The organism is Methylobacterium sp. EM32 (genome assembly GCF_040593685.1).
In the GTDB taxonomy this organism is placed as follows: Bacteria; Pseudomonadota; Alphaproteobacteria; order Rhizobiales; family Beijerinckiaceae; genus Methylobacterium.
Window position 1 is genome coordinate 56,294 of sequence record NZ_JBEXZS010000234.1, and the last position, 57,069, is coordinate 113,362.

48 protein-coding genes (1 of these 48 running past the window's edge) are annotated in these 57,069 nt (G+C 70.2%); 27 read left to right on the forward strand and 21 right to left on the reverse strand.

Annotated elements, in window-relative coordinates:
• Positions 1-350 precede the first annotated feature (350 nt).
• The 5 genes from ABZT49_RS29385 (at position 351) to ABZT49_RS29405 (ending at position 4,850) form a co-directional block, all read left to right on the forward strand.
• On the forward strand, positions 351-959 hold the full coding sequence (locus tag ABZT49_RS29385; protein WP_355291443.1) for a response regulator: 609 nt from the start codon (positions 351-353) through the stop codon (positions 957-959).
• A 172-nt stretch (positions 960-1,131) separates the two neighbouring features.
• Entirely contained in the window at positions 1,132-2,565 is a 1,434-nt protein-coding gene (locus ABZT49_RS29390; protein WP_244539552.1) for an efflux RND transporter periplasmic adaptor subunit, read from the forward strand.
• Positions 2,562-3,278: an ABC transporter ATP-binding protein gene (locus ABZT49_RS29395; protein ID WP_355291445.1), complete on the forward strand. Its 717-nt coding sequence runs from the start codon at positions 2,562-2,564 to the stop codon at positions 3,276-3,278. The genes ABZT49_RS29390 and ABZT49_RS29395 overlap by 4 nt, the downstream gene beginning before the upstream one ends.
• Entirely contained in the window at positions 3,278-4,495 is a 1,218-nt protein-coding gene (locus ABZT49_RS29400; RefSeq protein WP_093568797.1) for an ABC transporter permease, read from the forward strand. Before ABZT49_RS29395 ends, ABZT49_RS29400 begins: the two co-directional genes overlap by 1 nt.
• Positions 4,496-4,538: 43 nt before the next feature.
• Positions 4,539-4,850: a LuxR C-terminal-related transcriptional regulator gene (locus tag ABZT49_RS29405; protein ID WP_355291448.1), complete on the forward strand. Its 312-nt coding sequence runs from the start codon at positions 4,539-4,541 to the stop codon at positions 4,848-4,850.
• Between the two features lie 48 nt (positions 4,851-4,898).
• On the opposite strand, the gene ABZT49_RS29410 is transcribed toward ABZT49_RS29405, so the two are convergent.
• The 5 genes from ABZT49_RS29410 to ABZT49_RS29430 all read right to left on the reverse strand — a co-directional run bounded on the left by ABZT49_RS29410 (position 4,899) and on the right by ABZT49_RS29430 (position 12,644).
• Complete coding sequence (locus tag ABZT49_RS29410; protein ID WP_355291450.1) at positions 4,899-6,281, reverse strand: aminotransferase class III-fold pyridoxal phosphate-dependent enzyme; 1,383 nt, start codon at positions 6,279-6,281, stop codon at positions 4,899-4,901.
• A gap of 37 nt (positions 6,282-6,318) precedes the next feature.
• On the reverse strand, positions 6,319-7,167 hold the full coding sequence (locus tag ABZT49_RS29415) for an ABC transporter permease subunit (protein ID WP_355291452.1): 849 nt from the start codon (positions 7,165-7,167) through the stop codon (positions 6,319-6,321).
• Positions 7,164-7,967, reverse strand: coding sequence for an ATP-binding cassette domain-containing protein (locus ABZT49_RS29420; protein ID WP_355291454.1), 804 nt, complete (start codon positions 7,965-7,967; stop codon positions 7,164-7,166). The genes ABZT49_RS29415 and ABZT49_RS29420 overlap by 4 nt, the downstream gene beginning before the upstream one ends.
• Before the next feature lie 73 nt (positions 7,968-8,040).
• Complete coding sequence (gene tauA / locus ABZT49_RS29425; protein WP_355291455.1) at positions 8,041-9,051, reverse strand: taurine ABC transporter substrate-binding protein; 1,011 nt, start codon at positions 9,049-9,051, stop codon at positions 8,041-8,043.
• Positions 9,052-9,416: 365 nt separating this feature from the next.
• Complete coding sequence (locus tag ABZT49_RS29430; RefSeq protein WP_355291457.1) at positions 9,417-12,644, reverse strand: PAS domain-containing protein; 3,228 nt, start codon at positions 12,642-12,644, stop codon at positions 9,417-9,419.
• Positions 12,645-12,916: 272 nt separating this feature from the next.
• Here ABZT49_RS29430 and msrB point away from each other — a divergent pair, with 272 nt between their 5' ends.
• Positions 12,917-13,360, forward strand: coding sequence for a peptide-methionine (R)-S-oxide reductase MsrB (gene msrB / locus ABZT49_RS29435; protein WP_355291459.1), 444 nt, complete (start codon positions 12,917-12,919; stop codon positions 13,358-13,360).
• A 263-nt stretch (positions 13,361-13,623) separates the two neighbouring features.
• On the opposite strand, the gene ABZT49_RS29440 is transcribed toward msrB, so the two are convergent.
• From ABZT49_RS29440 to ABZT49_RS29460, 5 genes are all read right to left on the reverse strand, one after another.
• Positions 13,624-15,600 carry a transketolase gene (locus ABZT49_RS29440; RefSeq protein WP_355291461.1) on the reverse strand — a complete coding sequence of 659 codons (1,977 nt, stop codon included), beginning with the start codon at positions 15,598-15,600 and terminating at the stop codon, positions 13,624-13,626.
• Between the two features lie 118 nt (positions 15,601-15,718).
• The gene (locus ABZT49_RS29445) at positions 15,719-16,867 is read right to left on the reverse strand and encodes an acyl-CoA dehydrogenase family protein (RefSeq protein ID WP_355291463.1); all 1,149 of its coding nucleotides are present in this window, start codon (positions 16,865-16,867) and stop codon (positions 15,719-15,721) included.
• Between the two features lie 250 nt (positions 16,868-17,117).
• Positions 17,118-18,326, reverse strand: a complete 1,209-nt coding sequence (gene pimC / locus ABZT49_RS29450; protein WP_355291465.1) for a pimeloyl-CoA dehydrogenase large subunit — start codon at positions 18,324-18,326, stop codon at positions 17,118-17,120.
• A gap of 246 nt (positions 18,327-18,572) precedes the next feature.
• On the reverse strand, positions 18,573-20,693 hold the full coding sequence (locus tag ABZT49_RS29455) for a 3-hydroxyacyl-CoA dehydrogenase NAD-binding domain-containing protein (protein WP_355291467.1): 2,121 nt from the start codon (positions 20,691-20,693) through the stop codon (positions 18,573-18,575).
• A gap of 80 nt (positions 20,694-20,773) precedes the next feature.
• On the reverse strand, positions 20,774-21,976 hold the full coding sequence (locus tag ABZT49_RS29460; protein ID WP_355291469.1) for an acetyl-CoA C-acyltransferase: 1,203 nt from the start codon (positions 21,974-21,976) through the stop codon (positions 20,774-20,776).
• Positions 21,977-22,222: 246 nt separating this feature from the next.
• On the opposite strand from ABZT49_RS29460, the gene ABZT49_RS29465 reads away from it, so the two are divergent.
• Entirely contained in the window at positions 22,223-22,996 is a 774-nt protein-coding gene (locus ABZT49_RS29465) for an SDR family oxidoreductase (RefSeq protein ID WP_355291471.1), read from the forward strand.
• Positions 22,997-23,243: 247 nt separating this feature from the next.
• Complete coding sequence (locus ABZT49_RS29470) at positions 23,244-24,959, forward strand: class I adenylate-forming enzyme family protein (protein WP_355291473.1); 1,716 nt, start codon at positions 23,244-23,246, stop codon at positions 24,957-24,959.
• 428 nt (positions 24,960-25,387) lie between these two features.
• Here ABZT49_RS29470 and ABZT49_RS29475 read toward each other — a convergent pair whose 3' ends face one another.
• Positions 25,388-25,708: a PilZ domain-containing protein gene (locus ABZT49_RS29475; protein WP_355291475.1), complete on the reverse strand. Its 321-nt coding sequence runs from the start codon at positions 25,706-25,708 to the stop codon at positions 25,388-25,390.
• 175 nt (positions 25,709-25,883) lie between these two features.
• On the opposite strand from ABZT49_RS29475, the gene ABZT49_RS29480 reads away from it, so the two are divergent.
• From ABZT49_RS29480 to ABZT49_RS29560, 17 genes are all read left to right on the forward strand, one after another.
• A complete protein-coding gene (locus ABZT49_RS29480) occupies positions 25,884-26,438 on the forward strand; it encodes a hypothetical protein (protein ID WP_355291477.1) in 555 nt (184 codons plus the stop codon).
• Between the two features lie 150 nt (positions 26,439-26,588).
• On the forward strand, positions 26,589-27,818 hold the full coding sequence (locus ABZT49_RS29485) for a DUF1217 domain-containing protein (protein WP_355291479.1): 1,230 nt from the start codon (positions 26,589-26,591) through the stop codon (positions 27,816-27,818).
• 7 nt (positions 27,819-27,825) lie between these two features.
• The gene (gene flgF / locus ABZT49_RS29490) at positions 27,826-28,554 is read left to right on the forward strand and encodes a flagellar basal-body rod protein FlgF (RefSeq protein ID WP_355291481.1); all 729 of its coding nucleotides are present in this window, start codon (positions 27,826-27,828) and stop codon (positions 28,552-28,554) included.
• Positions 28,555-28,558: 4 nt separating this feature from the next.
• Positions 28,559-29,902 (forward strand): flagellar protein export ATPase FliI, encoded by a 1,344-nt coding sequence (fliI, locus tag ABZT49_RS29495; RefSeq protein WP_407943596.1) that lies wholly within the window; start codon positions 28,559-28,561, stop codon positions 29,900-29,902.
• A 162-nt stretch (positions 29,903-30,064) separates the two neighbouring features.
• Positions 30,065-31,327: a flagellar hook protein FlgE gene (locus ABZT49_RS29500; RefSeq protein WP_355291483.1), complete on the forward strand. Its 1,263-nt coding sequence runs from the start codon at positions 30,065-30,067 to the stop codon at positions 31,325-31,327.
• A gap of 31 nt (positions 31,328-31,358) precedes the next feature.
• A complete protein-coding gene (gene flgK, locus ABZT49_RS29505) occupies positions 31,359-32,816 on the forward strand; it encodes a flagellar hook-associated protein FlgK (protein ID WP_355291485.1) in 1,458 nt (485 codons plus the stop codon).
• A 37-nt stretch (positions 32,817-32,853) separates the two neighbouring features.
• A complete protein-coding gene (locus ABZT49_RS29510) occupies positions 32,854-33,894 on the forward strand; it encodes a flagellar hook-associated family protein (RefSeq protein WP_355291487.1) in 1,041 nt (346 codons plus the stop codon).
• A gap of 76 nt (positions 33,895-33,970) precedes the next feature.
• A complete protein-coding gene (flaF, locus tag ABZT49_RS29515; protein WP_355291489.1) occupies positions 33,971-34,318 on the forward strand; it encodes a flagellar biosynthesis regulator FlaF in 348 nt (115 codons plus the stop codon).
• An 8-nt stretch (positions 34,319-34,326) separates the two neighbouring features.
• Complete coding sequence (flbT, locus tag ABZT49_RS29520; RefSeq protein ID WP_355291630.1) at positions 34,327-34,866, forward strand: flagellar biosynthesis repressor FlbT; 540 nt, start codon at positions 34,327-34,329, stop codon at positions 34,864-34,866.
• Positions 34,867-35,286, forward strand: coding sequence for a flagellar hook assembly protein FlgD (gene flgD, locus ABZT49_RS29525; protein ID WP_355291491.1), 420 nt, complete (start codon positions 34,867-34,869; stop codon positions 35,284-35,286). It abuts the gene before it with no gap.
• Positions 35,287-35,333: 47 nt separating this feature from the next.
• Positions 35,334-35,600: a flagellar biosynthetic protein FliQ gene (locus ABZT49_RS29530; protein WP_355291493.1), complete on the forward strand. Its 267-nt coding sequence runs from the start codon at positions 35,334-35,336 to the stop codon at positions 35,598-35,600.
• A gap of 151 nt (positions 35,601-35,751) precedes the next feature.
• Complete coding sequence (gene flhA / locus ABZT49_RS29535; RefSeq protein ID WP_355291495.1) at positions 35,752-37,839, forward strand: flagellar biosynthesis protein FlhA; 2,088 nt, start codon at positions 35,752-35,754, stop codon at positions 37,837-37,839.
• On the forward strand, positions 37,836-38,591 hold the full coding sequence (fliR, locus tag ABZT49_RS29540) for a flagellar biosynthesis protein FliR (RefSeq protein ID WP_355291497.1): 756 nt from the start codon (positions 37,836-37,838) through the stop codon (positions 38,589-38,591). Before flhA ends, fliR begins: the two co-directional genes overlap by 4 nt.
• Entirely contained in the window at positions 38,588-39,013 is a 426-nt protein-coding gene (locus ABZT49_RS29545) for a hypothetical protein (protein ID WP_355291499.1), read from the forward strand. The genes fliR and ABZT49_RS29545 overlap by 4 nt, the downstream gene beginning before the upstream one ends.
• A gap of 50 nt (positions 39,014-39,063) precedes the next feature.
• Entirely contained in the window at positions 39,064-39,537 is a 474-nt protein-coding gene (locus ABZT49_RS29550; protein ID WP_355291501.1) for a rod-binding protein, read from the forward strand.
• A 5-nt stretch (positions 39,538-39,542) separates the two neighbouring features.
• Positions 39,543-39,878, forward strand: coding sequence for a flagellar protein FlgN (locus ABZT49_RS29555; RefSeq protein WP_355291503.1), 336 nt, complete (start codon positions 39,543-39,545; stop codon positions 39,876-39,878).
• Complete coding sequence (locus tag ABZT49_RS29560; RefSeq protein ID WP_355291505.1) at positions 39,875-40,321, forward strand: hypothetical protein; 447 nt, start codon at positions 39,875-39,877, stop codon at positions 40,319-40,321. Before ABZT49_RS29555 ends, ABZT49_RS29560 begins: the two co-directional genes overlap by 4 nt.
• A 259-nt stretch (positions 40,322-40,580) precedes the next feature.
• On the opposite strand, the gene ABZT49_RS29565 is transcribed toward ABZT49_RS29560, so the two are convergent.
• Complete coding sequence (locus ABZT49_RS29565; protein WP_355291507.1) at positions 40,581-42,038, reverse strand: DegQ family serine endoprotease; 1,458 nt, start codon at positions 42,036-42,038, stop codon at positions 40,581-40,583.
• 34 nt (positions 42,039-42,072) lie between these two features.
• On the reverse strand, positions 42,073-43,323 hold the full coding sequence (locus ABZT49_RS29570; protein WP_355291509.1) for a glycosyltransferase family 4 protein: 1,251 nt from the start codon (positions 43,321-43,323) through the stop codon (positions 42,073-42,075).
• A 145-nt stretch (positions 43,324-43,468) separates the two neighbouring features.
• On the opposite strand from ABZT49_RS29570, the gene ABZT49_RS29575 reads away from it, so the two are divergent.
• Positions 43,469-43,648, forward strand: coding sequence for a hypothetical protein (locus tag ABZT49_RS29575; protein ID WP_355291511.1), 180 nt, complete (start codon positions 43,469-43,471; stop codon positions 43,646-43,648).
• Positions 43,649-43,892: 244 nt separating this feature from the next.
• Here ABZT49_RS29575 and ABZT49_RS29580 read toward each other — a convergent pair whose 3' ends face one another.
• Positions 43,893-45,569, reverse strand: a complete 1,677-nt coding sequence (locus ABZT49_RS29580; protein WP_355291513.1) for an acyl-CoA dehydrogenase family protein — start codon at positions 45,567-45,569, stop codon at positions 43,893-43,895.
• A 109-nt stretch (positions 45,570-45,678) separates the two neighbouring features.
• Positions 45,679-46,449, reverse strand: coding sequence for a glucose 1-dehydrogenase (locus ABZT49_RS29585; protein WP_355291515.1), 771 nt, complete (start codon positions 46,447-46,449; stop codon positions 45,679-45,681).
• A gap of 330 nt (positions 46,450-46,779) precedes the next feature.
• On the opposite strand from ABZT49_RS29585, the gene ABZT49_RS29590 reads away from it, so the two are divergent.
• A complete protein-coding gene (locus tag ABZT49_RS29590) occupies positions 46,780-47,769 on the forward strand; it encodes an ABC transporter substrate-binding protein (RefSeq protein ID WP_355291517.1) in 990 nt (329 codons plus the stop codon).
• A 363-nt stretch (positions 47,770-48,132) separates the two neighbouring features.
• On the opposite strand, the gene ABZT49_RS29595 is transcribed toward ABZT49_RS29590, so the two are convergent.
• The 6 genes from ABZT49_RS29595 to ABZT49_RS29620 form a co-directional block, all read right to left on the reverse strand.
• Positions 48,133-49,065, reverse strand: coding sequence for an outer membrane beta-barrel protein (locus ABZT49_RS29595; protein WP_355291519.1), 933 nt, complete (start codon positions 49,063-49,065; stop codon positions 48,133-48,135).
• Between the two features lie 174 nt (positions 49,066-49,239).
• The gene (gene addB / locus ABZT49_RS29600) at positions 49,240-52,374 is read right to left on the reverse strand and encodes a double-strand break repair protein AddB (RefSeq protein WP_355291521.1); all 3,135 of its coding nucleotides are present in this window, start codon (positions 52,372-52,374) and stop codon (positions 49,240-49,242) included.
• The gene (locus tag ABZT49_RS29605) at positions 52,371-52,868 is read right to left on the reverse strand and encodes a GNAT family N-acetyltransferase (protein WP_355291522.1); all 498 of its coding nucleotides are present in this window, start codon (positions 52,866-52,868) and stop codon (positions 52,371-52,373) included. Before ABZT49_RS29605 ends, addB begins: the two co-directional genes overlap by 4 nt.
• A 413-nt stretch (positions 52,869-53,281) precedes the next feature.
• On the reverse strand, positions 53,282-54,025 hold the full coding sequence (locus ABZT49_RS29610) for a nucleotidyltransferase family protein (RefSeq protein ID WP_355291524.1): 744 nt from the start codon (positions 54,023-54,025) through the stop codon (positions 53,282-53,284).
• Between the two features lie 16 nt (positions 54,026-54,041).
• Positions 54,042-55,571: a tRNA (adenosine(37)-N6)-threonylcarbamoyltransferase complex ATPase subunit type 1 TsaE gene (tsaE, locus tag ABZT49_RS29615; protein ID WP_355291526.1), complete on the reverse strand. Its 1,530-nt coding sequence runs from the start codon at positions 55,569-55,571 to the stop codon at positions 54,042-54,044.
• A gap of 251 nt (positions 55,572-55,822) precedes the next feature.
• On the reverse strand, positions 55,823-57,069 hold the 3' portion of the coding sequence (locus ABZT49_RS29620) for an ATP-binding protein (protein ID WP_355291528.1). The gene runs 1,225 nt beyond the window's last position; the window shows 1,247 of its 2,472 coding nt (coding positions 1,226-2,472); the start codon falls outside the window, past its right edge; the stop codon is at positions 55,823-55,825.

The following is a 57,069-nucleotide window of genomic DNA, read 5'->3' on the forward strand; positions in this document are numbered from 1 at the left end:
GTTAGAGCATCGCTCATTCCCCAGCGCCGTCGCAATCGTTCCCGAAAAACGGCATCAGAATAAGCCTGATATATGTTTTAATCTGTTGGGACTATTGACATTGCGTCAATCAAGTAGCGCCTACGCTGTCGTAAAAGACAGGCATAGCATGTTAAGTGTCAAATCAGATCCTACCCCCAAAGGCGTACGCATCTTCAAGCCTACGGGTGATAACATACAGCTTTCCGGATCTCAAAATGCCGCTACCTTCGCGACCAAGAAACGGATGCTGCCGACAACAGTTCACGGAGGAGAGCGCCCGGACGGTAGACGGCCGTCCCGACGCAGGCGTGCTTTCGGAGGGTGACCTCATGGAAACGGGACAGCTCGTGCATCTCGTCGACGACAGCGCCGCGATGCGCTCGCTCGCGGCGGATATTCTCAGTAGCGCCGGCTTCACAATCCGAGAGCATCCCGCGGCCGACAGCCTGCTCGGCGACCCCGCGCTGGCGGAGGCGAGCTGCGTCGTCACCGATTTCCGCATGCCGCGGATCGACGGGCTGGATCTCCTGTCGCGGCTGCGCGCGGGCGGGTCCCTGGTGCCGGTGATCCTCCTCACGGCGCACGCCGACGTCTCGACCGCGGTCCGGGCGATGAAGCTCGGGGCGTTCGACTTCATCGAGAAGCCGTTCGCCCCCAGGGACCTGGTCCAGGCGGTGCGCTCGGCCGTGCGCGGATCCCGCTCCGCCTCGCCCGACGTCCGGCACGCGCTCGCGAGCGAGCGCCTCTCCCGGCTCACCGAGCGCGAGCGGCAGGTCCTCGCCCGCATCCTGCTCGGGCTGACCCATCGGGAGATCGGCGACGACCTCTCGATCAGCCACCGGACGGTCGAGGTGTTCCGGGCGCGGATCATGGCGAAGACGGAATGCGCCAGCGTGCAGGACCTCGTCCGCATCGCCCTGGAGGCCGGATTCGACTGACGGGGACGGTCGCACGGGTCGGCCCGTACGGGCTCGACCGTAAGGAGTCGCGCGGATTTCGGTCAGGGTTGCGATCTGTCAGAACATTACTGCGCTGGACGATGAACTAACAAATACATCGACAGTTCGCGCCTTGTCGGGCTCTGTCGACCGCAGGTGAGGGAGGGTGGTGGTGGGACGCTGGATTGTCAGCACCCTGTGCGCATCCGTGGCCGCGGGCGGCTTCGCCGCCGCGGCGGTGGTGCAGGCTCATCCCCTGGCGCTGCGCCCGATCCTGGACGACCTGGCCGCCCGGCAGGAGCGGGCCTATGCGCGGATCACCCGCCTCGTCTCGGCGCCCGCGCCGGAGCCGGCCCCGTTCATCACGACGGCGATCCAGCGCGGGCCGCTGGAGCAGATCGTCACCGCCACCGGCGCGCTGCAGCCGGTCGACACGGTGGAGGTCGGCTCGCAGCTGGCGGGCCAGATCGCCGACCTCTTCGTCGACTTCAACGACCGCGTCCACAAGGGCGATCCCCTGGCGCGGATCGACCAGCGCAGCTTCATCTCCCGCGTCGAGCAGGCCCGCGCCTCGCTCGAAATGGCCGCTGCCAGCGTCCGGGTCCAGCAAGCGCGGCTCGAGCGCGCCCGCATCGACCTCGACAACGCCAAGGGCAACCGTGCAGTGCTGGCCGCGCGGCTGGAGAACGCGCAGGTCATGCTGGAGGCGGCCAAGCGCAACGTCGACCGCAAGACCATGCTGCGCTCGCGCGAGGCCACCTCGGTCGCGACGCTGGAGGAGGCGCAGACCGACCTCGCCTCGCGCAAGGCGCAGCTGCGCGAGACCGTCTCGCTCCTCGAGCTCAACGCCTTCGCGGTCGATGCCGCGGCGGCCGACCTGCGCCGGCTCGAGGCCGAGCTGATCCAGGCCAAGGCCGCCGTGCCGCTGCAGGAGGCGAGCCTCAGGGCGGCGCAGATCGAGCTCGACCGCACCACCATCCGCTCGCCCATCGACGGCGTGATCGTCGGCCGCTTCGTCAGCGCCGGCCAGACCCTCGCTGCCGGGCTCGAGGCGCGCACCGCCTTCAACGTCGCCCGCAACCTCGGCGAGATGGAGATCCACGCCCGGGTCGACGAGACCGATATCGGCCGGGTCGCCCCGGGGCAGCGCGCCAGCTTCACGGTCGACGCCTATCCGGGGCGGCGCTTCGAGGCCGCGGTGCGCCAGGTGCGCAAGGCGCCCCAGAGCAACCAGGGCGTGGTGACCTACACGGTGGTGCTGACGACCGACAACCGCGAGGGCCTGCTCCTGCCCGGCATGACCGCGCTCGCGCGCCTGACGGTGCACCGGGAGGACGACGTGCTGAAGCTGCCGCTGGCCGCCCTGCGCTTCCGGCCGGCCCGGGCGGTGCCCGAGGGACGAACCGAACCGGGCACGCGCGAGCAGGCGGTCTGGGTGCAGGATGAAGCCGGCGCGCTCCGGCCGGTGGCGGTGACGACGGGCGCATCGAGCGCCGACCAAGTCGTGCTGCGCGGCGGCGCGCTCCAGGAGGGCGACCGGGTCGTCGTCGGGCAGGCCGATGCGAGCGAACCGTCGCGCTTCCTCGGGATCAGGCTCGGCCTATGAGCGACGGCATCGTCAGGCTGGCGGCGGTCAGCCGCACCTTCCGGATGGGCGACGTCAATGTCCCTGTCCTGCACGACATCACCTTCGCGGTCGGCGAGGGCGAGTCGGTCGCGGTCGTCGGTCCGTCGGGATCCGGTAAGAGCAGCCTGATGAACCTCATCGGCCTGCTCGACCGGCCGAGCTCCGGGCGGATCTTCCTCGAGGGCGTCGAAACCGGGCGGCTCTCGGCCGATCGCTGCGCGCGCTTGCGCAACCACCGCATCGGCTTCGTCTTCCAGGCCTACAACCTGCTTCCCCGCCACTCCGCCCTCGACAACGTGCAATTGCCGCTGATCTATGCCGGGGTGGGCCGGGCGGAGCGGCGGCGGCGGGCCGAGCGCGCCCTCGACTCCGTCGGCCTCGCCCACCGGGCCGAGCACCTGCCGACCCGCCTCTCGGGCGGCGAGCAGCAGCGCGTCGCCATCGCCCGCGCCCTCGTCACCGATCCGGGCATCCTGCTCGCCGACGAGCCCACCGGCGCCCTCGACAGCCGCACCGGAAGCGACATCCTGGGGCTGTTCCAGACCCTGAACGCCGCCGGGCGGACGATCCTGATCATCACCCACGACATGAGCGTCGCGGCGGGCTGCGGCCGGATCGTGCGCCTGCAGGACGGGCGTGTCGTGTCCGAGGACGGACCCGCCCCGAGGGCGATGGCGGAGGCCTCCGCGTGATGATCGGGCAAGCCCTCCTGATGGCGCTGCGGGCGCTTCGCCTCAACCTGCTGCGCAGCCTCCTCACCATGCTCGGCATCGTGATCGGCGTCGCCTCGGTGGTCACGGTGCTGGCGATCGGCAGCGGGGCGCAGAGCCAGGTCACCCGGCAGATCCGGGCGATCGGCGCCAACGTCCTGATGATCAATCCCGGCGCTGCCCGCCAGGGGGGCCTACGCCTCAAGGCCGGGACGCGGGCGACCCTGACGGAAGGCGACGTCGACGCGATCCTGGAGCAGGTGCCGCAGGTGCGCGCGGCCGCGGGCTCGATCGCCGGCAGCGCGCAAGCCGTTCGCGAGAACCGCAACTGGAACACCACCGTCAACGGTACCACCACGAACCACTTCGTGGTCCGTGACTGGACGCTGGCCTCCGGCCGCACCTTCAACGCTACCGAGGAGGCGACCGCCGGCAAGGTCGCAGTGCTCGGCAGCGTCGTCGCCCGCGAGCTGTTCGGCACGGACGATCCGGTCGGCGCCGAGATCCGCATCATGAACGTGCCGTTCGAGGTCGTCGGCGTGCTGAGCCCGAAGGGGCCCGACCAGGACGACGTCGCCTTCGTGCCGCTCTCGACCGCCAAGCTCCGCTTCCTGGGGAGCGCCGGCGGCACCGCCCGGGACGCCGTCGCCTACATCCTCGCCAAGGCTGTCTCCGACGAGGCGATGGCGCGGGCCAAGGCCAGCATCGAAGACCTGCTGCGCCAGCGCCACCGGATCCAGGACGACCAGGAGGACGACTTCAAGGTGCAGGACCCCTCGGCCGCCGCCGAGGCGCAGCGCGGCGCCACCCGCACGGTCGCGATCCTGCTCACCTCGATCGCCGGCGTCTCGCTGCTCGTCGGCGGCATCAGCATCATGAACATCATGATCGTCTCGGTGACGGAGCGGACCCGGGAGATCGGCATCCGTCGGGCGCTCGGGGCCCGCGGCCGCGACATCCGCCTGCAATTCCTGTGCGAATCGCTCGTCCTGTGCCTCGCCGGCGGCCTCGTCGGGGTCGTCCTCGGGGCGACGATCTCGCTGACGGTCGCCCGCTCGGCCGGCTGGACGACCGTCATCGACCCGAGCGCCGTCGCGGTCGCGGTCGGCTTCTCGGCGATCACGGGACTCTTTTTCGGGCTCTACCCGGCCCACCGCGCGGCCCGGCTCGATCCAGTGGAGGCGCTGAAGGCCGAGTGATCATCGAAAGGCGGCCCGCCCGGGCCGATGGGGGGAGGCACACATGGTCGTACTGAAAGGGTCCCATCCGCTGTCGCGGCCTAAGGCTCCGATCCGGTTCCGGCCGGCGAAGCCGGCGGCGCCGGAGGACGAGACCGCGGCGCCGACCGCGCGGGAATGCGAGCTGATCGCGCTCATCGCCCGGGGCCTGCCGAACAAGCTGATCGCCCACGAGATGGGAATCTCGCCCAACACCGTCCGGGCGCATATCGGCAACATCATGCGCAAGTACCAGCTCAGCAACCGGACGCAGATCGCCATGCTGCTGACGCCGCTGCTGCCCGAGGCGGTCGCGGAGCCGGTGCGGCGGCGGTAGCAGCACCCCAGCAGGCGCGGAGATCCGCGCCTGCGAGGCCGGCCCCGCTCAGCCGAACACCTGGCCCAGGGCCCCGTCGATCGCCTCGACGATCCGGTCGATGTCGGCCGGGGTCGCGATGAGCGCGGGGCTGAGGCAGAGCGTGTTGTTGAGCCCGGCGAGCGAGCGGTTGGTGGCGCCGATGATGACGCCGTTCGCCATGCAATCGGCCACCACGGCCTGGACGCGCTTCTCCTCCGCCGGCTCCCGCGTGGCGCGGTCGGCGACCAGTTCGGCGCCGCAGAACAGGCCCTTGCCGCGCACCTCGCCGATGACTGCGTGGCGCTCGGAGAGAGCGTGGAGGCCCGCCATCAGCCGCTCGCCCATGGCGATCGTGTTGTCGATCAGGCCCTCGTCCTCGATGATCCGCATGTTCTCGAGGGCGGCCGCCGGGCCGGCGGTGCAGCCGCCGAAGGTCGAGATATCGCGAAAATACGACATCGGGTCGGAGGCGTCGTCCTTGAACAGCGAGAACACCGCCTCGGTCGTCGTGGTGCAGGCGATCGCCGCGTAGCCCGAGGCGACGCCCTTCGCCATGGTGACGAAATCCGGCTGCACGCCGTAATGCTGGTAGCCGAACCACGTGCCGGTGCGGCCCATGCCGCAGACCACCTCGTCGATGTGGATCAGGATGTCGTGGCGGCGGCAGATGTCCTGTACCTTCTCCCAGTAGCCCTTCGGGGGCGTGATCACGCCGCCGCCCGCCGTGACCGGCTCGAGGCAGATCGCCCCGATCGTGTCGGGCCCCTCGCGCAGGATCACCGCCTCGATCGCGTCGGCGGCCATCTCGCCGTAATTCTCCACCTCGCCCCACTGGCTGCGGTATTCGAGGCAGTGCGGCACCATCACGAAGCCGTCCGGGAACGGCCCGTACTGGTCGCGGCGCTGGTGCTGGCCGCCGGCGGCCAGCGCGCCGATCGTGGTGCCGTGATAGTCGCGCTCGCGGTAGAGGATCTTGGACTTGCGCCCGCCATGGTGCCGGTGCGCGATCTGGCGCACCATCTTGAACACCTTCTCGTTCGCCTCCGACCCGGAGTTCGAATAGTACACCCGGGTCATGCCGGGCATCTTGGCGATCAGCCGCTCGGAGAACAGGGCCGCCGGCACCGAGCCGGCCGCGCCGGCGAAGTAGTTGAGCTTGACGAGCTGGTCGCGCACCGCGTCGGCGATGCTGGTGCGCCCGTAGCCGACATTGACCGTCCAGACGCCGCCGGAGACCGCGTCGAGGTATTCGCGGCCGGTCGCGTCCCAGATCCGCATGCCCTTGCCCTCGACCATCACCCGCGGATCAGTGGTCTCGTAGGCCTTGTGCTGCGACAGGTGGTGCCAGACATGGGCCCGGTCGGCCTCGATGACGTGGCGCAGGTCGTTGGTGCGGAGCATGTCGTTCATCGGGCGTCTCGCGAATCGGAGTGGGTCCGGCGGGCGGTCACGCCCTACCCTTCCACGGAGTGAGGCGCCGTTCCAGCCGGCGCATGCCGAACTCGAACAGCGCCGCCAGGGCGCCGATCACCAGGATGCCCATCACCACGATGTCGGTGCGCAGGAAGTTCGAGGCGTTGAGCACCATCTGGCCGATTCCGGTGGAGGCCGCCACCATCTCGGCGGCGACGAGGGTGGTCCAGCCGACGCCCATGCCGATGCGCAACCCTACCAGGATGTCGGGCAGGGCCGCCGGAAGGACGACGTGGCGCACCACCTGGGCGCGGCTGGCGCCGAGCGCCCGGGCGGCGTTGACCTGGTCGACGCTCGCCGCCGAGACGCCGGCGCGGGCGGCGAGCGCGACGGGTGCGAAGCAGGCAAGGAAGATCAGCAGGATCTTCGAGGTCTCGCCGATGCCGAACCAGATGATCACGAGCGGCAGGTAGGCGAGCGGCGGCAGCGGCCGGTAGAACTCGATGAACGGGTCGAAAGCCGCCCGCAAGGTGGGGTTGAGGCCGGTGGCGAGGCCGACCGGGATCCCGATGAGCGCCGCCAGCACGAAGGCGCTCGCCACCCGCATCAGGCTCGCGGCGACGTGCTCGAGGAGCGGCGCGCCGTCGATGCGCCCGTCGAGCGCGTCGGAGAAGGCTCCGAGCACGCTGCCCGGCCGGGGCAGGAACAGCGGCTTGACGAGGCCGGCTTGCGTCGCCGCAAACCAGGCGAGGAGGGCGAGCGCGATGGTCGCGAGGCTGATCAGCCAGGCGGGCGGAACGCGCTTGCGCGTCGCTGCGCGGTGGGGAAGCGGCGGCGGGACGGACATCGCCGCGTCGGGCATGTCGGTGTCGGCCTCGCTCATGCGGCGGCTCCTCGCTCGGGATCGATGATTGCCCCGCCATGGTCGTGGACCACGCGCAGAACCCGCTCGCGCATCGCGATGAAGTCGGGGCTGGACTTCACCGCCCGTGAGGTCTCGCCGGCAATGAGGCGCCGAGAGAAATCGAGCGGGATGATCTCGGCGATGCGGCCCGGCCGGGGCGTCATGATGACGAGCTTGGTCGCCAGGAAGATCGCCTCCTCGACCTCGTGGGTGATGAAGAACGCCATCTTCCGCGTCCGTGCCCAGAGGGTCAGGATCAACTCCTGGATCTGCTCGCGGGTGAAGGCATCGAGCGCCCCCAGGGGCTCGTCCATCAGCAGCATGCGTGGATCGGCGGTGAGTGCCCGGGCGATACCGACGCGCTGCTGCATGCCCCCGGAGAGCTCGTAGATCTTCCTGTCCGCGGCGTCGCCGAGGCCCACGAGGTCGAGCATGGCGCTGGCCCGCGCGTCGCGCTCACGGCGCGGCACACCCTGCATCTTCAGGCCGAAGGCGACGTTGTCGCGCACGTCGAGCCAGGGCATCAGGGCGTGGCGCTGGAACACCACGCCGCGATCGGCCCCCGGCCGGGTGACCGGGCGGCCGTCGAGGAGGATCTGCCCCTCGCTCGCCGGCTGGAAGCCGGCGATGCAGTTGAGGAGCGTCGTCTTCCCGCAGCCCGAGGCGCCGAGGGCGACCACGAACTCCCCCGGCTCGATCGTCAGGTCGACCCGGGACAGGGCGAGGGTCGCGCTCGCGCCCTCGCCGTAGTGGACGCTGAGCTTGCGGATCTCCAGCATCGCAGGATTCCCCAGAGCATTTTCCGACGAAGCGGATACCGGTTCGTCGGAGGTATGCGGCCAAACCAAGGATTCAGGGCTTGAGGGCGGCGTCGACGAGGTCGGTGGTGACGAAGGCGCCGTAATCCGATGCGAGATCGGGCACGCGGCCCTGAGCCTTCAGGAACTCCGCCGTCGATTTGAGCGCGCCCGCCGCACCGCCGCCGAGCCAGCGGGGCGAGGCCTGCTCGGCCAGCGTCGGGAAGCGGTAGGCGCCGAGCGCCGCCGGCACCTCGGCGGGAGCCGCACCGGTCCATTTGGCGATCGCCGCCACCTGCGGCGACGACGCGGTCCAGGCGGCGCCGGCCTTGGCGTAGTCGGCATCGGCGGCGGCGAGCAGCCGCACGAAGGTCGTCAGGAACGCGCGATGGGCCGAGAGTGCCGCGTTCGTCGCCACGATGCCGTCGAACGTCGCTTTGCCCTTGCGGGCGAAGTCGCCGGCCGAGGCGATGACCGTGCCGCTCTTCTTTGCCACATTCAGCACCGGCGCCCAGATGAAGGCGGCGTCGATGTCGCCCCGCTCCCAGGCCGCCGCGATCTCCGGCGGGCGCATGTTGAGGACCTTCACGTCCTTCGGTCCGAGGCCCGCCTCCTGGAGGGCGAACATCAGCTGGTAATGGGCGGTGGAGACGAACGGCACGCCGACCGTCTTCCCCTTCAGGTCCTTGACCGCCGTGATCCCGGTGCCGGTGCGGGCGACGAGCTGCTCGGCGTCGCCGATATCGTCGAGGATCCAGAACAGCTTGAGCGGCAGCCCCTGCGATGCGGCCGCGGCGATCGGCGAGGAGCCGGCCTCGCCGATATCGACGTTGCCCGACGCCATGGCGCGGATCACGTCGCCGCCGCCGCCGAACTTCACCCACTTCACCGTGTAGCCGGTCCGCTTCTCCAGCTCGCCGCTCTCCATCAGCACGCGGATCGGCGTCGTCATGTCCTGGTAGGCGAAGGTGACGCTCTTCCCGGCCGCCTGCGCGGGGACGGGGCCGGTCCCCGCCGCGAGCGCCGCGGCGACGAGCGCGGAGAGGAAGGTCTTCCTGGTGATCATGCGCGGTCCTCGTGCGAGCCCGGCTTCGCGAGCGCCTGCCGTCCGGCGAATCGAGAAGCAGATCTCGGGCCGGATTGCGTGAGGGCGGGGCGATCCGGCCGGACTTCGGGACGATCGGCGCGGCGGCAGCCACTTGCTGCGGGTCTCGGGTGCCGGTTTCCGGCTCGGGCGCTGCATGGTCAAGGCTTGGGACAGGCCGACCATGATCGCGTCAGGAATGCATTTCCTCGATCTCTGATGAGAAAAGCGGAAGCCTTCTACCCTTCACCGGAACTCTATCTTGAACGATCTCCGCAAAGCCTAGGCGCGAGAGAAAAATTTTTACTGCCGCTGGAACTCTGAACTGAGCAGGACGCCCCACACGATCAACCCGCCACCTCCCGCCGCCGCGCCCCGCGCCGCGTGACCTTGCGCAGGATGCGCGAGACCTGCTCGGCCGAGTAGGGCTTGTGCAGCAGCTCGAAGCCGTGGGCGCCCTCCTGCGCCAGGACGTGGCTGTAGCCGGAGGCGAGCACGACCGGCAGGCGCGGCAGGCGCCGGGCGAGGAGGCGGGCGAGCTCGATGCCGCCCATGCCCGGCATGACCACGTCGGAGAACACCACATCGAAGCCGGCGCCGTCGGGCCCGAGCTTCTCCAGGGCGTCCTCGGCATTCACCGCCCAGGTCGTGGCGTAGCCGAGATCCTCCAGGATCTGGGTCGCGAAGCGCCCCACGTCGAGGTTGTCCTCGACCACCAGCACCCGCTGGCCGATGCCGCCGGGATCGACCGCAGCCGTCTCGCCCGCCTCCTCCCCCGCTGCGAACTCGGCCTCGACCTCGGGCAGGTAGAGCGTGAAGACGGTGCCCCGTCCCGGCTCGCTCTCGACCGAGACGTCGCCGCCGGACTGCTTGGCGAAGCCGAAGACCTGGCTGAGGCCTAGGCCCGTGCCCCGCCCGACCTCCTTGGTGGTGAAGAACGGCTCGAACACCCGCGGCAGCAGCTCGGGCGCGATGCCGGAGCCGGTATCGCGCAGCGAGACCGCGGCGAAGGGCCCCTGCGCCCCGGCATGGCCCCGGATCGGCGGCAGGTCGACGCCGCAGGCGAGCGTCAGGGTCAGGGTGCCGGCGCCCTCCATCGCGTCGCGGGCGTTGACCGCCATGTTGACGAGCGCCGTCTCGAACTGGCTCGCATCCACCCGCACGAAACAGGGATGGTCCGGCACCTGCGTGACCACCGCGATCCGGGCACCCGTCACGGTGTCGACGAGATCCGCCACGAGGCGCAGGCGGGCGCCGACATCGAGGGTCTCGGGCTTCAGGGCCTGGCGCCGGGCGAAGGCGAGGAGCTGCGAGGTCAGCTTGGCGGCCCGGTCCACCGTCTCCGAGACCGCCGTGAGATAGCGGCTGCGCCGCGCCTCGGGCAGGTCCGGCCGGCGCAGGAAATCGACCGACGAGCGGATGATGGTGAGCAGGTTGTTGAAGTCGTGGGCGACGCCGCCGGTCAGCTGACCCACCGCCTCCAGCTTCTGCGACTGGCGCAGGGCCTCCTCGGCCTGGGCGAGGGCGGCGGCCTGGGCCTTCTCGGCGGTGACGTCGCGGCCGCTGGCGAAGACGAGGCCGCCCTCGACCGAGGTGTGCCAGGACAGCCAGCGTGGGGTGCCATCCCGGTGGATATAGCGGTTCTCGAAATTGGTGAGGTGGCGGGCGGCGACCGCCGATTCGAGGGCGGCGCTCGTCGCCGCGATATCCTCGGGATCGAGGAAGTCGAGGAAGCTGCGGCCGACCACCTCGGCGGGCTGGTGGCCGAGGATCGCGGCCCAGGCCGGGTTGACGGAGCGGAAGATGCCGTCGGCCCCGATCACCACCAGGAGATCGCGAGAATTGCGCCAGACCCGGTCGTGCTCGGCGGTGCGCTCCGCGACCCGCTGTTCCAGGGTCTCGTTGAACCGCACCAGCTCGGCCATCAACCGCTTCTGGTCGTCGATGTCGGTGCTGGTGCCGACCCAGCGGGCGACCGCGCCCTCGCCCGACAGGAGCGGCTGGGCCCGGGCGAGGAACCAGCGGTAGGTCCCGTCGGCGCGGCGCAGGCGGTACTCGCACTGATAGTCGCCGCCTCCCTCGACCGCTGCCCGCCAGTCCGCCGTGACGCGGGCCACGTCGTCGGGGTGGATGATCGCCTGCCAGCCCGCGCTGTCGAGGCCCCCAGGCGGGACGCCCGCATAGGCGTAGACCCGCTCGTTGAACCAGGTGGCGCGGCCTTGCGCGTCGGTGGCCCAGACGAAGTTCGGCAGCACCTGCGAGAGAACGCGGAACTGCTCCTCGCTGTCGCGAAGCGCCGCCTCGGCCTGCTTGCGGGCGGTGATGTCCATGGCCGTTCCGACCACGCGGATACACGTCCCGTCGGCGAACAGGCCGCGGCCCTTGGCGGCGACCCAGCGGACGAGCCCGTCCTCCTTGCCGACCGTGCGGTATTCCACGTCGTAGAGGCTACGCCGGGCGGGATCCGCCGCGGCGGCATAGGCCGCGAGGGTGGCCTCGCGGTCGTCCGGGTGGAGGCCGGCGGCGTAGTCGGCCATCGTAACCGACACGTCGGGCGAGATGCCGAACATCGCCTTCACCCGGGCCGGCCAGTACAGGGTGTCGGCGACGACGTCGACGTCCCACAGCCCGATCTCGGCGGCCTCGGTCGCCAGTCGCAGCCGGGCCTCGCTCTCGCGCAAGCGATCCTCGGCCCGCCGGCGCGCGGTGTCGTCGAGGTGGAGCCCGTCCCAGATCACATGGTCGTCGACGAGGCGCGGCGCCGCGATGATGCGGGTATGGACGAGGCGGCCGTCGGGACGGCGCATCGGCGCCTCGACGTCGAAATGGGTCAGGTCGCGGATCGCCTCGGCCTCGGCCTCGGCGATCCGCGCGCGGTGCTCGGGCAGGATCAGGTCGTAGGCCGCCGCGGGATCGGCCAGCACGGCGTCGGCCGGCACGCCAGTCATGCGCTCGAAGCCCTGCGAGACCGTGACGAAGCGCCGGCCGGTCCCGTCGCGGGGCGTGGCCATCTGGTAGACGTAGCCGCCGGGCAGGTGGTCGGTCAGCGCGCGCAGGCGCGCCTCGGCCTCGCGCAGGTCCGTCTCGGCGGCGACGCGCCCGGTCGTCTCGGTGCAGGCGCAGAACATGCCGATGACCCGGGCCGTCTCGTCCCGCAGCGGGGAGTAGGAGAAGGTGAACCAGGTCCGCTCGTCGTAGCCGTGCCGGTTCATCACCAGCGGCAGGTCTTCCGAGAAGGTCGGCTCCCCGGACAGGGCCCGGTCGATCAGCGGGGCGATGTCGGGCCAGATCTCCGACCAGATGTCGTGGAAGCGCCGGCCGAGCGCCGCCGGATGCTTATCGCCGAGGATCTCCGCATAGGCGTCGTTGTAGAGGAAGCCGAGCGCGGGCCCGAACGCCACGAACATCGGGAAGCGCGAGCCGAGCATCAGGCTCAAGGTCGCGCCGAGGCAAGGCGGCCAGCTCTCCGGCGGTCCCAGCGGCGAATCCGACCAGTCGTGGGCGCGCATCATCGCGCCCATCCGGCCGCCGCCGGCGAGGAAGGGCGGATGCCCGGGGGCGGGGCGCTCAGGCATGCCGTCGAGACAGGTTCGGTCGCAGGGTCATCGGGCCGGCCAGGATGAGGTTCGTCCGGGTGAGGCCCGTGCAGGTAAGGCTCGCGCGACCACCGTCGAGACCCTATCGCCGATGGCGGAGCGGGCGGAAGGGCGATTGGTCCGGAGCACACAGGTCACAGGTGAACTCCGTGCACCCTCGCTGGTCGACGACCGCAGGCCCCCCTTCGCCCGCGCCCCCGGCGGGCCCATATGGGGCTCTCCGCGACCAAGGACGATCGGAGACCGCCCGCATGCCGACCTACCAGAAGGACGAAGCCGCCATCGCCCGGCTCACCCCCGAGCAGTACCGCGTCACGCAGCAGAGCGGCACCGAGCGGCCCGGCACCGGCGAGTACCTCGACAACAAGGCCCCGGGGATCTACGTCGACATCGTGTCCGGCGAGCCGCTCTTCGCCTCCTCCGACAAGTACGAGTCGGGCTGCGGCTGGCCGAGCTTCACCAAGCCGATCGAGCCGGCCCACGTCGCGGAGCTGCGCGACACCTCGCACGGCATGGTCCGCACCGAGGTCCGCTCCAAGCACGGCGATAGCCATCTCGGCCACGTCTTCCCGGACGGTCCGCGGGACCGGGGCGGCCTGCGCTACTGCATCAACTCCGCCTCGCTGCGCTTCGTCCCCCGCGACCGGATGGCGGCCGAGGGGTATGGCGAGTATCTTGATCAGGTCGAGGGGTGAGGTAGGAACAGTCTGAGATTCGCCGCGAGGACGCCGCCGCGAGAAATTCTCATCTCCCCCCATCCACGACCTCATCCTGAGGTGCCGCGTAGCGGCCTCGAAGGAGGCCTCCAGATACCGCTGCGATCCCTGGAGGCCTCCTTCGAGGTCAGTCGATCGTCGATCGACTGACGCCTCAGGATGAGGTCGTGGGTTGGGATAAATGATGTCGATGAGTCGAACAGGCTCTGGCGCGCATAGTCTCGCACGGAGGGCGCCCGCCCCTACAACCGCGCCCTCACCTCCTCCACCACCCGCTCCGGCGTGAAGCCGAAATGCCGGGCGAGGTCGGCCTCCGCCCCCGAAGCCCCGTAGCCGGTCATGCCGACGAAGCCGCCCTCCTCGCCGAGATAGCGGTCCCAGCCGAGACGCACCGCCGCCTCGATCCCGACCCGGACCGTACCGGGCCCCAGCGTCTCGCGGCGATAGGCGGCGTCCTGGCGCTCGAACAGCTCCCAGGACGGCATCGAGATGACCGCCGTCGGGACGCCTTCCGCCTCCAGGCGGCGGCGGGCCTCGACGGCGAGGGCGACCTCGGAGCCGGTGGCGAGCAGCGTGGCGCGGCGGGGGCCCGAGGCCTCTTCCAGCACGTAGGCGCCGCGGGCGGACAGATTCTCGGTCCCTCCCTCGCGGCGCAGGGCCGGCAGGGCCTGGCGGGCGAAGATCAGCGAGGACGGGCCGGTGCGGGTCTGGAGCGCGATCTCCCAGCATTCCGCCGCCTCGACGGCGTCGGCCGGGCGCAGGACCAGCATGTTGGGGATGGCCCTCAGGGACGCCAGGTACTCGACCGGCTGGTGGGTCGGCCCGTTGCGGCCGATGCCGACGGAATCGTGGCTGAACACGAAGGGCACCGGCAGACCCATCATGGCGGCGAGCCGCAGGACCGGGCGCAGATAATCCGAGAAGACCAAGTAGGTGACGCCGACCGGCACGACGCCGCCATGGGCGGCCATGCCGTTCATCATCGCCCCCATGGCGTGCTCGCGGATGCCGTAATGGACGTAGCGCCCGCCCTGATCCTCGGCGGTGAAGGATTTGAGGCGGCGCTTGTGCTGGGTCGCGCCCTCGAGGTCCGGCGCGCCGGAGAGGAGTTCGGGGATCGCCTCCGCCAGCCGGTCGACCAGTTCGCCCGAGAGCGCGATGCCGGATTGCGCCTGCCCCGAGCGTGCGGCCTCGTCGCGGAACGCGCGCAAGGGGGCGTCCCAGCCCTCCGGCAACGTGCCGTCGCGCAGGCGGTCGAGGAGGCGGCGGCGTTCCGATGGCAGAGCGGCGACGCGGCGCGTCCAGGAGTCGAAGTCCGGCGCGCTGCGCTCGCCGGCCGCGCGCCAGGCCGCGCGGATTTCCTCCGGGATCTCGAAGGCGGGGTGGGGCCAGTTCAGGGCCTTGCGGGCGGCGGCGCTGAGGGAGGACGGGATCCGGGCGGAGTGGGCCGCCCGCGTGCCCTCGACGCCGGGCAGGCCGCGGCCGATCACGGTGGTGCAGCGGATCATCGAGGGGCGTGGATCGGCCTTGGCGAGCAGCAGGGCCGCAGAGACCGCCTCGATGTCGTGCCCGTCGACCTCCTGCACGTGCCAGTGGCTGAGGCGGAACCGCGCCGCCATGTCGTCGCTCAGCGCGAGGTCGATCGCGCCGTCGTCGGTCATCCGGTTGTCATCCCAGAGGAAGGTGAGCTTGCTTAAGGCCAGGTGGCCGGCGAGCGAGATCACCTCCTGGCCGACGCCCTCCTGCAGGCAGCCGTCGCCGACGAGAGCATAGGTGCGGTGGTCGACGAGGTCGGGCCCGAGCCAGCGGTTGAGATAGGCCTCGGCCAGCGCCATGCCGGCGGCGTTGGCGATGCCCTGGCCGAGGGGACCGGTGGTGGTCTCGATGCCGTGGGCGGGAGCGTATTCCGGGTGGCCCTCGCAGGGCGAGCCGAGCTCGCGGAAGCGCTTGACGTCGTCGAGCCCGATCCCCTCGTAGCCCGAGAGATGCAGCAAAGAATACAGCAGCATCGAGCCGTGGCCGTTCGACAGGACGAAGCGGTCGCGGTCGAACCAGAGCGGCTCGCGGGCCAGGAACTTGAGATGGCGGGTGAAGAGCGCCGTCACCGTGTCGGCGGCGCCGAGCGGCGTGCCCGGATGCCCCTCGCCCACCCGCTCGATCGCGTCGATGGACAGGAAGCGGATCGCGTCCGCGAGCGCGCGCGGCTCGGTGCCGGTCATCGGGGGTCCCTCCCGGGGGATGTTGGGTGCTCTTGAGGCAAGATCACCCAACCGCCCCCGGGAACGGAACTCAAACGAGGTTTTCTCGCGCGTAGATGAACGCGATTCACCTCACGCCTCAGGCGGCGATCAGCCCGCCCATCCGGGCGACCCGGCCGAGATGGTGGTCGGCGTCGCCGAAGAGCTGGTCGATCATCGTCACTCGCTTGAAGTAGTGGCCGACGCTGTACTCCATCGTCACGCCGACGCCGCCATGGAGCTGCACTGCGCCCTGGCCGACGATGCGGCCGGAGCGGCCGATCTGCACCTTGGCGCCGGCGATCGCCCGGGCGCGCTCGTCGGCGTCGTCCTCGCCGGCCATCATGGTGGCGAGGAAGGCCATCGAGCGGGCCTGCTCCAGCGCGATGAACATCTCGGCAGCCCGGTGCTGGAGCACCTGGAACGAGCCGATCGTCACCCCGAACTGCTTGCGGGTCTTCAGGTACTCGACCGTCAGCCGGTGCATCCGGTCCATGGCGCCGACCGCCTCGGCGCAGAGCGCCGCGATGGCCTCGTCGGTGACCCGCTCGATCACCGGAAGGGCGCCGGCGGGATCGCCGATCACCGCGTCGGCCCCGACGCGGACCGAGGACAGCGAGATCTCCGCCGCCCGCATCCCATCCTGGGTCGGGTAGCCGCGGCGCGACACGCCCTCGGCGTTGGCCTCGACCAGGAACAGGCCGATCCCGTCGCGATCGCGCCGCGAACCACTGGTCCGGGCCGAGACGATCAGCCGGTCGGCGCTGTCGCCGTGCAGGACGAGCGACTTCTCGCCTTCCAGCACCCAAGCATCGCCGTCGCGACGCGCGGTGACGCCGACGTCGTGGAGGTCGTAGCGGGCCTGGCGCTCGGTATGGGCCAGCGCGTAGCGGGTCTCGCCGGCGATGAGGCCGGGCAGCCACTCGGCGCGCTGTTCAGGGGTGGCGGCGTGGCGCAGCACGCCGCCGGCGAGCACGACGGTCGCGAGGTAGGGTTCCAGCGCCAGCGCGCCGCCGAACGCCTCCATGACGATCATCGTCTCGACCGGCCCACCGCCGATGCCGCCATCCTCCTCCGAGAACGGCACCGCGAGCAGGCCCTGCTCGGCGTAAGCCGCCCACATCACCTTCGCGAAGGCCTCGGGCTCCTTCCCGTAGCGCTTGCGGGATTCGAAATCGTAGCGGTCGGCGAGGAGCCGCTCGACGCTGTCCTTGAGGAGGCGCTGCTCCTCGCTCAGATCGAAATCCATCGGGTCTTTTCCGTTCTCGCCGGTCTCTGGAATACAGCTAGCTCAGTGAATCCCGCCCAATGACCTCATCCTGAGGTGCTGTTGCTTGCAGCAGCCTCGAAGGAGGGCTCCAGAAGTCACCGCGATTTCTGGAACCCTCCTTCGAGGTCAGTCGATCGTCGATCGACTGACACCTCAGGATGAGGTCGCGGGGTGGAGATGCCGAACGATCCGATCCGGTCTCCGGCAGTCCCCATCCCACAGCCGAGGCTCAGAGCCCCAGGATCGCCTTCGCGATGATGTTCTTCTGGATCTCGTTCGAGCCGCCGTAGATCGAGATCTTGCGCCAGTTGAAGTAGGTCGGCGCGGCCGGGCCCGCCCAATCGGGACCGACCGGCGGCTCGTTGCTCAGATGCTCGTCGCCCTCCTCCTCCGGTACGAAGGGCAGTGCGTAGGGGCCGACGACCTCGAGCAGCAGCTCCGTCGTCGCCTGCTGGATCTCCGAGCCCTTGATCTTGAGGATCGAGGAGGCTGGGTCCGGCTTGCCCTTCTCGCGGGTGCGCTCGGCGGCGACGACGCGCAACTGCGTCATCTCCAGCGCCTTCAGCTCGATCTCGAGCGCCGCCAGCTTCTCGCGGAAGCGCGGATTCTCTAGGATCGGCGTGTCGCCGACCCGCTCCAGCGCCGCCAGCTCCTTCAGGCGCCGGATGCGCTGCTTGGAGACGCCGACGCGGGCTATGTTGGTGCGCTCGTTGCCGAGCAGGAACTTGGCGTAGTCCCAGCCCTTGTTCTCCTGGCCGACCAGGTTCTCGACCGGCACCTTGACGTCGTCGAAGAAGACCTCGTTGACCTCGTGCCCGCCGTCGATGGTCTGGATCGGCCGCACGGTGATGCCCGGCGTCTTCATGTCGATGAGGAGGAAGCTGATGCCCTCCTGCTTCTTCACGGTCGCATCGGTGCGCACGAGGCAGAAGATCCAGTCGGCATGCTGGCCGAGCGTGGTCCAGGTCTTCTGGCCGTTGACGATGTAGTGGTCGCCCTCGCGCACCGCCTTGGTCTTGAGCGAGGCGAGGTCGGAGCCGGAGCCCGGCTCGGAGAAGCCCTGGCACCACCAATCGTCGATGTTGGCGATGCGGGGCAGGAAGTGCTTCTTCTGCGCCTCGTTGCCGAACTGGGCGATCACCGGCCCGACCATGTAGACGCCGAATTGCAGCGGCGACGGGGCCGGGAAGCTCTGGAGCTCGTCGAGGAAGATGTACTGGCGCACCGGATCCCAGCCGGTGCCGCCCCACTCGACGGGCCAGTTCGGCACCGCCCAGCCCTTCTTGTTGAGGATCTTCTGCCAGGTGACGATGTCATCCTTCGACGGGTGACGCCCGTCGATCAGCTTCTGGCGGATCTCCTGCGGCAGGTTCTCCTGGAAGAAGGTGCGGACTTCCTGGCGGAAGGCGCGCTCCTCGGGGGTGAAGCGAAGGTCCATGGGGTGCCTCCAGACGAGGTTGTTTGTTCTAATACTGCTGAACGCTATCCCCTCCCCCCTCTGCGGGGGAGGGTGGCCCCCGCGTTAGCGGGGGTCGGGAGAGGGGACGCCGTTTCCGGAGAGGGCGCGACCGTCATGACAGGCTCCACACCCTGCACCGTCGCGGTCCCCTCTCCCGGCCCCTCCGGGGGCCACCCTCCCCCGCGGAGGGGGGAGGGTTCATGCACACTCACGTCGCGTCCAGACTTACAGGTCCTTGAAGCCCTTGTCCTCGGCCGCCAGCCGCTCCAGCAACGCCGACGGCTTGAACGCCTCGCCGTACTCGGCTTCGTAGACCCGCAGGCGCTCCAGCACCTTCGGCAGCCCGATCGTGTCGGCCCAGAACATCGGCCCGCCGCGATAGACCGGCCAGCCGTAGCCGTTGATCCACACGATATCGATGTCGGAAGCCCGGATCGCCTTGCCCTCTTCGAGGATCTTCGCGCCCTCGTTGACCATCGGGTAGAGGGTGCGCTCCAGGATCTCCTGGTCGGTCGCATCCCGCCTCTTTACGCCCTGGCGCTCGGCGACACGCGCGATGATCTCCTCGGTCACCTTGGAGGGCGTCGCCTTGCGCTTGGCGTCGTAATCGTAGAAGCCGGCGCCGGTCTTCTGGCCGCGGCGGTCCTGCTCGCAGAGCAGGTCGCGCACGGTCTCGGACTTGTTGGTCTCCCGGCTCCAGCCGATGTCGAGGCCGGCGAGGTCGCTCATCGTGAACGGGCCCATCGGCAGGCCGAACTCGTAGATCACCCGGTCGACGTCCCAGGGGGTGACGCCCTCCAGGATCAGACGGTTGGCCTCGCGCTGGCGCTGGGCCAGCATCCGGTTGCCGACGAAGCCGTGGCAGACGCCGACCAGGACCGGGATCTTGCCGATCTTGCGGCCGATCTGCATCGCGGTGGCGATGACGTCCTTCGCGGTCTTCTCGCCGCGCACAACCTCCAGCAGCCGCATGACGTTGGCCGGCGAGAAGAAGTGCATGCCGATCACGTCGGCCGGCCGGCTCGTCATCGCCGCGATGGCGTCGACGTCGAGGTACGAGGTGTTCGAGGCCAGGATCGCACCGGGCTTGGCGATCTTGTCGAGCTTGGAGAAAATCTCCTTCTTGATGCCCATATCCTCGAACACGGCCTCGATGATGAGGTCGCACTCGGCAAGTTTTTCGAGTTCCAGCGTATCGGAGAGGAGGCCCATCCGGGTCTCGACGTCCTCAGGCTTCAGCCGGCCCTTCTTGGCGGTGTTCTCGTAGTTGGTGCGGATGGTCTTGAGGCCGCGGTCCAACGCCTCGCGCTTCGTCTCGACGATCGTCACCGGGATGCCGGCGTTCAAGAAATTCATCGAGATGCCGCCGCCCATCGTGCCGGCGCCGATGACGCCGACGCGGGCGATGGGGCGGGCGGGCATGTCGTCCGGCACGTCCGGGATCTTGGCCGCCTGGCGCTCGGCGAAGAACACGTAGCGCTGCGCCGCCGACTGATTCCCGGAGACGAGCTTCTGGAACTCGGCCCGCTCGAAGGCCAGCCCCTCGTCGAAGGGCAGCCGGCAGGCGGCCTCGATGCAGGCGATGCAGGCCTCGGGCGCCTCGAAGCCGCGGGTCTTGCGGGCATTCTCATCGCGAAAAGCCGAGAACAGGCCTGGGTTCTCGCGGCCTTCCGCGATCTTGTCGTCACGGTCGCGGATCTTGGTGAGGGGACGGCCTTCCGCCACCACCCGCTCCGCAAAGGCGACCGCGTGGGCGCGAAGCCCGTCCTCCGGTGCCAGCTCGTCGACCAGACCCATCCCGGCCGCCGCCTTGGCGCCGATCGGCGAGCCGCCGACGATCACCTCCAGCGCCTTGCGGGGTCCCACCACCCGCGGCAGCCGCTGGGTGCCGCCCGCACCCGGCAGGATGCCGAGCTTGACCTCCGGCAACCCGACCTTGGCGGACGGCACCGCCACCCGGTAGTGGCAGGCGAGCGCGGTCTCGAGCCCGCCGCCCAGCGCGTTGCCGTGGATCGCCGCGACGACGGGTTTCGAGGCGGCCTCGATCCGGTTGAGGAGGTCGGGCAGGCTGATGCCGCTCTGCGGCTTGCCGAACTCGGTGATGTCGGCCCCGGCCGAAAACATCCGGCCGCCGCCGATCAGCACGATCGCCTTGACGGCGGGATCGGCCTCCGCGGCCTCGACACCCGCCAGGATTCCCTGGCGCAGGGCGGTGCCGAGCGCGTTCACCGGGCCCGATTGCAGCGTCAGCACCGCGACCGCGCCCTCGCGGGCGGTCGCGACGACGTTGTCGTTGGTCGGGGTACCTTGGGTGGGCGTACCTTGGGCGTTGGAATCGTGCGCCATATCCTGAAAAATCCCTCTGCCGGCGTCCTCCGGGCGCCTCTTGCCGGGCGCCGTCGCGTGAGCCGGATGATGTGGCAGGTTCAGTAGATCTCGAACAGGCCCGCGGCGCCCATGCCGCCGCCGACGCACATCGTCACGACGCCGTACCTGGCGCCGCGGCGGCGGCCTTCCAGCAGGATGTGCCCGGTCATCCGCGCGCCCGACATGCCGTAGGGGTGGCCGATCGAGATCGCGCCGCCATTGACGTTCAGGCGCTCGTCCGGGATGCCGAGTTTGTCGCGGCAGTAGAGCACTTGGCTGGCGAAGGCCTCGTTCAGCTCCCACAGGTCGATGTCCTGGACCGTGAGCCCGTGCTGCTTCAGGAGCTTCGGAACCGCGAAGACCGGGCCGATGCCCATCTCGTCCGGGTTGCAGCCGGCGACTGCCATGCCGCGATAGGCGCCGAGCGGCTTGAGGCCCCGGCGCTCGGCCTCGCGCGCTTCCATCAGCACGACCGCTGCCGCCCCGTCCGAGAGCTGGCTGGCGTTGCCGGCGGTGATGAACTGCCCTTCCTTGATGCGCTGGCCGTCCTTGAACACGGGCTTCAGGCCCTGGAGATCATCCAGCTTGGTCTGGGGCCGGTTGCCTTCGTCCTGCGCGAGTGTGATCTCCTTGTGCGAGACCGCGCCGGTCGCCTTGTCGACGACGCTCATGCGGGCGGTCATCGGCACGATCTCGTCGGCGAAGCGGTTCTCGGCTTGCGCCTGCGCGGTCTTCTGCTGCGAGCGCAGGGCATAAGAATCCTGCGCCTCGCGGCTGATCCCGTAGCGCGCGGCGACGTTCTCGGCGGTCTCGATCATCGTCATGTAGATCGCCGGCACGTGCTCGACGAGCCACGGATCCTGGCCGCGGTAGCGGTTGGCCTTGTCGTTCTGGACGAGCGAGATCGACTCGAGCCCGCCGCCGACCGCGACGTCGAGCCCGTCGGTGATGATCTCCTTCGCGGCGGTCGCGATCGCCATCAGGCCCGAGGCGCATTGCCGGTCGAGGCTCATGCCCGCCACCGTCTCGGGCAGCCCGGCGCGGAGCGCCGCCTGGCGCGCGACGTTGCCGCCGGTCGAGCCCTGCTGCAGCGCCGCGCCCATCACCACGTCGCCGATCTCGGCCGGGTCGATGCCGGCGCGCTGGACGGCGTGCGCGATGGCGTGGGCGCCGAGCGCCTGTCCTTGCGTATCGTTGAACGCGCCCCGGTAGGCCTTGCCGATGGGGGTGCGCGCGGTGGCGACGATGACGGCTTCGCGCATCTCAGGAATCCTCCCACGATCCCGGCCGCCGCTCTTGCCGGCGGGGCGGGCTTTCGACCTATTATCGGGGATTGGGTATGGAGCCGCAAGGGCTCCGGAAACCGCGGTTCGAACAGGGGGTATCCCCTCGTTCCACCCTCCCCACGGCCGCGTTTTCGAAAACACGGCTTGCTTAATCGCCATACGGGGCTAAGGTCGCCCCAAAAGCAAGGCCTGTTTTGCCAAAGGCCCCGCGGGAGGACGCCCATGCAGACGCCGCTCTTCGACCTCGCCGGCCGCGTCGCCATCGTCACCGGCTCGTCCCGCGGCATCGGGCGGGCCATCGCCGAGCGCCTGGCCGAGCACGGGGCGAAGGTCGTCATCTCCTCGCGCAAGGCGGAGGCCTGCGCCCCCGTCGCCGAGGCGATCAACGCCCGCCACGGCGAGGAGCGGGCGGTCGTGATCCCGGCCAGCATCTCGTCGAAGCCCGACCTGGAGCGGCTGGCGAACGGCACGCTGGACCGGTTCGGCCGCATCGACACAGTCGTCTGCAACGCCGCCTCGAACCCGTATTACGGGCCGATGAGCGGCATCTCGGACGACCAGTTCCGCAAGATCCTCGACAACAACGTGATCGCCAGCCACTGGCTGATCGGCTTCTGTGCACCGGGCATGATCGAGCGCCGGGACGGGTCGATCATCCTGGTCTCGTCGGTCGGCGGCCTGAAGGGGTCGGGGGTGATCGGCGCCTACAACGTCTCAAAGGCGGCCGATTTCCAGCTCGCCCGCAACCTCGCGGTTGAGCTCGGGCCGCACAACGTGCGGGTCAATTGCATCGCGCCCGGTCTGATCCAAACCGACTTCGCCCGCGCCCTCTGGGAAGACCCGAAATCCCGCGCCGCCTACACGGCGCGCACGCCGCTCGCCCGCATCGGCCAGCCCGACGAGATCGCCGGCGCCGCGGTGTTCCTGGCGAGCCCCGCCGGCGCCTTCATGACCGGCCAGAGCATCGTGATCGACGGCGGGCAGACCATCACCTGACCCTCGCACCTGATCCTCGAAATTATGCCACGAGCGTCGCACGTGTTTCTTCCATCCCATCCGCGACCTCATCCTGAGGTGCGAACGGAGTGAGCCTCGAAGGAGGCTTCCAGAAGTCGCAGCGGCATCTGGAGGCCTCCTTCGAGGCTCCTTTCAGTCGCACCTCAGGATGAGGTCGCGGGTGGGATAGACTATCCTCCATCGAGAGAACTAGGCTCGCCGCGAGCCGCCAGTCACGAGTTTGCCGATGACCGAGCCGTCCTGGCCTGCCCTCTCCCTCGCCGAGGCGACCGCGCGGCTGACCGCGCCCGGCTCCCCCTTCGCGGTCGGCGAGGTCGCGATCCGCGGCGTGCCGACCCGGATCTGGGCCAACGCCCCGCTCACCCTGCGCGACATCTTCGTCGCCGGACGGGCGCACGGGGACAAAGCTTTCCTGGTCTACGAGGACGAGCGGGCGAGCTTCGAGGCGTTCGGCCGCGCCACCCTGGCGCTCGCCGCGGACCTGATCCGCGGCGGCGTGAAGCCCGGGGACCGGGTGGCGATCGCGATGCGCAACCTGCCGGAATGGCCGGTGGCGTTCTTCGCCGCGATCCTGGCCGGCGCGATCGCCACGCCCCTCAACGCCTGGTGGACCGGCCCGGAGCTCGATCACGGCTTCAGCGATTCCGGCGCCTCTGTCGCCATCGTCGACGAGGAGCGCTGGGCGCGCATCAGCGAGCGGCGTGCCGGCTATCCGGCGCTGACGCGCGTGCTGATCGCTCGTGCCCCGGCCGCCCCCGGCACCGAGAGCCTGACCGATATCATCGGCGCGGTACCGGACTGGGCCGGCCTGCCGGAGGGGGCGCTGCCGGACGTCTCGATCGGTCCGGAGGACATCGCCACCCTGTTCTACACCTCCGGCACCACCGGCCGCTCGAAGGGAGCGATCGGCACCCAGCGCGCCGGCGCCAGCGGGGTGATGGCCCACCCGTTCTCCGCCGCCCGCGCCTTCCTGCGCCGGGGCGAGCCGGTGCCGGTGCCGGACCCGAACGCCCCCCAGAAGTCGGCCCTGCTGTCGATCCCGCTGTTCCACGTCACCGGCTGCTTCGCCACGCTGGTGCCCAACCTCTACCGCGGCGGGCGGCTGGTGATGATGCGGCGCTGGGACCTCGCCCGCGCGATGGTGCTGATCGAGCGCGAGCGCTGCACCAGCGCCGGCGGTGTGCCGACGATCGCGTTCCAGCTCCTCGACGGGATGGCGGCCGGCACGCACGACCTCTCCTCGCTCGAAACCATCAGCTACGGCGGTGCCCCCGCCCCCGCCGACCTGGTGCGCCGCCTGCGTGCCGCCTTCCCGAAGGCGCAGCCGGCCACCGGCTGGGGCATGACCGAGACCACCGCCACCTTCACCCACCACCAGGGCGAGGATTACGTCCACCGCCCCGACAGCTGCGGCCCGGCGCTGCCGGTCTGCGAGGCGAAGGTGATGGACCCGGAGGAGCACCCCCTCCCCCCCGGCGCGGTCGGCGAGCTGTGGGTCAAGGGCCCGATCGTGGTCGCCGGCTACTGGAACCGGCCCGACGCCGATGCCGAGGTGCTTCGCGAGGGCTGGTTGCGCACCGGCGACCTCGCGCGAATCGACGAGGAGGGCTTCATCACCATCGTCGACCGGGCCAAGGACATGCTGATCCGCGGCGGCGAGAACATCTATTGCGGCGAGGTCGAGAGCGTCCTCTACGAGCACCCGGCGGTGGTCGACGCCGCTGTCGTCGGCATCCCGCATCCGACGCTCGGCGAGGAGCCCGGTGCCGTGGTGGCGATCGCCCGCGGCGCGGACGCCGACGAGGAGAGCCTGCGCGCCTTCGTGGCCGCGCGGCTCGCCGCGTTCAAGGTCCCGGTGCGCATCCTGCTCCACGACGAGATCCTGCCGCGCAACCCGAACGGCAAGATCCTGAAGGGCGAGCTGAAGAAGCTGTTCGAGTGATTTTTTGATCTCACTGACGGAGTTGAAACCCTCCGCGTCATCCCGGGGTCGCGCAGCGGAGACCGGAATCCAGATCCGCGAAAGGTCCAGAACAGGGCGGATCGCGTTCCGCCTTATCTTGTAAAAACTGCATCTCTGGATTCCGGGCTCTTGCCTTCGGCAAGCCCCGGAATGACACGGAGGGTGCGTTTAATTTCGAGCCCTGTCTGGAACGACGCGCGTCAAAAACCGGGAAGGTCGGATAGAGATCATCCCAAAGTGGATCGAATTCTTCGATCATTCGGATCTTCCGATCGTGCCACCTCTTCTTCAGCGTTTTTTCGATCGCAATCGCTTCCTGTGCTCGCTACTACTTTTCGTACTAGACGAAGCGTTCGGGAATAAGCTGACCGAATTCGGCTTCATGGAGGGGGCCGCACGCTCCGCCCTCACTCGACGTAGAACCCCCCACCCTCGAAGGTCACCCCGGCATAATCCCCCCGGCGCCAGCGCAGGCGCACCGTGAGGTTGCGCAGGTCGTGGGCAGCGATGACGAGGGGGAAGGTGTCGGGCAGGGCGATGCGGGCGGGGACGCGCAGGCGCGCGCCCTCGTTCGAGATGTCGGCGATCGCGCAGGCGACGGAGTGATCGGGGCCGAGCACGATCCGCCCCTGCTGGACCAGGCGGCGCCGCCGGCTCGCCCGGGGAATCGGTGCGGAATCCCGGCCGCCATCGTCCGCGACGCCGTCGGTCTCCCGCAGATCGGTCATGGATTCCCCTTGAACCGGGCCCCGGCGCCCGCGTGGGAACGCTTACGGCTTTCTCGACGCCGCGAAAACCCGGCGCGCCGTGTGTCAGCTCGTGGACATTGGCGATCGCGTTAACCAAGCGTCAAGCCTGTTCCTTCATCTCTCGTTAGCCATCAACCGTCGAACAGTCCCGGCCATGCCCGCAGCTCCGCCCACAGTGAAGCACCGCTCCCCTCCGCCCGAGAGCCCGGTCGCCGGCCTGATCGCCCGCCGCCGGGCCCGAGAGGCGGCGGCGGAGCGGGGCGTGTTCGGCGCCGCGATCCTGCTCGCGCTCACCGCCACGGGATTCGCCGGCTACACCCTGTCCCAGCCGGCCCGGCCCTACGACGTGCGGGAGGTGCTGCCGGCGCTGGCCGGGCCGTTCTCCTGGAAGCGCAATGTCGCGGAGGCCCGCGCGCCCGAGCCCGACCTCGATCCCCTGGTCACCGGCTCGCTGGCGGAGGCGCCGGCGGCGCCCGCTCCAGGGCCGGTCGCGGCCCTGCCGGAGCGGACGGGGCCGCCGCCCTCCTCGGGCTTCGCCCTGCGCCGCGCCGCCGCGGGCCAGGCCGTGGTGGAGGGGCGCGACGGCCTGCACGAGATCGCCGTCGGCTCCACCCTGCCCGGGGCCGGGCGGGTCCTGTCGATCCGCAGCACCAGCGCCGGCTGGATCATCATCACCACCGAGACGATCATCGGGCCGACCCCGCTGTGAGCGCGCAGCGGCAAGCCCCGAGCAAGCCACGAGCAAGCCGCTGCAAGCCCCGAGCAAGCGTGGCCTCCTAGAGCGGAGGCTCCTGCCCGGTGCCGTGCCGCTGCGGCAGGCAGCCCCTTCCCACCGTGCCGATGGGCCGGAGACGAATCCGTGACCAGCACCCTGACGAGCTACATGCTCCTGTCGCGGAACCTCGCGACCTCGCTGCAGCGCAAGGGCAACGAGCCGATCGTCGCCCGCGAGACCGCCTACTACCAGGCCAATATCGGCAAGGTGCAGTCGATCGACGACTTCATGGCCGACAAGCGGCTCTACAACTACGCAATGAAAGCCTTCGGCCTCGAGGACATGACCTATGCCAAGGCGTTCATGCGCAAGGTCCTGACCGAGGGCGCGAGCGACCCGACGGCCTTCGCCAATCGCTTGGCCGACGACCGCTACGTCGCCTTCGCGAAGGCCTTCGACTTCGCGGCCGGCGCCACCGCGCAGGGCACCGATCCGACGATGGTCACGGAGGATTACGTGCTCCCGGGGGCCAGCGCGAAGCTCACCCTCCCGGGCGCGCTCGCCGCGTCCTACAACTTCTCCGGCACCAACGAGGCGAGCTTCACCCTCTCCTCGCAGCTCGACGCGACCACGACGAAGAGCACCGCCATCGTCCTCAACAAGGCGACCTTCGCCGGCAAGGTCGCGGATCTCGCCAAGGTCACCCCGGCCGAGATCGCCGACGCGATCAACGCCCAGATCGCCGCCTCCGGCGCTGGCGGGCTGGCGGGCAAGGTGCAGGTCGGCCTCACGGCGAATGGCAGCCTGGGCTTCGAGACCACCGACTACGCCGATCTCGGCTACGACGGCGAGCAAGGCGGCACCGGCGGGAACGCCGACACGATCTACTTCGCCGGCGGCACGAACCGCACCGTCACGGTGAGCAACGCCGCCTTGTCGGCTCCCGGCCAGACCGCGGTCGACATCGGCAACGGCACGGATCCCTCGCCCAGCGCCAACGTCAAGGGCGTGGTCGACGCCTATCTGCAGCAGAGCCTCGAGGGCGATGCCGGTGCCGAGGATACCGGGGTGCGCCTTGCCCTCTACTTCGCCCGCAAGGCGCCTTCGCTGAAGAGCGGCTACGACATCCTGGGCGACCCCGCCCTGACCCAGGTCATCAACACGGTGATCGGCCTGCCGGCGACGAGCAGCGCCACCACCAGCGAGGCCCTGGCGGTGCGCGCCAGCCTCATCGCCTCCAAGGTCGACTTCGCAAGCTTCAACGACCCGGCCAAGGTCGAGGCCTTCGCCCGGCGCTTCGCGGCGATCTGGGACGCGCAGAACAACACCGCCACGGATCCGATCCTGGCCCTGTTCAGCAACGGCCAGGCGTGAGGCGGCGATGCAGAACAGCCTCTACGTCAACCTCTCGGCCCAGGTCGCCCTCGACAAGCGCCTGACCACCATCGCCAACAACGTCGCCAACATGGCGACGGCGGGCTTCCGCGCCGAGGAGACGAAGTTCTCCGCCCTGCTCGCCCAGGCGACCAAGGGCGCGGTGGCCTTCGTGGGCTCGGGCGACACCTACCTGTCGCGGGCCTCCGGGCCGATCACCAAGACCGATTCCCCCCTCGATGTCGCGATCCAGGGCGATGCCTGGCTCGGCATCGGCGGAGCGTCCGGTCCGGTCTATACCCGCGACGGGCGCCTCACGATGGACGCCACCGGGCAGCTGCGCACCCTCACCGGGCAGCCGGTGCTCGATCCCGGCGGTTCGCCCCTCCTCCTCGACCCGCAACAGGGTCCGCCGACCATCGGGCGCGACGGCAGCATCTACCAGGGCACCAACCAGGTCGGGTCGCTCGGCGTCTTCATCCTCGACAAGAAGGGCACGCTCACTCGCGCGCCTGGCAACGCCGTGACCTCCAGCCTGCCGGTGCGGCCGGTGCAGGACTTCACCGGCATCGGGGTCGTCCAGGGCTACGTCGAGGGCTCGAACGTCAACCCGATCATGGAGATGACGAAGCTCATCACCATCCAGCGCGCCTTCGAGAGCGCCGCCACCGCGACCGCGGAGGCCGAGTCCTCGCTCCAGAGCGCCGTGAAGTCGCTCTCGCCGCAGGGGAGCTGAGATCATGGTCGCGCATCCCGTGGCGCCGGACCCGATCGCGCGCCTCGCCGAGGCGATGGCGGCGGCCCGGCAGGACGGAGCCCTGGTGCGGATCGGCGGACCGATCCGCGAGGTGACGGCGAGCGCCTGCCGCATCGGCGGCGTCGCCCCCTTCGTGCGCCTCGGCGACCGGATGAGCTTCTCCGCCAACGGGCGCGCGCAGGTCGGCGAGATCGTCCGGGTCGATGCCGAGGGCGCGACGCTCAAGGGCTACGAGAGCCGGATCGAGGCCGGGATCGGCACGATCGCCCATCGTCTCGGGCCGGCGGAGCTGCGGCCCGATCCGAGCTGGAAGGGCCGGGTCATCGACGCCCTCGGGCGCCCGGTGGACGGCGCGGGACCGCTCAGCGCCGGCGCGCTCGCCGTCCCCCTCGACGCCGACCCGCCGGCGGCGCTCGGCCGGGCCCGGGTGCGGGCCCCCCTGCGCACCGGGGTCCGGGCGCTCGACCTGTTCACCCCGCTCTGCGCCGGCCAGCGCATCGGCATTTTCGCGGGCTCCGGCGTCGGCAAGTCGACCCTGCTCGCCATGCTGGCGGGGGCCGACGGCTTCGACAGCGTCGTGGTCGCCCTGGTCGGCGAGCGCGGGCGCGAGGTGCGCGAGTTCCTCGAAGGCGCCCTGGCGCCGAGCCGCGACCGCGCCGTGGTGGTGGTCTCGACCGGCGACGAGAGCCCGATGATGCGCCGCCAGGCGCCGAAGGTGGCGCTGGCCGTCGCCGAGGCATTTCGCGATCGCGGCGAATCGGTGCTCCTGATCGTCGATTCGGTGACCCGCTACGCCCATGCCGCCCGCGACGTGGCGCTGGCGGCCGGCGAGCCGGCGGTAGCCCGCGGCTACCCGCCGAGCGTCTTCTCCGACTTGCCGCGCCTGCTGGAGCGGGCCGGCCCGGGCCTGGAAGGCCGCGGCACCATCACGGGCGTGTTCTCGGTGCTGGTCGACGGCGACGACCACAACGATCCCGTCGCCGACAGCATCCGGGGCACGCTGGACGGCCACGTCGTCCTCGACCGGGCCATCGCTGAGCAGGGGCGCTATCCCGCGGTCGATCTCCTCGGCTCGATCTCGCGCCTCGCCACCGAGGTCTGGACGCCCGAGCAGCGCGACCTGATCCGCAAGCTCAGGGCGATGATGGCGCGCTTCGAGGAAACCCGGGACCTGCGCCTGATGGGCGGCTACCGGGCCGGGACCGATGCCGAGCTCGACCAGGCCATCGGCCTGGTGCCGCGGATCTACGAGGCGCTCCGCCAGGATCCGGGCCAGCCGCCGAGCCGCGACGCGTTCCTGGAACTCGCCCAGAGCCTGCGGGGCTAGACGCGCGATGCCCTCGAGCCTGCCCCCGCCCGTGCCGTTCAAGCCCCGCGCAAGCCTGTGCGGGTCTATTCCGCTCCACGTTCCGGCTTCGCGAATCGCATCCTCGCGAGCCCCGTCCTGCCTGCGTCCCATTCGAAGCATTTTGACGAACGAGGTCCCGCAATGAGTCTCATCGGCGTGCTCCGCTCCGGTGTCTCGGGCATGAATGCCCAGTCCAACCGCATCTCGACGGTGGCGGAGAACATCCAGAATTCCGGCACGACGGGCTACAAGCGCAGCTCGACGGAGTTCTCCTCGCTGCTGATCGCCGATACCGGGACCGGCAACTACAATTCCGGCTCGGTCAATACGACCGTGCGGCGCACGGTGAGCGAGGGCGGCACCATCAACGCCACGACCTCGAAGTCCGACCTCGCGATCGACGGCAACGGCTTCTTCGTCGTCAACGACCCGTCCGGCGCGCCGCTCCTGACCCGCGCCGGCAACTTCAAGATCGACGCCACCACCAACACCTTCACCAACGCCGCCGGCATGACCCTGATGGGCTACAGCCTGCTCGACGGCGAGCCCTCGACGACCCTCAACGGCGTCGCCGACATGGTTCCGATCAGCCTCGCCTCGGTCAGCAGCCGGGCGACGCCGACCACCAAGGGCACCCTGTCGGGCAAGCTTCCGGTCGACGCGAACGCAGCCGCCATCGGCCAGTACTCGAAGAAGTACTCGCTCGTGACCTACGACAACGTCGGCAAGGCGCGGACGGTCGACATCTACGTGGCGAAGAACGCGAACGACACCTGGACGGTCTCGCTCTACGACGCCGCCGCCAACCCGACGCCCGCGGGTACCACCCCGGCCCTGCCGGCCGGCACGCCGCTGGCGAGCACCACGCTCGGCTTCGACGCCCAGGGCAAGATCACCGGCACCGGTGCCGCGGCAGGCCCCTATACGGGCCCGAAATCCATGACCCTGACTGTCCCGGGCGGTCAGAGCATGGCCCTCGACCTCTCCGCCATGACCCAGCTCGCCGGCGACTACGCGGTGGACGGCAAGGCCAACGGCCAGGCGCCGGCCGCGGTGACCGGCACATCGTTCGACGCGGACGGCACCGTCTACGCCAATTTCGACGACGGCACGCGCCTCGCGGCCTTCAAGATCCCGGTCGCCACCGTGCCGAGCGCCGACAACCTCGAGCCACGCTCCGGCAACGTCTACCGGCCGACGGTCGATTCCGGCGCGATCCAGGTCGGCTTCGCCAGCCAGGGCGGCCGCGGCAGGATCCTGTCGGGCTCCCTCGAGCAGTCGAACGTCGACGTCAGCACCGAGCTCACCGCGATGATCGAGGCGCAATCGACCTATACCGCGAACTCGAAGGTGTTCACGACCGGCAACGAGATGCTCGACACCCTGATGAGCCTGAAGCGGTAGCGGCCGAAGAACAGTCATCCGGAGCTGACAGATGGGCCTCTCGCTCGCGCTCAACTCGGCACGCTCGGCGCTCCTCGCGACGTCGAGCCAGATCGCCACCACCGCCCGCAACACCGCGGGGGCGAACGACCCCGGCTACTCGCGCAAGGTCGTCAGCCTGGTGAGCGGTGCCGGCGGGACCACCGTCGTCGTGACCCGCGCGAGCGATGCGGCCCTGTTCACCCGCAAGCTCTCGGCGGCCTCGGCCGCCGCCGAGGGCCAAGCCCTCCTCGACGGCCTCACCGCCCTGTCGAAGACGGTCGGCGACACCAGCGACGCGGGCTCGCCGGCCGCACGGCTCGGCGCCTTCAACGCGGCGCTCCAGGCCGCCGGCAACCGCCCGGACGACGCCGTCCTCGCCCGGAATGCGATCGAGAGCGCCCGCGACCTCGCCACGAGCCTCAACAGCGCGGCGGAGGCGGTTCACGGCGCCCGCCTCCAGGCCGACCAGGGCATGGCGGACTCGGTCGCGCGGATCAACGACCTGCTCGGCCAGTTCGACCTGGCCAACAAGGCGGTGATGCGCGGCACGGCGAGCGGCCAGGACGTCAGCGACAGCCTCGACGACCGCGACCGCATCCTGTCGCAGCTCTCGGCCGAGATCGGCATCTCGGTCTCCGACCGGCCGGGCGGCGACATGGCGATCACCACCGACAGCGGCGTGGCTTTGTTCGACCGGGGCGCCCGGACGGTGAGCTTCACCCCGACGGCGGCGTTCTCCGCCGGCACGGTCGGTGCGGCCGTGATGGTCGACGGGGTGCCGGTCACCGGGGCCAGTTCCCCGATGCGCCTCGCGAGCGGGCGGCTCGCCGGCCTCGCGTCCTTGCGCGACGAGGCGGCCGTCACCTACGAGAACCAGCTCGACGCCATCGCCGGCGCCCTGGTCGACACCTTCAAGGAGGCCGATACCCGCAGCGCTCCGGCCTATGTCGGGCCGAAGGCCGGCCTGTTCACCGCGGGCTCCGGCGGCACCCTGCCGGGCTCGGTCGCCGGGCTCGCCGGCCGCATCGCGCTCAACGCCGCCGCCGACCCGCAGGCGGGCGGCATTGTCACCGCCCTGCGCGACGGCGGCATGAACGGCAGCGCCTACCGGTCCAACCCGGGCGGCGACGCGGCCTATGCCGAGCGCCTGCGCGCCCTGACCGACGGGCTCGCGACGGCGCGCAGCTTCACCCCGGGTCCGCCGCTGAACGAGACCGCGACGCTCGCGGGCTTCGCGGCGGATTCCGCCGGCTGGCTCGAAGCGACCCGCAAGGCCGCGTCCGGCGAGGTCGATTACCAGAAGACCGTGCTCAGTCGGGCGACGGACGCCCTGTCGAACGCCGTCGGCGTCAACGGCGACGACGAGACCGCCCAGATGCTGCAGCTGCAGCGCTCCTACACCGCCTCGGCCAAGATCCTGACCATGGTGGATACCCTGCTCCAGACCCTCCTGACCGCGATCCGGTGAGTCCTCCCGGCCCCCGCAAGACAGAGCCCTGCCCGCCATGATGACCACGAGCTACATCTCCAGCCTGAGCCTGTGGAACGCGCCGCGGAGCGCCACGGCCCGGCTCCAGACCGAGCTGGCCAACGCGAACCAGGAAGTCGCCGGGGGACGCTACGCGGATGTCGGCCTCGCCCTCGGCGGCCAGGTCAGCCGCAGCCTGTCCCTGCGCCAGAGCGCGGCGGAGATCACCTCCCTCAAGGACAGCAACGGCCTCGCCGCGCTGCGCCTCGGGACGAGCCAGACCGTCCTGCAGCAGCTGCAGAAATCCGCCGACGCGCAATTCGCCAGCCTGACCGGCCTGCCGGCGGACAAGCGCGTCGCCGCGATGGCGGCCTCGGCCGGCGACACCCTCGCGTCGCTGACGGGCTTGCTCAACTCCTCGGCGAGCGGGCAGGCCCTGTTCTCCGGCATCAACACCGGCGTCCAGCCGATCCGCGACGGGGCCGTGGCGGCTGCGACGACCGCCGCGACGACGGCGTTCCAGGCCGCCTTCGGCTTCCCGCCGAATGATGCCCGGGCCTCTACCCTGACGGCGTCGCAGATCAAGGGCTTCCTCGAGGGGACGCTCGCGGCCCAGTTCGCCGACCCGAACTGGGGCACCACCTGGTCGCAGGCCTCGGACACGGCCGTGGCCAGCCGGATTTCGCTGGGCGAGACCGTCACCACCTCGGTCAGCGCCAACGGAACGGCGTTCCGCCAGCTCGCGCAGGCCGCGATCGTGTCGGGGCTCGGCCTCGCCGGCCTCTCGGCCGACGCCCAGGCTGTCGTCTCCGACCGGGCGATGGGCCTCCTGAGCCAGGCCAGCACGGGGCTGGTCTCGCTCCAGGCCGATCTCGGCCGCAGCCAGTCGCGGATCACCGACGCCAATGCCCGGCTCGACGCGCAATCCGCCCGCATCAAGACGGAGATCGCCGCCCTCGAAGAGGTCGACCCGATCGAGGCCCAGACCCGGTTCTCCGCCGCCAAGACCCAGCTCCAGATGTCCTACTCGCTCACCGCGCAGATCCAAGAGCTGTCGCTCCTGAAATACGTCGCGTAAGCGCCCTGCGACCCGCCGTCCGCTCCCGCGCCGCGTCCAGACGCGCATGACACCAGACCGACGAGGCATCGGCCCGATGTATCGCTTTTCCTATTCCGAGATCCTGGAGGACGCGCCCGAGGTCGGCCGCGAGCGCGAGCGCGCCGCCTTCGACCGGGCCCTCACCCTTCTGCGCGACGTCGAGGCCCGCGGCCTCGCCGGGCCGGAGCGGACCGCCGCGGTCGGCTACGTGCAGGATCTGTGGAACATCCTGATCGCCGACCTCCTGGGTCCCGACAATGCCCTGCCCCCCGCCCTGCGCGACGACCTCGTGTCGATCGGCGCCTGGACCATGCAGGAGGCGGGCGCCGTGCTGAGTTCGCCCGAGCGCAGCCTCGCCGCGCTGATCGAGGTGAACACCTCGATCCGCGACGGGCTCCGGTGAGCCGCGCCATGCGCCTGTCGCTGCGCGCCGGAGAGCGGATCTACATCAACGGTGCCGTGCTGCGGGTCGACCGGAAGGTCGCGGTCGAGCTTCTGAACGACGCGACCTTCCTGCTCGAGAGCCACGTGCTGCAGGCCGAGGACGCGACGACGCCTTTGCGCCAGCTCTACTTCGCCGCCCAGACCATGCTGATCGATCCCGGCCAGACCGCGGCGGCGCGGGCGCTCTACGACGGCCTCCGCGACGGCCTCCTGGCGGCGACCGGCGAGACGGTCCTGCGCGACGGGCTCGCCGCCGCCCATGCGCTCGTCGAGGGCGGCCGCCTGTTCGAAGCCTTGAAGCTGATCCGCGGGCTCTATCCCCTTGAGGCGGCCCTGATGAGCGCCGGGGAAACGCCTGCCGCCCCGGCGCCGGGCCCGGGCCTGACCGCCCTCGCCCGCCGGACCCGCCTGCCCGAGCGGTCCCGCGAGCGCGCCACCGTGCGGTCCCCGGCGGTGAGCCGCCGCGCCGCTTCCGCCGCCCTGCCCGCCCGAGACCCGGAGGCCTGAATGACCGTCGACATCACCAACAGCGCCACATCGAGCTCGGGCACCACCGCGACCGCGGCCGCCGCCAAGGCCGGCAGCTCGTTCGCCGCGAAGATGAACTCGGACACCTTCCTGACGCTGCTGATGGCGCAGCTCAAGAACCAGGATCCGACGAAGCCGATGGACTCGACCGAGTATGTCGGCCAGCTCGCCACCTTCTCGCAGGTGGAACAGGCGACGAAGACCAACACGAAGCTCGATTCGCTGCTCGCTTCGAGCTTCCTCGATCAGGCCGACACGGTGATCGGCCGCACCCTCACCTCGGCCGACGGTACCCAGACCGGCACCGTCCAGTCGGTGCGGGTGACGGCCGATGGGGCGCTGGCGCGGCTGACCAGCGGCCAGGACGTGCTGCTGACCTCCGGCGTCGTGATACAATAGGCCGGCGTTTCCGGAGCGCGCCCCGGAGATCCCTCAAGGAGCCCCTCATGAACGAGGTCGACGCCCTCGAACTCGTCCGCGCCGCGATCTGGACGGTGATCGTCGCCGCGGGCCCGGCGGTCGGTGCCGCGATGCTGGTCGGCATCGCGGTGGCGCTCCTGCAGGCCCTCACCCAGGTCCAGGAGGTCACCCTGACCTTCGTGCCGAAGATCGTGGTGATCCTGCTCGTCCTCCTCGTCACCGGCACCTTCGTCGGCGGACAGATCCACGCCTTCGCGGAGGCCGCCTACGGGCGGATCGCGACGGGATTCTGAGCCTCCGTGCGACGCTCGCCGATCACCGTCGCGGTTCGCCGTGGCGTCGGCGCAGCGGGCGCTGCGCCAGGACACTGAACGCCCCAACCCCCGCGCAAGCTAGCCGTGGCACACCGGCCCGCGAAAATCCTTCGCGGAGGGTGGTGGGATCATGGCGGTGGGCGCGGCAGTAGCGGTCGAGCGCAAGTCGCGGCGGGATTTCGGCTTCGCGGCCGGAATCGTGGCGATCCTGGCGGTGCTGTTCCTGCCGGTGCCGGCGGTTCTCATCGATGTCGGGCTCGCCTTCTCGATCGCCCTGTCGGTGCTGATCCTGATGGTGGCGCTCTGGATCCAGAAGCCGCTCGAATTCTCGTCCTTCCCGACCGTCCTGCTGATCGCCACGCTCCTGCGGCTGGCGCTCGGCATCGCGACGACGCGATTGATCCTGGCCAACGGCCAGAAGGGCGTGGACGCCGCCGGCCACGTCATCCAGGGCTTCTCGCAGTTCGTGATGAGCGGCGACTTCGTGATCGGGATCGTGGTCTTCCTGATCCTGATCACCGTCAACTTCCTCGTCATCACCAAGGGCGCGACCCGCATCGCCGAGGTCGGCGCCCGCTTCACCCTCGACGCGATCCCCGGCAAGCAGATGGCGATCGACGCCGATCTCAATGCCGGGCTGATCGACGACAAGGAGGCGCAGCGCCGACGCCGCGAACTGGAGGAGGAAAGCGCCTTCTTCGGCTCGATGGACGGCGCCTCGAAGTTCGTCCGCGGCGAGGCGGTGGCCTCGCTCATCATCATCGCGGTCAACGTCTTCGGCGGCATCATCATCGGGACGACGCGGCACGGCCTGCCGCTCGGCACCGCCGCCGACATCTTCACCAAGCTCTCGGTCGGCGACGGCCTCGTCTCGCAGATCCCGGCCCTCATCGTCTCGCTCGCCGCCGGCCTCCTGGTCTCGAAGGGCGGCACGCGGGGCACCGCCGAGCAGGCGGTGATCGGCCAGCTCGGCGCCTATCCGCGCGCGCTCCTCGTCGCCGCGGCGATGATGGGCGTGTTCGCCCTCGTGCCGGGCCTGCCCTTCCTGCCCTTCACGGCCCTGAGTGCCCTCCTGTTCTTCATCGCCCGCACCATCCCGCGCCGGCTCCAGGCCCAGGCCAGGGCGGCCGAAGCGAAGGCCAAGGCCGAGGAAATGGTGAAGCAGGCAGAAGCGAAGGAGAAGGATTCGGTCAAGGAATCGCTCAAGACCCCGGAGATCGAGCTCTGCCTCGGCCGCCAAGCCGCCTCGCAGATCCAGGGCTCGCAGGCCGAGCTCGGTCACCGGGTCGCGAAGATGCGGCGCAAGTTCGCCCGCCAGTACGGCTTCGTGGTGCCGGACATCAAGGTCTCGGACAACCTCGCCCTGCCGCCGAAGAGCTACCAGATCCTGATCCACGGCACCGTGGCGGCCTCCCAGGAGATCCGCCCCGGCGAGATGATGGTGGTGGTCGGCGACGGGCCGAAGCCCGACGTGCCGTGCGACGAGGTGCGCGAGCCCGCCTTCGGCCTGAGGGCGCTCTGGGTGATGGATTCCTATGCCGGCGAGGTCCGCCGCGGCGGCTTCGAGCCGATCGACGGCGCCTCGGTGCTGCTGACCCACCTCTCCGAGGTGATCCGCAACAACCTGCCGCAATTCCTCTCCTACAAGGACATGCGCGGCCTGCTCGACCGCCTCGACCCCGAATACAAGCGCCTGCTCGACGAGATCTGCCCGTCGCAGATCTCCTATTCGGGCCTGCAGGCGGTGCTGAAGCTGCTGCTCGCCGAGCGGGTTTCGATCCGCAACCTGCACCTGATCCTGGAGGCCATCGCCGAGATCACCCCGCACGCACGCCGGTCCGAGCAGATCGCCGAGCACGTGCGGATGCGCATGGCGCAGCAGATCTGCGGCGACCTCGCCGAGAACGGCGTGCTCAGCGTGCTGCGTCTCGGGGCCAGCTGGGACCTGTCGTTCCACCAGAGCCTGAAGCGCGACGCCAAGGGCGAGGTGGTGGAGTTCGACATCGACCCGCGCCTCGTCGAGCAGTTCGGCACCGAGGCCGCGGAGGCGATCCGCGCCCGGATGCGGGAAGTGCACGGCTTCGCCCTCGTCACCGCGCCGGACGCGCGGCCCTACGTGCGGATGATCATCGAGCGGATTTTTCCGACCCTGCCGGTGCTCTCGCATCTCGAGATCGCCCGCGGCGTCGAGATCAAGTCGCTGGGCACCGTCTCGTGACGAAGATCGGGCCGGACAGCTTCCTCGCCGTCTTCCTGATCTTCTGCCGCGTCGGCGGCTGCCTGCTCGTCGTGCCGGGTTTTTCCAGCCCGCGGGTGCCGCAGCAAGTCCGGCTCCTCATCGCCGGCGCCGTCTCGCTGGCCATCGCCCCCCTGATCGTGCCGCAATTCGAGCCGCGGCTCGCCGGCCAGGAACCGATACAGACGCTCGCCTGGATCGTCAGCGAGACCCTGACCGGGCTGATGATCGGCTTCCTCGGCCGCATCTTCATCCTGGTGCTGGAGACGGTGATGAACGCGACCTCGACCATGGTGGGTTTCGGCGGCATGCCGGGCTCTCCGGTCGAGGGCATCGATCCAGTTCCGGCGGTCGAGGGGCTGATCTTGCTCACCGCGGCCGCGCTCCTCTTCGCCGCCGACCTGCACTGGGAGCTGTTTCGCGGCCTCGTCGAATCCTACGCCCGCATCCCGCCCGGCGAGGGGCTCGGCTCCCAGCTGATGCTGACCCGGATCGTCGACCAGGTCGCCAGCGCCTTCATGCTGGGCTTACGCATCACCGCGCCGTTCATCATCTACGCGATCCTGGTCAACTTGGCGGCGGGCTTCGTCAACAAGCTCACGCCGTCGATCCCGGTCTACTTCGTCGCCACGCCGTTCGTGATGTTCGGCGGTCTCCTGATGCTCTACTACCTCGCGGGCGAGTTCATGACGCAGTTCCTCCTCGGATACGCGGCCTGGCTGGTGCGCGGATGAGGACGACCGGCGACCGGCTGAAGCGCGCGAAGCGCCTCGTCACCGTGCAGGAGCAGATGCGCCGCGCGGCGGAGATCGAGCTCGCCGCCACCCGCGAACGCGCCGCCGAGATCGAGGCGGACCGTGCGCGGCTGCTCGCCGCCCTCGCCTCCTCCGACCACGGCCCGATGCTGCTGGAGGCGACCGCCCGGCGCCTGCGCGGGCTCGCCACGCAAGCCACCGCGGTCGAGGCGGAGTCCGCCGCGCAGGCCGACGCCGTCCGCGAGCGCGGCCTCGCCCAGAAACGGGCCGAGGCGCTCGCCGAGCGCCGGGCCGACGACCATCGGCGCGAGGCGGACAAGCGCGACGACCTGGAGCGCCTCGACGGCCAAGTGGCCCGAGCGTCCGCGCGTCCCGGACGTCCCGACGCAAGCCTCCCGTAAGCCAGGCCCGTTAAGACCGCGTTGACCCTTCCATCCGGACCCGGCTGCCGATGAGCATCTCCCCGCCCTCCGACATCGTGCTCGACGTGGCCCGGGCCGCCGATCCGTCGCGCTACCAGGAGGCCGCCGCCAAGCTGTCGCAGCCGGGCAGCGCCGGTGCCACCGCCTTCGCCGACGCGGCCCGCGACGTCGGGCTCTCGACCCACATGCCGCTCGACGCCCGCGGCTCCCTCATGAATCTGCAGAACCAGACCGCGCTGACCGGCGCCGGCAGCGACCCCTACAAGAAGTTCGAGGGGCTGGTGCTGCAGCAATTCGTCGAGGCGATGATGCCGGAGAAGTCCGAGACCGTGTACGGCAAGGGCAATGCCGGCGGCATCTGGAAGTCGATGCTGGCCGAGCAGATCGGCACCCAGATCGCCAAGGCCGGCGGCATCGGCATCGCCAAGATGCTGAACGCCGCCCATCCCGGCACTCCGGCCGCCGCGCCAGCGGACGCCGCCAATCCCGCGGCCAAGGTGTGACCGCCATGCTGCTCGCCTGCATCAAGCGGCTCGAAGCCGTCGTCGAGGAGGAGACCGAGGCGCTGGAGGCCCATGCCCCCGCCGACCTCGACGGCCTCAACCGCCGCAAGAGCCAGGGGCTCCTCGAACTCACCCGCCTCACCCGCGGCCTCGACGTCGCGGCGCTCGACGCCACCGTCGGGATCCACCTCGCGCGCCTGCGCGACAAGCTCGCCCGCAACCAGCAGGTCGTCGCCCTGCACCTGCGGGCGCTGGAGGAGATCGACGACACCCTGACGCAGGTCGCGCTGGCCGCGGATTCCGACGGCACCTACTCGGCGCGGACGAGCCCCCGGTCATGAAGATCCTGATCACCGGCCTTTGGATCTGCGCCGTCACCATCGCGTCCTGCTACGGCGCGGTGACCTTCGGCGGCGGCATCTTCTCGAAGAAGACCGAGCCGTACCTGGAGGGCCTGCAGTACCAGAAGCTCGCGCCGATCAACATCCCGATGATCGCCGACGGGCGCGTGCAGGGCTACGTCATCGCCGTGCTGGTCTTCACGGCCGACGCCAAGCTGATGCACACCCTGCCGGTGCCGCCCAACGCCTTCGTGGTCGACGAGGCCTTCCGCCAGATCTACGGCGACACGTCCCTCGATTTCCGAAAATTGGCGAAATACGACATCACCAAGCGGCTGGCCGAGGTGCGGGCGAAGGTGAACGAGCGCCTGGGGGGCGATGTCGTCAAGGATGTGCTGGTGGACGAGATCAATTTCGTCGCGAAGCGGGAAGTGCGGTCGTAGCGGACGACCGGAGCGAACAAAGGGTTCGCGCACCCCGTCTACACCCTCTCGACGTCATCCCGGGGCTCGCCGAAGGCGAGAACCCGGGATCCATAACCGCTGGGGTTTACGGAAAAGGCGAACGGCGTTCTGCTTCATTCTGCGCCGTCGACGTTTATGGATCCCGGGTTCCGCGGCGCGGCCCCGGGATGACGTCGAGGGTGTGATAGTTGGGGGCTGCGACGGCCTGGCATGATGCCGCCGCAGCACTGGCAGCCCCCTACCCCCTGAACACCGAAGTCAGCTGCTGCCCGCCCCGGCTGATCGTCACCTCCCACATCGGGGCGGGGGTGCGAGTCATGCGGTCGAGGTCCTTGGTGGTGGAGACCGGGGCGCCGTTCACCGCCACCACGAGGTCGCCCTTCTGCAGGCCGGCCTGGTTGGCGAGGGTGCCGCTCTCGACCTCGGCGATGATCACGCCGTCGCCCTGCGACTGCGCCGGCAGGTCGAGCTGCAGGTCCTCGGCCACCGCCGGCGACAGGTTGACGGCCGTGGCGCCGAGGAAGGGCGAGCGGGACTTCACCTTCAGGGTGTCGCGGGGTCGCGTCTCCGGCGCGGGGCCGAGGCGCACCGGCACCGTGGTGCGGGTGGCGCCGCGCAGGACCGTGAGCTTGGTCTCGCCCTTGATGCCCTTGAGCGCGAAGCGGTAGCCGAAGGCTTCCGGATCGTCGACCGACTGGCCGTCCACCGCCAGGATGACGTCGCCGCGCTTCAGGCCCGCCTCCTCGGCCGGGCTCTTCGCCTGCATCGAGGCCACCAGCACCCCGGTCGGGTGGTCGAGGCCGACGCTGTCGGCGATGTCCGGCGTCACGTGCTGGAGCCGGGCGCCGAGCCAGGGCCGGCGCACCGTCTTGGCGCCGCCCTTGGCGGTCTCCACCACCGCCTTGACCATGCTGGCGGGGATGGCAAAGCCGATGCCGTGGCTGCCGCCGGACTGCGAGTAGATCGCCGTGTTGATGCCGACGAGGCCGCCATTGAGGTCGACGAGCGCGCCGCCGGAATTGCCCGGGTTGATCGCCGCGTCGGTCTGGATGAAGAACTGGTAATCGGCCGAGCCGACCTGGGTGCGGGCGAGCGCCGAGACGATCCCTTGCGTCACCGTCTGGCCGACGCCGAACGGGTTGCCGATCGCGATCACGAAGTCGCCGACCTGCAGGTGCTCGGAATCGCCGATCTCCATCGGCACGAGGCCGCCGCCCGGGCTCTTGATCTTGAGGATGGCGAGATCGGTGCGGGGGTCGCGCAGCAAGATCTGCGCCTCGAATTCGCGCCGGTCGTTCAGCGCCACCTTCACCTCGTTCATGTTCTCGATGACGTGGTTGTTGGTGACGATCAGCCCCGAGGCGTCGACGATCACGCCCGAGCCGAGGGAGCGCTGCGCCCGCTCCTGCGGCAGGTTCGGGCCCGCATCGCCGAAGAAGCGGCGCAGGAACTCGTCCATGGCGCCGCGATTGGCGGCGCGCTTCTCGACATGGGTGCCGTAGACGTTGACCACGCTCGGCGCCGCGCGCTTGACCAGCGGTGCGAAGGAGAGCTGCACCTGCGCCTTCGATTCGGGAATGGCCCGGTTGTCCTGAAGGGCGCGGAACGGCGGCACCGACTCGGCCTGCGCGGCCGCCGGTCGGGCGACCCCGAGACAGAGCGCGGCGAGCAGCAGGGAGGTCGTCGGGCGGCGCATCGGTATTCGGCTCCTGATGGATCTGGATGCTCTCTCACATGACAGCTTTGCGCTGAAAAGAGGGCGCCTCGGCCGCACCGGCCATCCCCGCGTAGAGGTCGCGCAAGGCGGCGGCATGGGCGGCAAGCGTCATCGGCGCGTTCCAGTAGCGCGCATGGGCCGCTTCGCCGAGGCGGCGCACCAGGGCGTCGTCCCGCAGCCGGCCGAACACCTCGGCGAGCGCCGCGACGTCGGGTGCGACGACGAAGCCGGTCTCACCGTCCCGGATCTTCTCGCCGGCGCCGGCCCGGTCGGAGGCGATCGCCGGGATGCCGGCGGCGAGCGCCTCGTAGATCGTCAGCGGCCCGGTCTCGAGCCAGCGCGCCGGCGCCGCCACGGCGCGGGCCCTGGCTCGCAGCAGCGCCTCGACCTCGGCGGGCGCGCGCCAGCCCGTCACCTCGGCCCCCGGCACGGCACGCAATTCGTCGGCGAGCGGCCCGTCGCCGACGAACAGCGACGGCAGGCCCGCCCGATGCGCTCCTTGCGCCACGAGGTCGGCGCCCTTCTCGCGGGTGAAGCGGCCGACGAAGGCGATCGCGTCGCCGGCCGCCGGATCGGCTGCGGCGGCGCGCGCCACCCGGACCGGGTTGTCGATCCGGTGGTGGCGGAACGGGGCGCCCCGCATCATCGGTTCGAGCCGCGCCCGGCTGCCGTTGGAGACGTGGACGAGGTCGAGGGCCGAGAAGCACCGCGCGATCGCTGCCACTTGCGCCAGGGCGCGGGCCACCCGCACCGCCTTGTGGACCCGCGATTGCGGATCGCACGGCGCCGCGAGGCAGGCGGGCGAGAATGGCCGCAGGCCGCAGGGCTCGGCCTTGTCGAAGCGGTAATAGACGCCGTTCGGGCAGACCATGAAGTAATCGTGCAGCGTGACCGCCACCGGGATCCCGGTGCGGGCGAGCACCGGAAAGATCGCCGGCGAGAGCGCGCGGGTCCATTGGTGCAGGTGCAGCACGTCGGGCCGCGCCGGCAGGGCCGCCAACGCCGCGCCGAGGCGCCGGGCCGCCTCGCGGTTCCAGATCCCCTCGACCGCGCCGCGCCAGGCCGGCCGCTCCCACACGTCGGTGAGGCCCAGGCCCACACGCCGGATGCCCGGATGATCGAGCATCGGGTCGGCCGGCCCGTCGGCCCCGTGGATCAGCGTGACGGCGACGCCGGCCTCGGCGAGGCCGCGGGCGGATTCGATCGCGACCTTCTCGGCGCCGCCCTTCGGTGTGGCGAAATTCGTCAGGATGGCGGCGTGCATGGGAGGGACCCTCTCGTGCCGCGATCCTAGCCCGTGCGGCGCCACCGCCCGGTTAAACGACCAGGCGAACGCAACACGCCGGGGGGCTGCGCGTTAGCCGGGCAGTCCGTCCCTTGGCCGGGACGCCCTATCGGAGGAAGGCCCCATGGGCAACGAGACCAAGACCCCGAACCAGGATCAGGCCGGTTTCCGCGGCGACAGCGCCTCGCCGGAGGACAAGGCGCGGCCGGAGAATCAGCAGAGCAAGCTCAACGAGCGCCTCGACGAGGGGCTGGAGGAGACGTTTCCGTCGAGCGACCCGGTCTCGGTGAAGATCACGAAGTAGGACGGGTTCAGGTTTATCCGTCTTATTTCAGTATAAAGCGCCCCTCCCCTCTCCCGTGTGGGCGAGGGGCTGGGGGTGAGGGTGGAGACGGTGCCGCAATAATCCTGAACTGTCGAGCTGCGCAGCTTTACGGTCGGGACCTCATTCTGAACCCGAGCCACCCTCACCCCTACCCCTCTCCCAAACGGGAGAGGGGATCCCGTGCCCTATTTTTCCAGGAATGGTTTCAGCGAGAGCCCGCCGCTCATTGCACCTCGAGCAGGCGCCGGGCGATGACCTGGGCCTGGATCTCGGCCGCACCCTCGAAGATCGACAGGATGCGGGCGTCGCAGAGCAGGCGGCTCACCGGGTATTCCAGCGCGAAGCCGTTGCCGCCGTGGATCTGCAGGGCGTTGTCGGCCGCCGCCCAGGCGACGCGGGCGGCCAGCAGCTTCGCCATGCCGGCCTCCAGGTCGCAGCGCTTGCCCTCGTCCTTCTGGTGCGCGGCGAAGTAGGTGAGCTGGCGGGCGATCGCGATCTCGACCGCCATCATGGCGAGCTTGTCGGCGACCCGCGGGAACGAGACCAGGGGCTTGCCGAACTGCACCCGCTCCTCGGCGTAGCGCAGGCCGACATCGAGGGCCGACTGGGCGACGCCGACGGCGCGGGCCGCGGTCTGGATGCGGGCCGATTCGAAGGTCTGCATCAGCTGGGCGAAGCCCTTGCCCTCGACCCCGCCGAGCAGGTTGCCCTCCGGCACCGCGAACCCGTCGAAGGCGAGCTCGTACTCCTTCATGCCGCGATAGCCGAGCACCTCGATCTCGCCGCCCGACAGGCCCTCGACCGGGAACGGATCCTCATTGGTACCGCGGGGTTTTTCGCCGAGCAGCAGCGACAGGCCCTTGTGGCCCGGCTCCTCCGGCTTGGTGCGCACCAGCACGGTCATCAGGTCGGCGCGGACCGGGTGGGTGATCCAGGTCTTGTTGCCGGTGATGCGCCAGGTGTCGCCCTCCTTGACCGCCTTGGTGCGTAAGGAAGCGAGGTCGGAGCCGGTATTCGGCTCGGTGAAGACCGCGGTCGGCAGGATGTCGCCGGAGGCGATCTTCGGCAGGAAGCGCTGCTTCTGCTCCTCGGTGCCGCCGCCCAGGATCAATTCCGCTGCGATCTCGGAGCGGGTGCCGAGCGAGCCGACGCCGATATAGGCCCGCGACAATTCCTCCGAGACCACGCACATCGAGATCTTCGGCAGGCCCATGCCGCCATACTCTTCCGGGATGGTCAGCCCGAACACGCCGAGCTCGGCCATCTGGCCGATGATCTCGAGCGGGATGTAGGCGTTCTCGAGGTGCCACTCGTGGGCGTGGGGCGCGACCTCGGCCTGGCCGAAGCGGCGCATCTCGGTGCGGATCGCCTCCATGTCCTCGTCGAGACCGGTCTCGCCCACCGTGGCGGACCCCTGGCCCTCGCGGATCAGCCGCACCAGGGCAGCGCGGTTGGCGGCGGTGTTGCCCTCCGCGATCAGGGTCTCGACGGAGTCCGAGCGGTGGCGCGCGACTTCCTGGGCCTTGAGGCCGAGCGAGGAGGTCGGGCGCACCATCTCGCCCTGGCTCATCGGGATGCCGCCGAAGAGCTGCTCCAGGTACTCGCCGAGGCCGATGCGCACGAGCAGCGTCTCGGTCTCGCCGAGGCGGCCCTGGCCGGCGAGGTGGGCGGCGTAGTTGCCGAGCTGGGTGATCGCCTCGGCGTAGGTCGAGAGCCAGGCGAGGCCGTGGGCGGCGTGCTGCTCGGCCTCCAGGCGCTCGGCCGAGAGGCGGCCGTCGGGCCCGAGCAGGCCGGCGCGCACGCGGCGCGCCGCATCCGCGGCAAGCGCCTTGGCGGCGAGGCCGGCGTCCTGCGCCAGGGTGACGAGATCGGTCGGGGCGGGGGCGGCCTGGGCGGACATCGGTCAGGTCTCCGGTGGTTTTTGCTGCGGCGCATACAAATAGCGGCGAATCGCCGATCTGTAGAGGGGCCGGCCTGCCGCTGGGGTCGGACTTTTTGCGGAACCGCGATTATTGCGCCGTGACGCCGCCGTCGATCACCATCTCGGCCCCGGTGACGAAGCCGGCCTCGTCCGAGGCGAGGTAGGTGGCGAGCCCCGCGATCTCCTCGGCGGCGGCGTTGCGGCCGAGCGGCACCGAGGCTTGCAGGCGCAGGCGCAATTCCTCCGGGCTGTAGCGGCTGCCGACGGCCAGATCGCGCAGCATGTCGGTCTCGGTGAAGCCCGGATGGATCGAGTTGCAGCGCACGCCGTAATTCTGCCGCGCGCAGTGCAGCGCGACCGACTTGGTGAGGAGCCGCACCGCCCCCTTCGAGGCGTTGTAGGCCGCGAGGTTGTGCCCGCCGACGATGCCGGACACCGACGAGAGGTTAATGATCGCCCCGCCGCGGCCGGCCGGCGGCTTCATCGCCCGCACGGCGTGGCGGCAGCCGAGGAAGGTGCCGTCGACATTGACCGCCTGGACCCGGCGCCACTCCTCCAGGGTGACCGACTCGATCGAGCCGACGACCGCGATCCCCGCATTGTTGACCAGCACGTCGAGGCCGCCGTGGCGGGCGACCGTGCGGTCGACGGCCCTGGCCCAGTCCTCGTCCTGGGTCACGTCGAGGGAACAGGGATGGAAGGCCGGATTCTCCGGCGCGACGCGCTCGGCTTCCGCTTCGTCGCGATCGGCGAGGATCACCGCCGCCGCACCCTCGCGGGCGAAGCGCCGCGCGATCGCGAGGCCGATGCCCCGCGCGCCGCCCGTGACCAGGGCGACCTTGCCGGCCAGACGCTGCATCCGGATCCTCCTCCCTCGGCTCCGCCTCTTTTCGGGCGGCCGACGAACGTGGCGCGCCCGACGCGCGCCCGCAAGCCCGCTCGTCGAGACGGTCGGGCGCGGCTGCGCACCCATCGCGCCGCCGAACCCGGAGCTCGGAACTCGCCCGTATCCGGGAAGGCTCGATTCCGTGGATGCGGGTGTCCATGAGCCAGAAAGGCCGCCTCCCGCACCGTATCGTCCCGCATCAGGAACGAAGAGCCAGGCCTGATCGATCATTGTTGCTGCATTTTGCCTGATAATCTAAGATTAAGAGCGAAGGATATCGGCTCTTCGGCAGGGAGCGATGCCATGCGACGGCGCGACTGCATATCCCTCTTAGGAGCATTGACACTGCTGCGGGGAACCACTGCCGAAAGTCGCACGCGGCCGACCGGCCGGCAGGTTGGAATCATCACGGCCTACGCCCCCAACGATACGGAGATACAGCCGCGACTAGATGCCTTCACGCAAACGTTGCTGAATCTCGGCGATCGCGGACCAGGCAATACAAATCTGACAATCAAATCAGCATCAGGCAACATGGATCTGATGAAAGTCTATGCGAGAGAGTTGGTCGAGCAACGCCCCGACGTCATCCTGTCCGCCACCACTCCGGCCACCGCGGCTGTGCTCGCTGAAACGCGGGACATCCCGGTCGTGTTCGTCAGCGTGTCGGACCCCGTCGGAAGCGGATTCGTGAAGAGCTTCTCGCGTCCCGACAAAAATGCGACGGGCTTCGTCAACACGGATCCGGCTCTGTGCGCCAAATGGGTGGAGATCTTGAAAGAGATCGTACCCCACCTGTCGTACGCCGCCATCATGTACAACCCGAGAACTGCGCCCTATTCGCAAGCCTATATCGCGTCGTTCAATCAGGCGGCGCGCGAATTCGACATCGAGCCGGGCGCTCTCCCTGTTGCCAACGAGCAGGATGTCGTGGCGGCCTATCTGGCTGTCGGCCGCAGGGGTGGCGGGATCGTGTTGATGAACGACAGCTTCAACACGAACAATAGACTTCTGATCAACGCCCTGACGCGCGAGCATAAAGTCCCGACGATATCCTACAATCGCCAAATCACTGCCAAAGGTGGATTAATATCCTACGGCGTCGACGAAGTCAACGTCTATACGAAGGCAGCGCACTACATCCATCGCATTCTGCATGGGGAGACGATCGACCAGCTGCCGGTGCAGGCGCCGGAGCTCATCCATTTAACGATCAACATCCAGACGGCGAAGTTGCTGGGGATCACGCTCCCCAAAACCATCCTCGTCCAGGCGCATGAAATTTTCGAGTGACGACCGGAGAGGACTCGGTGAATTCGCGCCGCATGCGAGCGCATCATGAGTCGGAGAACCTGTTTGATTGATGAATCGATTTTATCCCACCCACACCCTCATCCTGAGGTGTCAGTCGATAGTCAATCGACTGACCTCGAAGGAGGTTTCCATAAATCTCCGAGGTCTTTGGAGGCCTCTTTCGAGGCTCACTTCGTTCGCACCTCAGGATGAAATCGTGTATGAGATGAAATTTACTCTGCATTCGAAGAGGCTCTGAAGATCGATGGTCTGTTTGGTCGGCCTCCATCGCCCCTCTACTCCCTTGCCGTTCCGGGCTCCGCTGAGCCGCCGGACGGAAGACGAGGTCTGCGCCGGACGAAACTAAAATTTCACCGCCGCGCCACCGCGCACGGTGTTGATGTTCAGCTTGTGGCCGTCGAAATCGTTGAACAAAATGTACTGGTATTCAGCCCGCAGCAGCAGGTTCGGGGTGATAGCGTATTCCAGGCCGGCGCCCGCCGCGATGCCGCCGACGATCTTCTCTTTCGACGGCGTGAAGATGTTCGGCGGGGCGAGGACGCTGCTGCCGGGATTGTCCGGCGAGAAGGTCGTGTAGCCGGAACGATTGACGTAAGCCGGCTTCGAGCCATCGGTGATGGCCTGGTTCTTCCGATACGTTGCTTCGTCGTATTCGTAGCCGCGCACCGCCACCGTCTCGGCGATCTGGGCCCGGCCGATGGCGAAGCCGCCGGTCACGAACGGCATGAAGCCGGCGACGGTGTAGCCGACGCGGGCGCGAATGGTGGCGTAGTCGTCGATCTCCGTCGAAGCGTCGCCCGAGAGCTTGGCGCCTCTGAGATACCCCGAAGCGTCCGTGTTGTATCGGTGGATCGCGTCGCTGCTGCGGCCCCTCAGGCCGGAATGGGTGTAATCGACCTCGACACCGATCACGGTCTCATCGAACTGGTAGTTCACGCCCGCATAGGCGCCGAAGGTCGTCCCGTCCCGCCGCACATCCCGCGCGTGCAGCAAGGTCGAGGCGCTGAGGGTGGATTCGATCGCGGTGGCGCGCAGGACCTGGGCAACCGTCGACTGGAAGACGTTGCCGAAGCCGAAGCTCGCGCTCGACCAGCCGCCGTGGCCGCCGACATAGATGCCGTCCCAGACATCCACGACCGGTGCGGCGGCCGGCTCGAATTCACTGCCGCGCAGGGCACCGAAATCCAGGTCCGCGGCCCGGGCGGTCGTCGTCGCCGCAACGCTCAGGCTGACCAGAACACTGCCGACCAGAAAACCAAAGCTCGCGAAACGCATCTGGGCCGCCCCTCGGCTGGTCGATCGGCAAAATTTGCCGTGCCGCTGGCAAGATCATGTCTCGGTAACCTTAATGTTCGGTTACGGACCATGGCATGTCCCTAGGGAAAGACCGGGCATCCTCGGGCGGCGCACCAGGCCGGCGACAGCGTTGCAAGGGGGCCGGGCCTCGCCTCACTCCTCCCCCTCGACCAGCGACCATTCCCTGACCCGCGCCAGATGGTCGTAGTCGGAATAGGCCTTGGCGTATTTCGGATAGGGCCGCGACAGGTAGGCGGCCTCGCCGGCCATGAAGGCGCCGACGAGCTGGCGCAGGCCCGCGACATGGGCCTCGACCAGCTCCGGCAGCGTGCGCCCGTCGCCCCGCGGCGGTTTGAGCGGCATGGGATCGAGCGGCGTCTTGCCGCCTCCGGCGCGGATGTAGAGCAGGTCGGGCGTGTCGCGCGCGGGTTCGAGGCCCCGGAAGGCGCCGGCCCGCAGCATCGCGGCCTCCAGGGTCAGTTGGGGCGAGAAGCCGGCGAAGACCTCGCGGGCGCTCGGCGGCTGGCCAGTCTTGAAGTCGATGATGGTGTGGCCGCCGTCGCGGCGGGTCTCGATCCGGTCGGCCCGGGCGCGCAGGGTGAGGACGTGGCCGCCCGGGATCTCGAGCGTCCAGCGCCCACCGGATTCCGCGTCGACGCGCCGCAGGCCGGGGCGGCGCTCGGCCTCCCAGGCGAGGAACGCATCGGCGAGGCGCACGAAGCGCGGCCACCACTCGGCGTAGAGCTCCGGATAGGCGTCCGAGATCGGCGCGAAGGCGTTGGCGGCGAGGCCGTAGAGAACCTGCTCGGCCTGGTCGGGGGTGGGCAGCGCCTCCGGGAACCTTTCGGCAAAGCCGCCGAGCACGCTGTGCACGATGGTGCCGCGGTCGCTGGCGCTCGGCTGCACCGCCACCGGCTCGAGCGCGTCGAGGCCGAGCACGTGGCGGGCGAAGATCCCGTAGGGGTCGCGCACCAGGGTCTCGATCTCGGTGACGCTGAGCGAGCGCGGAAACAGGGCCGGATCGGGCCGGGGCGCCGGCCGGCGCAGGCGCGGCGGCAGCGGCTCCGTGCCGGCATCGAGTGCGGCGGCGAGCGCCCGGAAACGCTGCCCTCCCCGCACGAGGCCGGCCCAGGCCGCCTCGCCCGCGAAGGCGCGCAGGCGCTGGAGGAAGCGCGACGGCACGGTCGGCGCGCCCTCGCGCTTGTGCGCCCGGGTGATCACGGCGTCGGGACAGCCGAGGGCCTGCACGAAGTCGTGCGCGGTCTGGCCGAGGCGTTTCTCCGGCGAGGGCAGGCAGACGCGGTGGCGCATCGGCCGGTTGAGGAAGGCGTCGGTCTCGGCCTTGGGCGGCCAGACGCCCTCGTCGAGGCCGCCGAGCACCACCCGGTCGACGGAGAGGAGCCGCGCTTCGAGCAGGCCGAGGATGCGCAGCCGCGGATGCGGGCTGGCGTTGCGCCGCGACACCACGCGCTCGCGGGCGAGCGCGGTGAAGAAGGCGGGATAATCGGAGAAGCGGCCGGCGAGGAGTCCGGGCTCGGCCAGCTCCATGTCGTCGAACAGCGCGTCGAGCACCGTGACCGAGGCGTCGGCCTCGTCGTCCTCCTCGGCCTCCGGGCCCTCCATGAGCAGGTCGCAGGTGGCGCGGTGGCGCCGCGCGATGGCGATCAGGTCGTCGGGGGCGTCGTCCTCGTCGGCGAAAAAATCCCGGAAGGCGACCGAGAGGCGCAGCAATAATTCGTCGGCCGCCTCCCACTCCTCGGCGGTCAGGCGCCGGCGTGGGCGGGGATCGTGCGGCCGCTCCTCGGTCCTGGCGAGGCGGAGCGCCTCCTCGATGCCCGAAAAGCCCTTGGCCGGAGCCGGGCCGCGCAAGACGCCGATCTCGAGCGCGCTCGCCACCCGCTCGACCTCCGCGCGGGTCAGGCCGAGGCGCACCAGCGGGTGGGCGAGGAGCGCCAGCACCCGCTCGGGCTTGGCGTCGAGCGCCGCGACGTCGGCGGCGAGCCGCGCGAGGCGCCCGGCCGGGCTGCGCGCCAGCGGCTCGCCGGCTGAATCGTCGGCGACGATGTTCCAGCGCTTGAGCTCGGCGGCGACCCGGAGCGCCAGGGCGCGGTCCGGGGTGATGAGGGCGGCGGTGCGGCCGGGCTCCTCCAGCGCCTCGCGCAGAGCGACCGCGATGGCGAGGGCCTCCTCGCGCTCGTCGGCGGCCTCGACCACCCGGATCCCGGCCGCCCCCTCGCGGGCGAGTTCTTCACGATGGGCCGGATCGAGATCGGCCCAGGCATCGGTCGTCTCGGCCGGGCGCAGGGCCTGCGACAGCAGCCCGGCCCGGGCCGCGCCGGCCGGATCCGGGGAGCCGAGGGGGATCACCGCCGCCCGGTCGAGGGCGAGCCCATCCTTGCCCAGGAGGTGATGGAGCACCGCCTGCGGATGGGCATGCGCCGCCGCCTCGCCGTCGCCGGCCGGATCGATCGCGGTCCAGCCGGCGTCGTCGAGGTCGCGGTCGAGGCCCGGCAGCACCACGGCGCCGCGGGGCAGCCCGGCGATGGCCGCGATGAGCCGGGCAGTGGCCGGCACCGAGCCGGTCGAGCCGGCGACGATCACCGGATCGGACGGGCGCTCGCGGGCGAGCCGCGCGGCCTCCGCCAGCACCAGAGCGCGGCCGCGCTGGGTCGGGTCGCTGACGCCGCGATCGGCCAGGATCTGCGGCCAGTGCTCGGCAGCGATGCGTACGAAATCGAGGGTGAGGGAGAAGTAGCGCGAATGCTCGGCCTCGACGGCGCCGGCGATGTCGTTCCAGGGCAGGCCCTCGACGGTGAGGGAATCCATCAGCCCCTCGAGGTCGGCGGCGAGGCCGACCGCGTCGGCGGGCGAGGACGGCACCCTGAACGGCACCTCGTCGCCGAGCGGCAGGAGTTGGCGGTCGACGGTGCCGGCCCAGGCCTGGACGAGGCGCGCCAGGATCAGCCGGCGCTCCAGCGACGGGATCGGCGGGCGCAGGATCTCGTCGCGGCGCTCCCCCGGGGGGGCGGCAAGGAGGTCGAGCTCGGCCTCATCGGCCTCGCCGAGGGGGACCATGCGCGGCAGGAGCGCTGCCGGGCCGCATTCCCTCGCGAGGATCGCGGCGAGCGCCCGGGCGGCGCGGCGGGTCGGCAGGTAGAGGGTGACGGCGGCGAGCCCGAACGGCCCGGCGGCGAGGTCGCCGACGAGACGGCCGGAGAGCAGCCCCTCGGCCAGGGTGTCGAGGAAGCGCGCGCCCGGCGCGATGGTGAAGACGCGACCCTCGCTCACCGGGCGGTCTCGCGCAGGAGGTAGCGCACGGTCTTCGCCCCATCGTGGATCGCGGCCGAGCCGACTTCCTGGAAGCCGAGGGCGGCGTGGAAGGCGTCGGAGCCGGGGTTCGGCGGCACGCGGTTGACCTCGCAGGCGATCCGGTCGTGGCCGGCGGCCTCCGCACGGGCGAACAGGTCCTCGTAGAGGGCACGCGCCAGCCCGCGGCCGCGCTGCGCCGGCGCGGTGACGATTCGGTCGACGTAGACGAAGCGCGGGTAGCGGGCCTGGAACCAGCGGAAATTGGGGCTGGCGTAGCGGGCGTCCTGATCGAGGGCGATCAGGAAGGCGGCGAGGCCCTCGGGGCCGGTGACGGCAGTGGCCAGGAAGGATTGGTCGATGAGGGCGCGTAGCGCCGCTTCGTCGAGGTGCGAGGTCTCGGCGGCGTGGGCGGTGTTGAGGGTCAGGACCGCGGGGAGATCTTGGAGTGGGCCGATCGAGAAGCCGGGAGTCATGGGTGATCCGTGGGTTCTTTTCGATTGAGCGGTGGCGGGATCGAGTGTCTCCCGTCGCTGTCCACGTCGCCAAGCGAGGCGCAGGCTTCCTCTCTCACCGCAGGCGTCAGGGCCTCCCGGGGAAACGAAAGTGCGCAGGTTTTTCCCCTCCCCCCTCTGCGGGGGAGGGTGGCCCCCGGATGGGGGCCGGGAGAGGGGGCGACGCTTCCGGAGAAGTCGCGCGCTTCATGACGCGCGCCAGCGAGATCAGCGTCGCGCTGCCCCTCTCCCGCCCCACTCCGTGGGGCACCCTCCCCCGCATAGGGGGGAGGGAAAAGGCATGCGCCACTCCTTTTTCCCGGACAGCTCTGCGCGGGCAGGGATAGGAGAAGCCCGCGCCCCATCAGGACCGGCCCCCGTCCGGCGAACACCGCCTACGGCTGCGTCGCGCTCGCCCGCACCCGCTCCTCGGCCTCGCGCAGGGCCTCCGGCGTGCCGACATGGAGCCACTGGCCGTCGAGCCGCAGCCCGAACAGGCGCTCGGCTGCGATCGTGCGGTCGAACAGGAGGTTGAGGGAGAACGAGCCCTCCGGCGTGTCGACGAACAGCGCGGGCTTCACGATCGCGACGCCCGCATAGACGAAGGGCGAGACCTCGCGCTCGGCGCGGCGGGTCAGGCGGCCCTCCTTGTCCATGTGGAAGTCGCCCGGGCCGTCATAGCCGAGGCTGGTGGCGGCCGACGCCAGCAGCAGCAGCATGTCCATCCGCTCCGGGTCCCAGGCGGCGACGAGGCGGCGCAGGTTCGGCTGCGGCCCTTCGAGCCAGAACGAATCGGAGTTCAGCACCATGAACGGCGCCGGGCCGAGAAGCGGAAGCGCCTTCTTCACCCCGCCGCCGGTCTCGAGCAGCCTGTCGCGCTCGTCCGAGATGGTGATGGCCGGCCCCGAGCGGCGGCGCACGAGATGCGCCTCCATCAGGTCGGCGAGGTAGTGCACGTTGACCACCGCCTCCGGGATGCCGGCCTCGGCGATCCGGTCGAGGGCGTAGTCGACCAGCGACTTGCCGGCGACCTCGACCAGGGGCTTCGGGGTGGTGACGGTGATCGGGCGCATGCGCTTGCCGAGGCCCGCGGCCAGCACGAAGGCGCGCGTCACGGCGGGAGCAGGTGTGTCGGTCATCGCGGGCGGGTTTTCGTCACGGTTCGGGGCAGAGGCGCGGCAGGTGCGCGGCGTACCAGGCCCGCACTCCAGCGAGCGCCGGATGGGCCAGGTTGCGGGCGAGGTAGCCCTCGATGCGCGGCAGGTGGGCGAGGTAGCCCGGCTTGCCGTCGCGCCGGTCGAGGCGGGCGAAGATGCCGAGGATCTTGGTCGCGCGCTGGGCTCCCAGCACCGCGTAGGCGCGGGCGAAGCCCTGCATGTCGAACTCGGAATCGCGCATCTTGCGCTCGCGGGCGTAGAGGCCGAGCAGGCGCAGCTCGAACTCGGCGCTGGCATCGACCCGCGCGTCCTGGAGCAGCGAGGCGACGTCATAGGCCGGGTGGCCGAGCACCGCGTCCTGGAAGTCGATCAGGCCGATCCGCTCGATCCCGTCGCGCTCGGCCAACCAGATCAGGTTGGGCGAGTGGTAGTCGCGCAGGGTCCAGGTCCGGGCCTCGGATTCGAGGCCTTCCAAAGCCTCGCTCCAGGCGGCGACGAAGGAGGCCTTGGCGTCGGGCGCCAGCGGGGTGTTGGCGACGAAGGGGGCGTACCATTCGGGCAGGAGCTCGGCCTCGAACAGCAGCGCCTCGCGGTCGTAGGGCGGCAGCACGTGGTCGCGGCCCTCGGCCACCGGCAGCACGCCGGGCAGGGTCGTGCCGTGCAGGCGCGCCAGCACCTTCACGGCTTCGGCGTAGCGCTCAGGGCGCGGACCGTTCCCGTCGATGACCGGCTCGGTGCCGAGATCCTCGAGGATCAGGAGCCCCGCCTCCAGATCCTCGCCGAGGATTTTTGGGGCGCTCAAGCCCAGCGCCCGCAGGCCGCGATCCATCGCCACGAAGGCGTGCACGCTCTCCGCGAGGTGGACGATGGCGCTGTAGGGCTTGCCGTCCCGCACCGGCGGGCCGTCGGCCTTGGGCGGCGAGATCATCAGCACCGCCTTGGTGCCGTCCGGGTTGGTCAGGCGCTCGTAGGAGCGGCTCGAGGCGTCGCCCTGCATGTGGGCCCGCTCGGCCTCGCCCCAGCCGGAGCGGTCGAGCAGCACGCGGAGCGCCCGGGCCCGCATCAGCCGGCCGCCGAGGCCGCCGCCGCCGATCAGGCGGGCGAGGCGCGCGTCGTCGCCGAATTCGGGCTTGAGGGAGAGGTCGATCGCCAGCGTCGGGCCGTGGCGCGGCGGCAGCCGGTCGGGCCATTCGACCAGCGCGATCGCCCGCTCGGTCATCTCGTCGAAGCCGAGCTCGACCAGCTCGTCGGGCCCGCGCAGGCGGTAGAGGTCGGCATGGACGACCGCCTGCCCGCCCCGTCCCTCGTAGGGCTGGACGAGGGTGAAGGTCGGGCTCGGCACTTCGAGCTCGGGATCGCCGACGATCTCGCGGATGATGGAGCGCGCCAGCGTCGTCTTGCCGCCGCCGAGCCCGCCGGAGAGCGCCACCAAGTCGCCGGGCCGCAGGATCTCGGCGAGGAAGCGACCGAGATCCTCGGTCGCGCTCTCGTCGGGCAGCACGATCTCCCAGGGTGTGCGCTCGGCCATGCCCTCCTGGTCCACTCCGCCATCCTCGCTCACGGGCCCGCCACGGGCATCGAGTCCCGGTGATAGCCCATGAACCTTAATCCTTCGAATCGTCGTTATTCCCGCGGTCCCGGGGGTCGTGCGACACCATGACCGGGATGATCGATCCAGGACGACCGACCCAGGACACCCGACAACGCGGCCGGGGTGCCGGAATATCCAACCCATCACCGCCGGCACGAATCGCTGTCCCTCGGCGGCCGCCCTGCCGGCTACTCGGCCGCCGCCCGATGGACCTCGTCGTCGCCGACCGGGAAGGTGCAGGCGACCCGGGTTCCGGTGCCGGGGGAGGACGCGATGTCGATGCGTCCGCCATGCAGCTCGACGAAGGAGCGCACGATCGACAGGCCGAGGCCCACGCCGCGGTGGCGGGTCCCCAGCGTGTGGCTCTCGAAACGCTCGAACACCCGCTCCATCACCTCGGGCGGCATGCCGCGGCCCTGGTCGATGACCTCCAGGACCAGGCTCTCGCCGTTCTTGCGGGCGCAGACCCGGACCTGCTGGCCCGGGGCCGAGAAGCCGACCGCGTTGGAGAGCAGGTTGAACAGGATCTGGCGGATGCGCTTGCCGTCGGCGACGAAGCTGCCGATGTCCGGCGGCACATCGAGGACGAGGGCGATGTCGGCCTCGGCAAGCCGGTCGCCGATGCCGCGCACCGCCGCCGCGATCGTGGCCTGCACGTCGACCCGCTCGCGCGTCAGCTCCATCGAGCCGGCATCGATCGAGGCGAGGTCGAGGATGTCGTTGATGATGACGAGGAGCGCCGCCGAGGAGCGCATGATGTGGTCGGCGTATTCGCGCTGGCGCGGGTTGAGGGCGCCGACAGTCTCGTCGCCGAGAAGCTCGGTGAAGCCGATGATGTTGGTGAGCGGCGAGCGCAGCTCGTAGGAGACGTGGTGCACGAACTCGTCGCGCAGGCGGGTGGTACGCTCCAGGGCGTCGTTCTTGTCGGTCAGCGCCCGCTCGACATTGACGCTCGCCGTCACGTCGATGTGGGTCAGCAGCGTCGCGCCGTCCGGCAGCGGCTCGGCGGCGCAGTCGAGCATCGTGCCGTCGGCCAGCGCCAGCCGGCACGCCAGGCCGTGGCGGGCATCGACCAGGCCGGTCACCGCCTCGCGGATCTGCATCCACGGCTCCTCGGCCGGGCTCAAGGTCCGGCAGACTGCGATCACCTGGTCGATGTGGGGCTGGGCCCCCAGCATCTCGGGGCCGATGCGCCAGACCTGCGCGAAGGCGCGGTTGGCGAATTTGAGGCGCCCGTCGGTGCCGAACACCGCCACCGGCTCGCGCAGGGTGTCGAGCGTCTCGCTCTGCACCTGCATCAGCACGTTGTAGCGCGACTCGAGGTGGACCCGCTCGGACACGTCCTCGAACAGGTAGGTCAGCCCCCCTTGCGGGTTCGGGTCGGCGAGAACGCGCAGGGTCCGCCCGTCGGGCAGGTGCCACCAGGTCTCCTGCG

Bases quoted from the DNA above. Each gene is read 5' to 3' on its own strand.
- ABZT49_RS29385 (WP_355291443.1), top strand. From the start codon at position 351: ATGGAAACGGGACAGCTCGTGCATCTCGTCGACGACAGCGCCGCGATG.
- ABZT49_RS29395 (WP_355291445.1), top strand. From the start codon at position 2,562: ATGAGCGACGGCATCGTCAGGCTGGCGGCGGTCAGCCGCACCTTCCGG.
- ABZT49_RS29400 (WP_093568797.1), top strand. From the start codon at position 3,278: ATGATCGGGCAAGCCCTCCTGATGGCGCTGCGGGCGCTTCGCCTCAAC.
- ABZT49_RS29405 (WP_355291448.1), top strand. From the start codon at position 4,539: ATGGTCGTACTGAAAGGGTCCCATCCGCTGTCGCGGCCTAAGGCTCCG.
- ABZT49_RS29410 (WP_355291450.1), bottom strand. From the start codon at position 6,281: ATGAACGACATGCTCCGCACCAACGACCTGCGCCACGTCATCGAGGCC.
- ABZT49_RS29415 (WP_355291452.1), bottom strand. From the start codon at position 7,167: ATGAGCGAGGCCGACACCGACATGCCCGACGCGGCGATGTCCGTCCCG.
- ABZT49_RS29420 (WP_355291454.1), bottom strand. From the start codon at position 7,967: ATGCTGGAGATCCGCAAGCTCAGCGTCCACTACGGCGAGGGCGCGAGC.
- tauA (WP_355291455.1), bottom strand. From the start codon at position 9,051: ATGATCACCAGGAAGACCTTCCTCTCCGCGCTCGTCGCCGCGGCGCTC.
- ABZT49_RS29430 (WP_355291457.1), bottom strand. From the start codon at position 12,644: ATGCCTGAGCGCCCCGCCCCCGGGCATCCGCCCTTCCTCGCCGGCGGC.
- msrB (WP_355291459.1), top strand. From the start codon at position 12,917: ATGCCGACCTACCAGAAGGACGAAGCCGCCATCGCCCGGCTCACCCCC.
- ABZT49_RS29440 (WP_355291461.1), bottom strand. From the start codon at position 15,600: ATGACCGGCACCGAGCCGCGCGCGCTCGCGGACGCGATCCGCTTCCTG.
- ABZT49_RS29445 (WP_355291463.1), bottom strand. From the start codon at position 16,867: ATGGATTTCGATCTGAGCGAGGAGCAGCGCCTCCTCAAGGACAGCGTC.
- pimC (WP_355291465.1), bottom strand. From the start codon at position 18,326: ATGGACCTTCGCTTCACCCCCGAGGAGCGCGCCTTCCGCCAGGAAGTC.
- ABZT49_RS29455 (WP_355291467.1), bottom strand. From the start codon at position 20,693: ATGGCGCACGATTCCAACGCCCAAGGTACGCCCACCCAAGGTACCCCG.
- ABZT49_RS29460 (WP_355291469.1), bottom strand. From the start codon at position 21,976: ATGCGCGAAGCCGTCATCGTCGCCACCGCGCGCACCCCCATCGGCAAG.
- ABZT49_RS29465 (WP_355291471.1), top strand. From the start codon at position 22,223: ATGCAGACGCCGCTCTTCGACCTCGCCGGCCGCGTCGCCATCGTCACC.
- ABZT49_RS29470 (WP_355291473.1), top strand. From the start codon at position 23,244: ATGACCGAGCCGTCCTGGCCTGCCCTCTCCCTCGCCGAGGCGACCGCG.
- ABZT49_RS29475 (WP_355291475.1), bottom strand. From the start codon at position 25,708: ATGACCGATCTGCGGGAGACCGACGGCGTCGCGGACGATGGCGGCCGG.
- ABZT49_RS29480 (WP_355291477.1), top strand. From the start codon at position 25,884: ATGCCCGCAGCTCCGCCCACAGTGAAGCACCGCTCCCCTCCGCCCGAG.
- flgF (WP_355291481.1), top strand. From the start codon at position 27,826: ATGCAGAACAGCCTCTACGTCAACCTCTCGGCCCAGGTCGCCCTCGAC.
- fliI (WP_407943596.1), top strand. From the start codon at position 28,559: ATGGTCGCGCATCCCGTGGCGCCGGACCCGATCGCGCGCCTCGCCGAG.
- ABZT49_RS29500 (WP_355291483.1), top strand. From the start codon at position 30,065: ATGAGTCTCATCGGCGTGCTCCGCTCCGGTGTCTCGGGCATGAATGCC.
- flgK (WP_355291485.1), top strand. From the start codon at position 31,359: ATGGGCCTCTCGCTCGCGCTCAACTCGGCACGCTCGGCGCTCCTCGCG.
- ABZT49_RS29510 (WP_355291487.1), top strand. From the start codon at position 32,854: ATGATGACCACGAGCTACATCTCCAGCCTGAGCCTGTGGAACGCGCCG.
- flaF (WP_355291489.1), top strand. From the start codon at position 33,971: ATGTATCGCTTTTCCTATTCCGAGATCCTGGAGGACGCGCCCGAGGTC.
- flbT (WP_355291630.1), top strand. From the start codon at position 34,327: ATGCGCCTGTCGCTGCGCGCCGGAGAGCGGATCTACATCAACGGTGCC.
- flgD (WP_355291491.1), top strand. From the start codon at position 34,867: ATGACCGTCGACATCACCAACAGCGCCACATCGAGCTCGGGCACCACC.
- ABZT49_RS29530 (WP_355291493.1), top strand. From the start codon at position 35,334: ATGAACGAGGTCGACGCCCTCGAACTCGTCCGCGCCGCGATCTGGACG.
- flhA (WP_355291495.1), top strand. From the start codon at position 35,752: ATGGCGGTGGGCGCGGCAGTAGCGGTCGAGCGCAAGTCGCGGCGGGAT.
- ABZT49_RS29545 (WP_355291499.1), top strand. From the start codon at position 38,588: ATGAGGACGACCGGCGACCGGCTGAAGCGCGCGAAGCGCCTCGTCACC.
- ABZT49_RS29550 (WP_355291501.1), top strand. From the start codon at position 39,064: ATGAGCATCTCCCCGCCCTCCGACATCGTGCTCGACGTGGCCCGGGCC.
- ABZT49_RS29555 (WP_355291503.1), top strand. From the start codon at position 39,543: ATGCTGCTCGCCTGCATCAAGCGGCTCGAAGCCGTCGTCGAGGAGGAG.
- ABZT49_RS29560 (WP_355291505.1), top strand. From the start codon at position 39,875: ATGAAGATCCTGATCACCGGCCTTTGGATCTGCGCCGTCACCATCGCG.
- ABZT49_RS29565 (WP_355291507.1), bottom strand. From the start codon at position 42,038: ATGCGCCGCCCGACGACCTCCCTGCTGCTCGCCGCGCTCTGTCTCGGG.
- ABZT49_RS29570 (WP_355291509.1), bottom strand. From the start codon at position 43,323: ATGCACGCCGCCATCCTGACGAATTTCGCCACACCGAAGGGCGGCGCC.
- ABZT49_RS29575 (WP_355291511.1), top strand. From the start codon at position 43,469: ATGGGCAACGAGACCAAGACCCCGAACCAGGATCAGGCCGGTTTCCGC.
- ABZT49_RS29580 (WP_355291513.1), bottom strand. From the start codon at position 45,569: ATGTCCGCCCAGGCCGCCCCCGCCCCGACCGATCTCGTCACCCTGGCG.
- ABZT49_RS29585 (WP_355291515.1), bottom strand. From the start codon at position 46,449: ATGCAGCGTCTGGCCGGCAAGGTCGCCCTGGTCACGGGCGGCGCGCGG.
- ABZT49_RS29590 (WP_355291517.1), top strand. From the start codon at position 46,780: ATGCGACGGCGCGACTGCATATCCCTCTTAGGAGCATTGACACTGCTG.
- ABZT49_RS29595 (WP_355291519.1), bottom strand. From the start codon at position 49,065: ATGCGTTTCGCGAGCTTTGGTTTTCTGGTCGGCAGTGTTCTGGTCAGC.
- ABZT49_RS29605 (WP_355291522.1), bottom strand. From the start codon at position 52,868: ATGACTCCCGGCTTCTCGATCGGCCCACTCCAAGATCTCCCCGCGGTC.
- ABZT49_RS29610 (WP_355291524.1), bottom strand. From the start codon at position 54,025: ATGACCGACACACCTGCTCCCGCCGTGACGCGCGCCTTCGTGCTGGCC.
- tsaE (WP_355291526.1), bottom strand. From the start codon at position 55,571: ATGGCCGAGCGCACACCCTGGGAGATCGTGCTGCCCGACGAGAGCGCG.